The sequence below is a fragment of the Martinezella miluonensis genome, assembly GCF_900094545.1.
Lineage (GTDB): Bacteria > Pseudomonadota > Alphaproteobacteria > Rhizobiales > Rhizobiaceae > Rhizobium > Rhizobium miluonense.
In genome coordinates, this window is sequence record NZ_FMAH01000002.1 from 1 (window position 1) to 57671 (window position 57671).

56 protein-coding genes and 2 pseudogenes (1 of these 58 running past the window's edge) are annotated in these 57671 nt (G+C 57.3%); 30 read left to right on the forward strand and 28 right to left on the reverse strand.

Annotated features, from left to right (window positions below):
- On the reverse strand, positions 1-192 hold a 192-nt coding region (locus GA0061102_RS02340), incomplete at its 3' end, for a transposase (RefSeq protein ID WP_208858600.1).
- A gap of 94 nt (positions 193-286) precedes the next feature.
- Between GA0061102_RS02340 and GA0061102_RS02345 the strand changes: the two genes are divergently transcribed.
- Positions 287-535 (forward strand): helix-turn-helix transcriptional regulator, encoded by a 249-nt coding sequence (locus tag GA0061102_RS02345; protein WP_092843707.1) that lies wholly within the window; start codon positions 287-289, stop codon positions 533-535.
- A 154-nt stretch (positions 536-689) separates the two neighbouring features.
- On the opposite strand, the gene GA0061102_RS02350 is transcribed toward GA0061102_RS02345, so the two are convergent.
- The 4 genes from GA0061102_RS02350 to GA0061102_RS02380 form a co-directional block, all read right to left on the reverse strand.
- Positions 690-1373 carry a hydrolase gene (locus GA0061102_RS02350; protein ID WP_092843709.1) on the reverse strand — a complete coding sequence of 228 codons (684 nt, stop codon included), beginning with the start codon at positions 1371-1373 and terminating at the stop codon, positions 690-692.
- Between the two features lie 1452 nt (positions 1374-2825).
- Positions 2826-3158: a GNAT family N-acetyltransferase gene (locus GA0061102_RS02370; RefSeq protein ID WP_245297901.1), complete on the reverse strand. Its 333-nt coding sequence runs from the start codon at positions 3156-3158 to the stop codon at positions 2826-2828.
- A 33-nt stretch (positions 3159-3191) separates the two neighbouring features.
- Entirely contained in the window at positions 3192-4844 is a 1653-nt protein-coding gene (locus GA0061102_RS02375; protein ID WP_092843720.1) for an FAD-dependent oxidoreductase, read from the reverse strand.
- 275 nt (positions 4845-5119) lie between these two features.
- Complete coding sequence (locus GA0061102_RS02380; RefSeq protein WP_092843722.1) at positions 5120-5803, reverse strand: DsbA family oxidoreductase; 684 nt, start codon at positions 5801-5803, stop codon at positions 5120-5122.
- A 99-nt stretch (positions 5804-5902) separates the two neighbouring features.
- Between GA0061102_RS02380 and GA0061102_RS02385 the strand changes: the two genes are divergently transcribed.
- From GA0061102_RS02385 to GA0061102_RS02405, 5 genes are all read left to right on the forward strand, one after another.
- The gene (locus GA0061102_RS02385; RefSeq protein WP_092843724.1) at positions 5903-6829 is read left to right on the forward strand and encodes a LysR family transcriptional regulator; all 927 of its coding nucleotides are present in this window, start codon (positions 5903-5905) and stop codon (positions 6827-6829) included.
- A gap of 103 nt (positions 6830-6932) precedes the next feature.
- Positions 6933-8126 (forward strand): FAD binding domain-containing protein, encoded by a 1194-nt coding sequence (locus tag GA0061102_RS02390; RefSeq protein ID WP_092843725.1) that lies wholly within the window; start codon positions 6933-6935, stop codon positions 8124-8126.
- A gap of 83 nt (positions 8127-8209) precedes the next feature.
- Positions 8210-8554 (forward strand): UBP-type zinc finger domain-containing protein, encoded by a 345-nt coding sequence (locus GA0061102_RS02395; RefSeq protein ID WP_092844226.1) that lies wholly within the window; start codon positions 8210-8212, stop codon positions 8552-8554.
- A gap of 194 nt (positions 8555-8748) precedes the next feature.
- Positions 8749-9423, forward strand: a complete 675-nt coding sequence (locus GA0061102_RS02400; RefSeq protein ID WP_092843726.1) for a YoaK family protein — start codon at positions 8749-8751, stop codon at positions 9421-9423.
- Between the two features lie 123 nt (positions 9424-9546).
- Positions 9547-10668 carry a low temperature requirement protein A gene (locus tag GA0061102_RS02405; protein ID WP_280949789.1) on the forward strand — a complete coding sequence of 374 codons (1122 nt, stop codon included), beginning with the start codon at positions 9547-9549 and terminating at the stop codon, positions 10666-10668.
- Positions 10669-10881: 213 nt separating this feature from the next.
- Here the strand turns inward: GA0061102_RS02405 and GA0061102_RS02410 are convergent, their stop codons facing one another.
- Positions 10882-11781, reverse strand: coding sequence for a LysR family transcriptional regulator (locus tag GA0061102_RS02410; RefSeq protein ID WP_092843729.1), 900 nt, complete (start codon positions 11779-11781; stop codon positions 10882-10884).
- Positions 11782-11895: 114 nt separating this feature from the next.
- On the opposite strand from GA0061102_RS02410, the gene GA0061102_RS02415 reads away from it, so the two are divergent.
- The 3 genes from GA0061102_RS02415 to GA0061102_RS02425 all read left to right on the forward strand — a co-directional run bounded on the left by GA0061102_RS02415 (position 11896) and on the right by GA0061102_RS02425 (position 14016).
- Complete coding sequence (locus GA0061102_RS02415; RefSeq protein WP_092843731.1) at positions 11896-12828, forward strand: VOC family protein; 933 nt, start codon at positions 11896-11898, stop codon at positions 12826-12828.
- Between the two features lie 138 nt (positions 12829-12966).
- Positions 12967-13653 (forward strand): hydrolase, encoded by a 687-nt coding sequence (locus GA0061102_RS02420; RefSeq protein WP_092843733.1) that lies wholly within the window; start codon positions 12967-12969, stop codon positions 13651-13653.
- 75 nt (positions 13654-13728) lie between these two features.
- Positions 13729-14016 (forward strand): XapX domain-containing protein, encoded by a 288-nt coding sequence (locus tag GA0061102_RS02425; RefSeq protein ID WP_092843735.1) that lies wholly within the window; start codon positions 13729-13731, stop codon positions 14014-14016.
- A 517-nt stretch (positions 14017-14533) separates the two neighbouring features.
- Here the strand turns inward: GA0061102_RS02425 and GA0061102_RS02430 are convergent.
- The 8 genes from GA0061102_RS02430 to GA0061102_RS02465 form a co-directional block, all read right to left on the reverse strand.
- Complete coding sequence (locus tag GA0061102_RS02430) at positions 14534-15982, reverse strand: aldehyde dehydrogenase (protein WP_092843737.1); 1449 nt, start codon at positions 15980-15982, stop codon at positions 14534-14536.
- A gap of 16 nt (positions 15983-15998) precedes the next feature.
- Positions 15999-16784 carry a coniferyl-alcohol dehydrogenase gene (locus GA0061102_RS02435; RefSeq protein WP_092843739.1) on the reverse strand — a complete coding sequence of 262 codons (786 nt, stop codon included), beginning with the start codon at positions 16782-16784 and terminating at the stop codon, positions 15999-16001.
- 12 nt (positions 16785-16796) lie between these two features.
- Positions 16797-17825, reverse strand: coding sequence for a branched-chain amino acid ABC transporter permease (locus GA0061102_RS02440; RefSeq protein ID WP_092843741.1), 1029 nt, complete (start codon positions 17823-17825; stop codon positions 16797-16799).
- Complete coding sequence (locus tag GA0061102_RS02445) at positions 17822-18718, reverse strand: branched-chain amino acid ABC transporter permease (RefSeq protein WP_092843743.1); 897 nt, start codon at positions 18716-18718, stop codon at positions 17822-17824. The genes GA0061102_RS02440 and GA0061102_RS02445 overlap by 4 nt, the downstream gene beginning before the upstream one ends.
- Positions 18715-19443: an ABC transporter ATP-binding protein gene (locus GA0061102_RS02450; RefSeq protein WP_092843745.1), complete on the reverse strand. Its 729-nt coding sequence runs from the start codon at positions 19441-19443 to the stop codon at positions 18715-18717. Before GA0061102_RS02450 ends, GA0061102_RS02445 begins: the two co-directional genes overlap by 4 nt.
- A complete protein-coding gene (locus tag GA0061102_RS02455; RefSeq protein ID WP_425348510.1) occupies positions 19440-20087 on the reverse strand; it encodes an ABC transporter ATP-binding protein in 648 nt (215 codons plus the stop codon). The genes GA0061102_RS02450 and GA0061102_RS02455 overlap by 4 nt, the downstream gene beginning before the upstream one ends.
- A 113-nt stretch (positions 20088-20200) precedes the next feature.
- On the reverse strand, positions 20201-21493 hold the full coding sequence (locus GA0061102_RS02460; protein WP_092843749.1) for an ABC transporter substrate-binding protein: 1293 nt from the start codon (positions 21491-21493) through the stop codon (positions 20201-20203).
- 42 nt (positions 21494-21535) lie between these two features.
- Positions 21536-23053, reverse strand: a complete 1518-nt coding sequence (locus GA0061102_RS02465) for an aldehyde dehydrogenase (protein WP_092843751.1) — start codon at positions 23051-23053, stop codon at positions 21536-21538.
- Positions 23054-23333: 280 nt separating this feature from the next.
- On the opposite strand from GA0061102_RS02465, the gene GA0061102_RS02470 reads away from it, so the two are divergent.
- From GA0061102_RS02470 to GA0061102_RS02495, 6 genes are all read left to right on the forward strand, one after another.
- Entirely contained in the window at positions 23334-24221 is an 888-nt protein-coding gene (locus GA0061102_RS02470) for an AraC family transcriptional regulator (protein WP_092843753.1), read from the forward strand.
- 66 nt (positions 24222-24287) lie between these two features.
- Positions 24288-24713: an Rrf2 family transcriptional regulator gene (locus GA0061102_RS02475; protein ID WP_092843755.1), complete on the forward strand. Its 426-nt coding sequence runs from the start codon at positions 24288-24290 to the stop codon at positions 24711-24713.
- A 192-nt stretch (positions 24714-24905) separates the two neighbouring features.
- Positions 24906-25667 carry a nuclear transport factor 2 family protein gene (locus GA0061102_RS02480; RefSeq protein ID WP_092844228.1) on the forward strand — a complete coding sequence of 254 codons (762 nt, stop codon included), beginning with the start codon at positions 24906-24908 and terminating at the stop codon, positions 25665-25667.
- A gap of 367 nt (positions 25668-26034) precedes the next feature.
- Positions 26035-26673, forward strand: a complete 639-nt coding sequence (locus GA0061102_RS02485) for a M17 family peptidase N-terminal domain-containing protein (protein WP_208858602.1) — start codon at positions 26035-26037, stop codon at positions 26671-26673.
- A complete protein-coding gene (locus GA0061102_RS02490; RefSeq protein WP_092843759.1) occupies positions 26666-27079 on the forward strand; it encodes a hypothetical protein in 414 nt (137 codons plus the stop codon). The genes GA0061102_RS02485 and GA0061102_RS02490 overlap by 8 nt, the downstream gene beginning before the upstream one ends.
- Before the next feature lie 319 nt (positions 27080-27398).
- Positions 27399-29477 carry a PAS domain-containing sensor histidine kinase gene (locus tag GA0061102_RS02495; protein ID WP_159432135.1) on the forward strand — a complete coding sequence of 693 codons (2079 nt, stop codon included), beginning with the start codon at positions 27399-27401 and terminating at the stop codon, positions 29475-29477.
- 213 nt (positions 29478-29690) lie between these two features.
- Here GA0061102_RS02495 and GA0061102_RS02500 read toward each other — a convergent pair whose 3' ends face one another.
- Entirely contained in the window at positions 29691-31241 is a 1551-nt protein-coding gene (locus GA0061102_RS02500; protein WP_092843763.1) for a winged helix-turn-helix domain-containing protein, read from the reverse strand.
- 206 nt (positions 31242-31447) lie between these two features.
- Here GA0061102_RS02500 and GA0061102_RS02505 point away from each other — a divergent pair, with 206 nt between their 5' ends.
- Both GA0061102_RS02505 and GA0061102_RS02510 read left to right on the forward strand, forming a co-directional pair.
- On the forward strand, positions 31448-32161 hold the full coding sequence (locus GA0061102_RS02505) for an alpha/beta hydrolase (protein ID WP_092843765.1): 714 nt from the start codon (positions 31448-31450) through the stop codon (positions 32159-32161).
- A gap of 269 nt (positions 32162-32430) precedes the next feature.
- Entirely contained in the window at positions 32431-32736 is a 306-nt protein-coding gene (locus tag GA0061102_RS02510; protein WP_139115013.1) for a hypothetical protein, read from the forward strand.
- A gap of 404 nt (positions 32737-33140) precedes the next feature.
- Here GA0061102_RS02510 and GA0061102_RS02515 read toward each other — a convergent pair whose 3' ends face one another.
- The 12 genes and pseudogenes from GA0061102_RS02515 to GA0061102_RS33375 form a co-directional block, all read right to left on the reverse strand.
- Complete coding sequence (locus GA0061102_RS02515) at positions 33141-33341, reverse strand: hypothetical protein (protein WP_092843769.1); 201 nt, start codon at positions 33339-33341, stop codon at positions 33141-33143.
- A gap of 48 nt (positions 33342-33389) precedes the next feature.
- Positions 33390-33737 carry a hypothetical protein gene (locus GA0061102_RS02520; RefSeq protein ID WP_092843771.1) on the reverse strand — a complete coding sequence of 116 codons (348 nt, stop codon included), beginning with the start codon at positions 33735-33737 and terminating at the stop codon, positions 33390-33392.
- Positions 33738-34307: 570 nt separating this feature from the next.
- The gene (locus GA0061102_RS02530; RefSeq protein ID WP_167667870.1) at positions 34308-35060 is read right to left on the reverse strand and encodes a 2OG-Fe(II) oxygenase; all 753 of its coding nucleotides are present in this window, start codon (positions 35058-35060) and stop codon (positions 34308-34310) included.
- Positions 35057-35623 (reverse strand): methylated-DNA--[protein]-cysteine S-methyltransferase, encoded by a 567-nt coding sequence (locus GA0061102_RS02535; RefSeq protein WP_092843775.1) that lies wholly within the window; start codon positions 35621-35623, stop codon positions 35057-35059. Before GA0061102_RS02535 ends, GA0061102_RS02530 begins: the two co-directional genes overlap by 4 nt.
- Before the next feature lie 415 nt (positions 35624-36038).
- Positions 36039-36290 carry a hypothetical protein gene (locus GA0061102_RS02540; protein WP_092843777.1) on the reverse strand — a complete coding sequence of 84 codons (252 nt, stop codon included), beginning with the start codon at positions 36288-36290 and terminating at the stop codon, positions 36039-36041.
- A gap of 139 nt (positions 36291-36429) precedes the next feature.
- Complete coding sequence (gene alkB / locus GA0061102_RS02545) at positions 36430-37080, reverse strand: DNA oxidative demethylase AlkB (RefSeq protein ID WP_092844232.1); 651 nt, start codon at positions 37078-37080, stop codon at positions 36430-36432.
- Between the two features lie 4 nt (positions 37081-37084).
- Complete coding sequence (locus tag GA0061102_RS02550; protein WP_092843779.1) at positions 37085-37714, reverse strand: hypothetical protein; 630 nt, start codon at positions 37712-37714, stop codon at positions 37085-37087.
- A gap of 120 nt (positions 37715-37834) precedes the next feature.
- A complete protein-coding gene (locus GA0061102_RS02555; protein ID WP_092843781.1) occupies positions 37835-38476 on the reverse strand; it encodes a DNA-3-methyladenine glycosylase family protein in 642 nt (213 codons plus the stop codon).
- 136 nt (positions 38477-38612) lie between these two features.
- The gene (gene ada / locus GA0061102_RS02560; protein ID WP_092843783.1) at positions 38613-39704 is read right to left on the reverse strand and encodes a bifunctional DNA-binding transcriptional regulator/O6-methylguanine-DNA methyltransferase Ada; all 1092 of its coding nucleotides are present in this window, start codon (positions 39702-39704) and stop codon (positions 38613-38615) included.
- A gap of 71 nt (positions 39705-39775) precedes the next feature.
- Positions 39776-40273 carry an FAD synthase family protein gene (locus GA0061102_RS02565; protein WP_092843785.1) on the reverse strand — a complete coding sequence of 166 codons (498 nt, stop codon included), beginning with the start codon at positions 40271-40273 and terminating at the stop codon, positions 39776-39778.
- A 213-nt stretch (positions 40274-40486) separates the two neighbouring features.
- Positions 40487-40936, reverse strand: a complete 450-nt coding sequence (locus GA0061102_RS02570; protein WP_092843787.1) for an ester cyclase — start codon at positions 40934-40936, stop codon at positions 40487-40489.
- Positions 40937-41214: 278 nt separating this feature from the next.
- Positions 41215-41447, reverse strand: a pseudogene (locus tag GA0061102_RS33375) (DUF6428 family protein); the annotation flags it as partial.
- A 42-nt stretch (positions 41448-41489) separates the two neighbouring features.
- Between GA0061102_RS33375 and GA0061102_RS02580 the strand changes: the two are divergent.
- The 7 genes and pseudogenes from GA0061102_RS02580 (at position 41490) to GA0061102_RS02610 (ending at position 47886) form a co-directional block, all read left to right on the forward strand.
- A complete protein-coding gene (locus GA0061102_RS02580; protein ID WP_092843789.1) occupies positions 41490-41846 on the forward strand; it encodes an ArsR/SmtB family transcription factor in 357 nt (118 codons plus the stop codon).
- Positions 41843-42373 carry an arsenate reductase ArsC gene (locus GA0061102_RS02585; protein WP_092843791.1) on the forward strand — a complete coding sequence of 177 codons (531 nt, stop codon included), beginning with the start codon at positions 41843-41845 and terminating at the stop codon, positions 42371-42373. The genes GA0061102_RS02580 and GA0061102_RS02585 overlap by 4 nt, the downstream gene beginning before the upstream one ends.
- A gap of 2 nt (positions 42374-42375) precedes the next feature.
- Positions 42376-43449, forward strand: a complete 1074-nt coding sequence (arsB, locus tag GA0061102_RS02590) for an ACR3 family arsenite efflux transporter (protein WP_092843793.1) — start codon at positions 42376-42378, stop codon at positions 43447-43449.
- 2 nt (positions 43450-43451) lie between these two features.
- On the forward strand, positions 43452-43874 hold the full coding sequence (gene arsC, locus GA0061102_RS02595) for an arsenate reductase (glutaredoxin) (protein ID WP_092843795.1): 423 nt from the start codon (positions 43452-43454) through the stop codon (positions 43872-43874).
- Complete coding sequence (arsH, locus tag GA0061102_RS02600) at positions 43849-44574, forward strand: arsenical resistance protein ArsH (protein WP_167667877.1); 726 nt, start codon at positions 43849-43851, stop codon at positions 44572-44574. Before arsC ends, arsH begins: the two co-directional genes overlap by 26 nt.
- Positions 44571-44813 (forward strand): annotated as a pseudogene (locus GA0061102_RS02605) (arsenite efflux MFS transporter ArsK); the annotation flags it as partial. The gene arsH and the pseudogene GA0061102_RS02605, both read left to right, overlap by 4 nt.
- Positions 44814-45786: 973 nt before the next feature.
- On the forward strand, positions 45787-47886 hold the full coding sequence (locus GA0061102_RS02610; protein WP_159432137.1) for a hypothetical protein: 2100 nt from the start codon (positions 45787-45789) through the stop codon (positions 47884-47886).
- Positions 47887-48194: 308 nt separating this feature from the next.
- Here the strand turns inward: GA0061102_RS02610 and GA0061102_RS02615 are convergent, their stop codons facing one another.
- Positions 48195-48962 (reverse strand): response regulator transcription factor, encoded by a 768-nt coding sequence (locus GA0061102_RS02615; RefSeq protein ID WP_092843801.1) that lies wholly within the window; start codon positions 48960-48962, stop codon positions 48195-48197.
- A gap of 684 nt (positions 48963-49646) precedes the next feature.
- Here GA0061102_RS02615 and GA0061102_RS02625 point away from each other — a divergent pair.
- The 6 genes from GA0061102_RS02625 to GA0061102_RS02650 form a co-directional block, all read left to right on the forward strand.
- A complete protein-coding gene (locus tag GA0061102_RS02625; RefSeq protein ID WP_245297902.1) occupies positions 49647-51080 on the forward strand; it encodes an adenylate/guanylate cyclase domain-containing protein in 1434 nt (477 codons plus the stop codon).
- A gap of 399 nt (positions 51081-51479) precedes the next feature.
- Positions 51480-52442, forward strand: a complete 963-nt coding sequence (locus tag GA0061102_RS02630) for a TIM barrel protein (protein ID WP_092843807.1) — start codon at positions 51480-51482, stop codon at positions 52440-52442.
- Position 52443: 1 nt separating this feature from the next.
- Positions 52444-53502 (forward strand): sugar phosphate isomerase/epimerase family protein, encoded by a 1059-nt coding sequence (locus GA0061102_RS02635; RefSeq protein ID WP_092843809.1) that lies wholly within the window; start codon positions 52444-52446, stop codon positions 53500-53502.
- A 173-nt stretch (positions 53503-53675) separates the two neighbouring features.
- Positions 53676-54500 carry an MBL fold metallo-hydrolase gene (locus GA0061102_RS02640; protein ID WP_092843811.1) on the forward strand — a complete coding sequence of 275 codons (825 nt, stop codon included), beginning with the start codon at positions 53676-53678 and terminating at the stop codon, positions 54498-54500.
- A gap of 39 nt (positions 54501-54539) precedes the next feature.
- Complete coding sequence (locus GA0061102_RS02645) at positions 54540-56195, forward strand: alpha-keto acid decarboxylase family protein (protein WP_092843813.1); 1656 nt, start codon at positions 54540-54542, stop codon at positions 56193-56195.
- Between the two features lie 109 nt (positions 56196-56304).
- Positions 56305-57671: the 5' portion of a glycoside hydrolase family 15 protein gene (locus GA0061102_RS02650; RefSeq protein WP_092843815.1), read on the forward strand. The gene runs 1102 nt beyond the window's last position; only the first 1367 of its 2469 coding nucleotides appear in the window; it begins with the start codon at positions 56305-56307; its stop codon lies off the right edge, out of view.

The window sequence follows — 57671 nt, forward strand, 5'->3', positions numbered from 1 at the left end:
CCAATCGCGGTCACGGTAGCCGTTGCGCTGTGCAAGCCGCAGCGGGTTCTTCTCCCCGAACCCTGCACCCGTAGCCGAGCTGACCTCCAGCTCCATCAGCCGTTCGGCCGCAAAGCCGATCATCTCACGCAACAAATCTGCGTCCGCACTCTTCTCAACAAGCGAACGCACGTTCATCATGTCATCGGTCATCAGTGATCTTTCCGTCAGGTTGTGTCTTGAACAACCCGACCCTAGCGGAAAACACTGATGGCCGCCCGCAAAGCCGATCACCCGCTACAGCGCTATGAAAAGCGCGCGGGCGCTCGGCTTTGCTATCTTCCGTCACCTACACCACGTGCCGGGACACAATCAAACGCCATATCGTTGGGTGACAGAATATCGCATAGCGAAAGTCAAGGAATTGCTCCTCGCCGGTGACGCAATGTCGGATGTCGCAATGAAATGCGGCTTCGCAGATCAAAGTCATATGACGCGTACGTTTCAGGGGGTTACCGGTGAAACACCCGGAAAGTGGAGGGGACGGCATCGATAGGCTTTGCAGCCATCAAGGTGAAATCAGTGAACATCGGCTGCCCACTGATTTCATGTCGCATCTTCGCACTATGCCATCGTCGAAAACCACTATTCAAATAGAGTGGCCTACCTGATAGCCATCAATATGTGACGAAACGAATTACTTCTCGACATTAATCGTGTGTCTGCGGCACCTGATATTCCGGCAGTATAGTTGGTGGTCTGTGGTGAACCATTGTTGCAGCGTATTCTACTCCGACACCGTATGCACCACCATGGGTCTTTACGATGTCCATCACAGCAGGATATGTGTCTTTGTTAGCCCAGTCACGCTGCCATTCCAGCATCACCTGTAAAGCCGTAACGGGCTTCACACCAACCTGGATCAAACGCTGCATGGCGTTATTGTGTGCAAGCGCACTGACGTCGCCGCAACAATCTTCGACCACGTAAACTTCATAACCGTCATGGATAGCCTGAATCGATGGAAGCGTGACGCAAATTTGGGTCCACAGGCCGGACATGACAATCTTTTTCTTGCCCGTCTTCTCAATGGCAGCAACGAAATTCTTGTCATCCCAGGAATTCATGCTGGAGCGCTCGACCAGAGGAAGATCGGGATATACAGATTTGATCTGAGGCCAGATCTTGCCGCTGAATGACTCCGTTTCAACTGTCGAAAGAACGACAGGCAGGTCGAACACTTTGGCTGCCTTTGCTAGGATCATGTTGTTATTGATAATCGATTGGCGATCATGACTGGTCACACCGAATAGCATCTGCGGCTGAAGATCGATGAGAGTTACGACGCAATTTTCCGGCGTCAGTAGTCCTTTTTCGCTACGCGCTTTGAGCATCTCTGCCTCCTGAATTGGAAATTAAAGTTCAGGCACTTCCACGCGTGCTCGAGTTCGATCATGTGGAATATAGCCTAGCTGGTATCTGCACTTACTAGCCAAGGATGGCTGACTTGGATGGTGCAGTGATAGAAGAAAAGAGAGAAATTTGGCTATTTTCGTTTAATTGATGCGGTCGATGCCTGAGAGGTTGGAAGGTTTCATGTGCCGCGGCTTAGAACCGTTGTTCGAAGGTGATCTCAGACGAGACATGCTCCCGTCATTCAAAGGATCAGTGTTGGGAACTTTCAGCTAGTCGCTGCTTATCTAACCTCGAAAAGCGAGTTGGCTGGATCCTTCAGCAGGCAATGGCGATCAAACACAATGTGCCCAATGCCTGCCCATTCTCGCGTTGCATCGGGCATCATGCGACGGTAACTCGCCTCACCCGGCTGCTTGACGGGCCGCGGAACATCTCCCCTATCCCAAAGTATTATTGCGACAGACCGCTGTATGATTTTCGTGTTCTCAAACATTCGCTAGTTTTGTTGTGTCTCCTGAACGGAGCACGGTAGCGACGCCCCTCCTTGTTACCAGTAACCTCGGTTCTCCCCTTCCCCGAGGCAGCGGACAATGGATCCGCTGGGCCGCCCAGTCCGCCTCTGGGCGGCCTCTTTTTTGCCGATACTGTGTGTTGTGCGGCACGGGCGATGGCGGCGGAGGTCGTATTTTCTGCCTAGCAGGTTTATCCCTGACTGCCACGGCCAAAGGGTGCAAATTAAAGGCATCCCCCCCCGATCCCTCACGATCGGTTCAAGGACCTCAGTCCGGTATGAGCGGCGACATATTGCTCACTGAAGGTATCCTGGGTCCACGCCGCATTCTTGCTACGATCGACCAGCGATACGATGGATGTCACCGCGAATGCGAGCGGCACAGAAAACAGCCCCGGATTGTCATAGGCAAAGGGGGCTGGGCCGAGTTTGAGAACGGTCGTCCAAACGCCTGGCCCAAGAGCAACCATGGACAGGGCACAGATCAATCCCGCAACCGACCCCGAAACGGCGCCAATCGTTGCCAGATTTCGCCAGGTAACGGTCTGGGATCTCCATGCAGCGATTTTCTATCTCAGCGTCAGAGAATTTATCTCCAATCTCCCTGTCGAGGACACTAACGGCGTGGTTGACATGGAATTGGGATTTTTCTTTCCGGCATCGACCCGATGCCTGGAACGAGGCGAGCAATAGTCAAACCTGCTGGACCTCGTATCGGATATCGCAGAGACGACCACTTCCGCATGATCAAACGGCGCGCGTGGCCAGTCATTGGGAACGACCCCGACTGATTTGCTGCTTTTTCATCACTCGGACATTGCTAGCCCTTTATGACTCGACTTTCGGCCGGACCACGAGGCCCTTTCAGATCTGCTAGAAGCGCTGTTCGATTGTCGAGGCGGCCGGCTTGGCCTTGCTCTCATCCGTCAACGACGTCGCTATACTCCAGGTGGCGAGCGTACCACGCCGCCATAAAGGGGCATCGAAGAACGACCTTCCGCTTGCTTTCCCTGACAATGTCAAAGACACCTTTCGCAAGCTGTGATCCGATGCCGCGACCCGACAACTCCTGAGGAACTTCCGTGTGAATAAGGACAAGGCGGCCGTCCTCGATACGATAACTGGCATAAGCCAAGCCGCCCTCGACCGCCAATTCGAAACGATGCAATTCCGGGCGCTCTATGACTGTATTGCTCACGGCTGTTTGCCTTTCTGCTGCGCGCGCTTCCATAAGGTAACTGTCTCTTTCCATCGTGCCGACTTCAACTGCCGGTAGACCAGCGCCTTAGCCGGCCTGCTGCAGAAACTGATGGATCGAATGAACGACTACGGATCCTTCACCCACTGCGGAAGCTACCCGTTTGATCGAGCCCGCGCGGACGTCACCGACGGCAAAGATGCCGGGGCGCGAGGTCGCATAGGGTACAGTGGCCAGATTGTCAGCGCCGGCAAAACCAGTCATGACGAAACCATTGTGATCGAGATCGAGGCATCCGTTGAGCCATGCCGTATTGGGCTCCGCACCGATCATGACAAAAAGGTGCGAAGCGGACAGACACGTCGCCTTCCCCGTTCGCCGGTCGCGCCAGTGAATATCTTCAAGGGCATCACCTCCAAGCAGGGCTAGGATTTCACATTCCGTATGGACGGTTATGCGCGGCGAGCTATTGATCCGCTGGACGAGATAGTCTGACATCGTTACCGCAATGTCTCGTCTAAGAAGCATATGAACGTGGCGCGCCATGCGCGAGAGATAAATCGCTGCCTGCCCGGCCGCATTTCCGCCGCCAACGATCACGACCTCTTGGTTCTGGCAGATCCGGGCTTCCATGGCCGTTGCGGCATAGTGGACACCCTGCCCCTCGAAACGTTCGTAGCCGGGTACATTCAACCGGCGATACCGCGCTCCCGTCGCAACGACAATCGTTTTCGTGCGGATCGTCTTGCCGTCTTCAAGCGTCAGCAGGTAGGGATGCGTGGAACAGTCGGCACTCACAACAGCACGAGACACAACGATGCGCGCACCAAACTTTTGCGCCTGAATATGCGCGCGGCCGGAAAGTGCCTGGCCGGAAATGCCGGTCGGGAAGCCGAGATAATTCTCGATCTTTGAGGATGTTCCGGCTTGTCCACCCGGCGCCAGAGGCTCGAACACGATGGTACGCAGCCCTTCGGAAGCCGCGTAGACGGCTGCAGCAAGTCCTGCAGGTCCCGCCCCGGCAATCGCTACGTCATAAACAATATCCGCCTCTGGCGGCTCGGCAATGCCAAGGCAATCGGCAAGTTCGTGATAGGTCGGATTGCGCAGCAGCAATCCGTCGGCTCCAATGACTGCAGGAAGATCCTCTACCCCCAGACCAAACCGGGCCGTCATTTCATCTGCGGCAGGATCATCCCCGATCGCGGCCTGCTCGACTGGATAGCCATTACGCGTCAGGAAGGTTTGTAGCCGCATGAAGTCACGGTTTTCAGGTCGACCAAGCAGAAATACGCCACCGCGCCCGTGCTTGATGAACCCGACGCGGCGCAGGATAAAGGCGCGCATGATGATTTCGCTGATATCCGGTTCGCCGGTCAGGAATGCCCGGAAGTCGGCATTGGCAATTCGCAGGACGCGTGTTCCCGCATCCGCAATTCCCGTCAGCAGGATTTTCTTCGTATTGAACAGGTTTTGTTCGCCGGTAAACTGTCCACTTTCGTAGGTATAGAGCTGCTCTTGCCCGCCCCGGATATCATCGAAGGTGATCCGTACCCTACCGTCAAGGACGAGGAAGAAATCGATAGCCCGATCTCCGCGCGCGAAGAGAACGCGATCCTCGACGTAATGCTCCTCGCTGCCGTAGGCGCGTACCCGGGCGATCATCTCTTCGGACAAGTGGGGAAAGGTTTGCGCTGTGCGGTGCCACGGATCGGTGGGATCGATGACCGGATCATCCATATGCGTGTTCCCCCGACAGGGCCAAAGAGCGGCGTTGAAATCCACCTGCATCTAATACAGGCTTGAAGCTCTATCTTGAAGCATCGCCTATAAGTTTGGACGGAAGGACTGAACAATTGGGCGGTGAAAACACTGCCCCCCGCCATCCGCATGCCCATTTGCCCGTCTCCGCTCCGGCCGCACAAGGTGACACGAGGCCGCCCTCCTTGCGGACGACGCCAGCCGTCCGCTTGTCTTAACCGAATAAACCGCGGCCGTCGCAGCAAGACGTACACTCAACCAATCGAGCAGGCACCAGTGCTACAATCTTCGTTCGACCCACTCGTCACGGGCGCCAGCGCGCGGCGCAGCACAGCTTCAAACACCTCCGCCGGCTGGGCGCCCGAAACGGTTTCTCCTGCGATCTCAAAATGGGGCACGCTGCGCACACCGTTCGTCAATACCGCATTTTCCTGATTCCGCACCTGCTCCTCCCCCTCGTTCTTGCTGAGGAAAGCCAGAGCCTGTGCGCGATCCACGCCGTTTTCGGCAGCGATATCGGCAAGGACCTCGATATCACCGACGTCGCGACCGCCTTCAAAATAAGCAGAGAAGATTGCCTCGGCAACCTGCGTTGCGCGCCCATGTTCCGCCGCAAGGAGCATTAGCCTGTGGGCGGCCAACGTGTTGGGCGTTCTGCGAATTGCCGCATAGTCGAAAGCTATGTCCTCACCGCGTGCTGCTTCAACCGTATGCTGGTCAAGCAACTGACTGCGTTCCCAACTGCCAAATTTGAGCGACCGATAGACCCTCCTATCCATTCCTTCCGCAGGCATATCAGGATTGAGCTCAAATGGCTGCCACTGGAGCTCGACATTTGTTCCCTCGGGCAGTCCGGCCAGCGCTTTGTTGAGGCGCTGTTCGCCGATCAGGCACCAGGGGCAGATGAAATCGGACGTGATCTTAACGGTTATGGTCATGAGTATGTCTCCTTTGACGACAGAATTTGGTTCTTTCCGCCGCAAATGATAATCCTGCATTTCTCGACATCTTCATTGCACAGGACGCAAAGACGAAAGATGGATAAATTTGCCGCGCTCCGCGCATTCGTCGCTGTGGTCGATCATGGTGGGTTCGCACCGGCCGCTCGCCGGCATGGTGTGGCGCCTTCATCATTGACCCGACAGATCGACAGCCTCGAACAAACGCTCGGAACATTGCTGCTGAACCGCTCGACACGCAGCGTGACATTGACCGATGCCGGTCGGCGCTATCTGGAGGATGCCAGGCGCATTCTCGATGATCTGGAGAATGCAAATCGCGCCGTCAGCGAGGCAGGCGGCCCGCCCGGCGGCTTGTTAAGGCTGTCAATTCCCGTGGCTTTTGGCAGGCTGCATATCGGACCCGCCCTGCCAGTCTTTCTGAAGCGCTATCCCGACATGCGGCTCGATGTTTCGCTGACAGACACGGTCGTCAATCTGGTCGAAGATCGCATCGATATCGCAATCCGCCTCGGCGCCCTCTCCACATCAAGTCTGATCGCTCGAAAACTTGCCCCCCATCGTCGCATCATATGCGCAAGCCCCGACTATATCGCCGAACGCGGCGCTCCCTCGACGCCACGGCAGCTTGCGGACCACAATTGCCTGCTCTTCGATTATCTCAGCGGCGATAACAGCTGGACGCTGACGCGGAACGGCGTCCACGAGCGCATTACTCTATCGGGCAATCTCAAGGCCAGCGGCTCGGAGCTCCTGCGGGAAGCGGCCATCGGCGGTGCCGGTCTAATCCTAATGCCGACCTGGCTGGTCGGCAGCGATATTGCGCAAGGACGTCTTGTTCCGCTGTTGGAGGACTGGACCGTCGGTCCAGGACCTGATGAAGGCGCCATCTGGGGTGTCTACTTGCCGAACAGACGCGGCTCCCGAAAAGTGAACTGTCTGTTGGACTTCCTTTCAGCCCATTTTGGGTCGCCACCCTATTGGGATGCCTCCGTCCCCAAATGAGCGGCGTCTTTGCATGAACAGCAAAGATGATCGCAGTTTTTTATAGATTATCTTTAGCACCGCAAAGCCTCATCTTGGTGACATCAAGCCAAGGAGACATGCTGTGCAAGAAACACTTCTATCCGCCAACAGTCAAAGCAGTAAGCCACTCCGCGCGATCGTCATCGGGGGATCGCTTGGTGGTCTTTTCACCGGCAACATGCTGCGTAGTATCGGCTGGGAGGTCGATATTTTCGAGCGCTCCCCCCGTGATCTCGACAGTCGCGGCGGCGGCATTGTCCTTCAGCCTGACGTCGTCGAGGTTTTTCGCCGCATTGGCGTCAATATCGGCGCTTCGGCTCTTGGCGTGCAATCCCGCCACAGGACAGTTTTCAGGCCGGACGGAACGATTCAGTCGAAACAGATTGCCCCGCAGACTCAGACCTCCTGGTCACTGATCTATACCAAGCTGAAGGCCGCATTCGGGGATGAGCATTATCATCAAGGCAAAGTGCTGGTGCGGATCGAACAGGATATGCCGGCCGGGACCGTTACGGCAATCTTTGAGGACGGCACGCGAAAGACCGGCGACCTGCTTATCGGCGCCGACGGCGGAAATTCAACGGTCCGCAGTCTTTATTGGCCTCAGCTGCAACCACGTTATGCCGGATATGTCGCCTGGCGCGGCCTTTTGGCCGAACATGAAATGCCACCAGTCTCGCACGATACATTGCTCGGCGATTTCGGCTTTGCCAACAATAGGGGATCTCACATTCTCGGCTATCTCGTCCCGGGGGTTCAGAACGATATCCGCCCCGGCCATCGGATATACAATTGGGTCTGGTATCGGGTGATCGACGCGTCGCTGCTCACCGAAGTGATGACCGATCGCAACGGACTTGATCGTGGCTATGCCGTCCCGGAGGGTTTGTTGGCGGCTCGTTGGGTCGAGCGTCTCAACAAGGAAGCGTCCGAGCTTCTTCCACCTGGCTTCCGGGAAGTTGTCCAGGCTACCCCGCAACCCTTCGTGCAGGCAATCCGAGACCTTGCCTCCAATCGGATGGTCGCCGGCCGCGTCATCATTCTTGGCGATGCCGCATCAATTCCGCGGCCGCACACGGCAGCAAGCACCTCGAAGGCGGCGGCCAACGCACTTGCCCTCGCCGCTGAATTGGCAGTTTCTGGCAACGATATCGATGCTGCACTTGCCCGCTGGGAACCACAGCAAGTGATGTTCGGCAAGTATCTGGAAACACAAGGCTCGGCGACCGGCGACTACCTGCTGTTTCACCGTCTGCCGGTTGATGCGGTCGGCTAGGACGCAATCACCGGCGCCCCCCGGGCGACACATACCATCGTATGATTGCGGACAGGTGGATATGCGAATATTTTGATGTGGAAATGACGGAAGTTCGATGGCTCAAGGAGATCTCTTCACCGGTGGAAAACGGCTGTACGCATGTGCTTCTGGTAAAAAACGTTACACCAAAATCACTCGGCTGCGAGGAGTGCCTTGCGGAAGGGCGACCATGGGTACATCTGAGGCTTTGCCGCGAATGTGGCCATGTCGGGTGTTGCGACCAATCACAAGGGAAACATGCGACTCGCCACTTTCATGAGACGAGCCACCCGATCATAGAAGGATATGATCCGCCGGAGGGCTGGGGATGGTGCTATATCGACCAGTCCTTCGTCGAGCTTCCCAATGAGACGCCGCAAACCGGCCCAATACCCCGCTTCTATTGATGCTAGCAACTGCGACACTCCCTGCAGGGAAAAATCGAGACGGCTGAGGAAGTCTGGGGAAAGGCGACTGGGCCTACGGCCGGTTCAATTTATCTCCGGACAACGATCAGGAATTCATCCCGCTGTCTCATTGAGAGCGGTCGCCGGCGAATTGAGTTCGCCTGCGATCGAAAAGAAAAGAAGAAGAACGGATAATGCTGAATACACTTCGCGGCAAAGGCAACTCACTGGCACTCGCATTCGTATCCGGATTCGCGGACGCCCTGTTTTTCATCCACCTGGGGGGCCTCTTCGTTGGATTGGTGACCGGCAACGTCGTCTTGATCGGATTGGGGCTGGTCGGACACGAGAAAGGGTGGTTGCGCGGCCTTCAGATCACGACGTTTCCACTCTTCATGCTGGGGGCCGGTCTTGCGGCGATCCTGGTCGTCTGGATCAAGCCGCTTGAAAGGGCCACGTTCTGGACCATGATCATCGCAGGCTGCGCATTCGCAGCGGCAGCACTTCTCGCGATCTTCAAATCAGGACCGGACTCCGCATGCGCACTCTTGACCGTCGTCGGAATGGGCATGCTGACAGCGATCGAACGTCTTGACAGCAGATTGGGTCCGCCGTTTTCGCTGATGACGGGAAACATCGCGGGCCTGGCGGTAGCGGCAGCGCGCCGCCTGATCGGTTACAAGGAAAGGCCGGACGAGTGGGGACAATCGTTGACATCCATCATCCTCGTCATCGGCTTTGTGGCGGGATGCGCAGGCGGCGCATTCGCACAAGTTACGGTGGGAGTTGCCGGAATGTTGCTGCCTGCCTTCATGCTGCTGATCATCGCGGTCTTTTACTCGCCATCGAACGCGCAGAATGCGAGATGACCCCGCGTGTCGAACGAAGAGTGGGCACAGGAACATAACGCACAAGGAAGGCGTCAGCGAGAGTGGCGATCGACAGCGATTAGGCTGTTGAGGTTTCGGCTGCCGCCGCGCGATCGTGACGAAGTGCATCGCGGCTCGACCTCACTGGAGTTGATGTTTGATCTGGCCACGGTGGTGGCGGTTTCCACCGCCGCCCATGGGCTGGCGCAGGAAGTCGAAAACGGCAACTTCACGCTCGGAACGATCAAGTTCCTGTGCACCTTCTTCATGGCCTGGTTGGCCTGGGTGAACTACACATGGTTCGCCTCTGCCTACGATAACAAGTCGACCGCGTTTCGCACATTGTCGATGGTCATCATGTTTGGATCACTCGCGCTTGCCGCGGGGATCCGTGGCGCCTTTGGCGATCAGCCCATCTGGCTTGTCCTCGTCGGCTTCATCATCATGCGCTTCGGCATGATAGCGCTATGGCTGGGTGCTGCGAATGGTGACCGAGACATGCGCCCCACAGCGTTGCGCTATGCGGCCGGTATCGGTGTTCTGCAAGTCTACTGGAACCTGCTGATAGCGGTAGTTTCTCCGCAAGCATCGCTTTATATTCCACTCTTCATGCTGGGTGCGGCCGGCGAACTGTTGGTTCCGGTATTGGCGGAACAGAGATCTCGCACGAGTTGGCACCATGGCCACATCGTCGACCGTTACAACTCGTTCAACATCATTGTCCTCGGTGAATGCTTTGCCAGCATCGTAGCCATCATTTCGGATTCTTCACCACCGGATCTACAGCACTTCTGGTTAGCGGGCTTGTGTTCGGTCATCGCATTTTCGATGTGGCGCCTGTACTTTGACAGAAACAAGCAATTGCTGGGCCGTGATCTCGGTGCCGTTCTTCTCTGGTCCTATGGCCATTACGTGCTTTTCGCGGCCGGGGCGGCGACAGCCGCCGGGTTTGCAATCTTCTTGGCCGTCATCGGTAAGCATGCGGAGATTTCTGTTCAAAGCGCGTGTCTGGCGGTCGCCATTCCAATCGCGGTTTATCTCGGCTCGCTCTGGTTGGTTCGCGATCGCCCCCTCGTCAAGGGCGCCAAACGATGGCTCCTGGTGGCGGCAGGCGTGCTGGTTCTCGCCAGCAGCACATTCGCCAACCACCCGCTCGAATTAATAGCGGCGGTGTTGGTCATAACCGTCATCGCTCGGGACCGTCTGCACCAAGCCGTGCCCGGAAAGGGCGATGCGCACAATTGAGATTGCAGCCCCACACGATCGTGATGTCGGGAATAACAAACTGCGCGAATTTCTAAATGGAACAGCGCTCAGGTAATGACGGCGCTTACAACTGACGGACATTGGATCATCGCCGCCAAGCGCCAGCCAAAAACCTTTGATCCCGTTATTCGGACATTTCCTGCGCAGGTCCTAACGGCCGCGCAGGCTATTCAAATCCGTATAAGCAAATCGCTAATCCAACATGACGATGTGAGCCGGCAGTTGCTCCTCGAAGAACTTGGAGAATGACGCTATGCGGGGCGGCAGCGCCTGGTAGGGAGGATAGTAAAGGGTCAACCAGAGATCTGGTGGCGACCAGCCGCGCAGGACATGGACAAGCCGTCCGCTGCGAATGTGCTGTGCTATATGAAACCCAGGCAGCATCGCTACGCCCGCACCATCGGCGGCCATGTCGGCCAGAACCTCGCCACTGTTGGCGCTGAACGCCCTGCCGGCGGCAATAGTCATGCTCGAGCCGCCATCCGACAGGACCCAGCTCTCCCGCCGGCTCTCGCTGCTATATGCAAGACAATCGTCCGGAGTGAGTTCGCCAGGATGTTGCATTTCAGTAAAACGGCTTCCGGGTGCTGCCACCAGGATCCGTGGCACAACCCGTATCTTGCGCCAGATCGTGAACTTGTCGGAAGGCGCCGATGAAATTCGGATCGCAAGATCATAGTCCTCATCGACGATGTTGACCAAGCCGTCCGAGAGCGAAATCTCGAAACATATCTTCGGAAAGAGTTCTCGGAAACCTGACAGGATGGGGGGTAGCACTGTCTTGCCGAACCAGGTTGGCGCGCTGATCCTTAAGCGTCCCTGATCAACCTTATGTGCATTTTTGACGTCCCTTCGGGCGTTTTCAAGCGCTTCGACCGCAGGCTGAATTTGCGCGGCAAAGACGGCACCATCCGTTGTCAACGACACCTGACGCGTCGTGCGCACGAACAGCTGGACGCCAAGGTCGTCTTCCAACGCGGCAATTGCCCGCGTCACAGCCGCCGGGGTCATATCGAGCTCGCGGGCGACCTGCGCGAAGTTGCGCTTTTCGGCGGCCATAAGGAAGGTTTTCAGGGCTTTGTAGTCGTTCATCTCGATTATTTCAAAAATCGCAATTAATTCGAAAGAAATATTGCAATTCCGCGATCAAATCAACCCGAGTACATCTTATTCCATCGAAGCGGACAACGCAGAAAGGCATGAGACATGATCAAGGATATCAAGGGACTGCATCACGTCACCTCCATGGCGTCGGATGCGCAGCAGAACAACCGGTTTTTCACTGACACACTCGGTCTGCGCCGAGTCAAGAAGACCGTCAATTTCGACGATCCGAGCGTCTACCATCTTTACTACGGCGACGAAAAGGGCACGCCCGGCACGGTCATGACCTACTTTCCGTTCCCGCACATGATGAAGGGGCGGTCGGGTGTCGGCGAGGTAGGCGAGACCCAGTTCTCTATTCCCAAGGGATCGCTCGCCTTCTGGAAAGAGCGTCTTATTGCCCAGGGCGTAGGCGGCATCCAGACCGACACAGTTTTTGGTGCCAATCGTCTGCGCTTCATCGGCCCGGATGGCGACGGATTTGCTCTTGTCGAGACGGCCGATGATGTTCGCGCTCCCTGGCTCGCGGAGGGCATTTCCGCCGACACCGCGATCCGTGGTTTTGGGGGGGCTCGTTTCAACCTTCATGACACTGCTGCAACCGAAGAGCTCCTCCGCTTCATGGGTTATGAGCGCGCCGAGGCTGAAGAAAACGTCACACGGTTCATCATTCCTGGCGGCAATGGTGCAGACACGATCGACCTTGCTGCCCTGCCAACAACGCCATTTGCGCGTCAGGGCGCAGGCTCGGTCCACCACATCGCCTTTGCCGTTGAGAACCGTGAAAAGCAGCTTGAAGTGCGCAAGGCGCTGATGGATACCGGGTATCAGGTCACTCCAGTCATCGACAGGGACTATTTCTGGGCGATCTACTTCCGGACGCCGGGTGGGGTTCTGTTCGAGATCGCCACCAATGAGCCCGGCTTCGACCGCGACGAGGATACCGCCCATCTCGGCGAGGCACTTAAGCTGCCGATCCGATATGAACCCTTCCGCAACAAGATCGAGGCGAGCCTGGCTCCTCTTGCGGCATAATACTGCGCAACTGATCCACACGACCTAATCGAAAGATTCGCCTTTTGAGACGGCTGCCTAAACCAGGCAGCCGACCGCCGAAGGCTTCATAATTTCCAACGCCGCGAACCGCGATCCAGCACATAACGGAGTAGTCAAATGTCCAAGCTTGAAGTCCTGACCCCCGCAAACAGCCAGCTCATCTTCATCGATCAGCAGCCGCAGATGGCCTTCGGCGTGCAGTCGATCGACCGCCAGACGCTGAAGAACAATGTCGTCGGCCTCGCCAAGGCCGCCAAGATCTTCAACGTTCCGACGACCATCACGACCGTCGAAACCGGATCCTTCTCGGGTCATACCTATCCGGAACTACTTGCCGTCTTCCCGGAAAACGACATCCTCGAACGCACGTCGATGAATTCCTGGGATGATCAGAACGTCCGCGACGCCTTGGCGAAAAATGCCGCGAACGGACGCAAGAAGGTGGTCGTCTCCGGTCTTTGGACGGAAGTATGCAATACGACCTTCGCGCTCTCGGCTCTCAATGACACGGACTATGAGATCTACATGGTTGCGGATGCCTCCGGCGGCACCTCCGTCGACGCGCACAAATATGCGATGGACCGCATGGCGCAAGCCGGCATCATTCCGGTCACCTGGCAGCAAGTCCTACTCGAATGGCAGCGCGACTGGGCTCGGAGGGAAACTTACGACGCCGTCACCTCGCTGGTGAAGGAACATTCCGGAGCCTACGGCATGGGCATCGATTACGCCTATACCATGGTCCACAAGGCCGCCGAGCGTGTCGCTCACGGCAAGCGCATCGGCCCGAACCCGGTGAAGTAAGGCGGTAAGCAAAGCCGCTCCGATCGGGTCAAGCCCTTCAGAGCGGTTTTGCCTCAACAATCAAGGACCTCCGTCATGAAACTCTATCTTATGTCACTGGGTGCCGGACTGCTGGTCGGTATCGTTTACAGCCTCCTCAACGTTCGCTCACCAGCTCCACCCGTCATCGCTCTGGTTGGCCTTCTTGGCATCCTCGTTGGCGAACAAGTTGTGCCTTTCGCAAAAACTCCGTTGAGCAAGGAGCCGATGGCGATCTCCTGGATCAACCAGATCAGGCCGCACGTATTCGGGCATATGCCGAAGGGAGAAAAGCGGACCGACGTCGCCCAGGCTCGCCAGGTTCAGGCCAAGTCAGATATCTGAACCCGTCGCAGACGCCGATCGAGGCAAGCTGAAACTGTTGATCCCTCCGGTTGGGGGGATCAAAACGTTGAAATGGGCCCAGGTGAGGGTCAAGGGTTTTGCAATTCTGCCGGCTTGGGCAAGGACGAGGCGGCGATCTTCAAGCTGACGGGTGATGTGTGCGGCAAAGCCCCTTTTGTCGAGCGGGCCTTCGGAAGAAGGTCGAGCGCACTCGGCCAAGTCGCAGCCTTACTTGGGTGGCACCTCGAAAGCCGAGTTGTGTGAGCCTCGTCAGTGGCGCCAGGTTTCACGCGACCAACGCCGATTTTGCAGCAATACCCTCCTGGACGCTTTATGCTCTGGCGCACACGGGTACCTGCGCAGCGATCGTAACCTGCGTGACGACCCAGCTGGGTCTCGGTGTCTCTTACGCGGTTGCGTGCGCCTGACGGCGGTGATCCGCTTTCCGTCGGATGAAGCTCGGCGGAATGGTTCCCGCCGAACTCCATTGCGGCTAATTAATGCCTACCGGCCCATCTTAAAATGGGTAGTGCTGGTGCGGATCCTCGACAGTGATCCAGCGAAGGTCCGTGAACTCGTTGATCGCAGCCTGTCCGCCGAAGCGGCCATAGCCGGAGTTCTTGACGCCGCCGAACGGCATTTGCGCCTCGTCGTGCACGGTCGGTCCGTTGATGTGGCAAATCCCGGATTGGATCTGGGCCGCAACCGCCATGGCGCGCTGGACGTCACGGCTGTAGACGGCGGAGGAAAGGCCGTATTCGGATTCGTTGGCGATCCGGATCGCCTCGGCTTCGTCCTTGACACGAATGATCGGCTTCACAGGCCCGAAGGATTCTTCTTCGAAGCTGCGCATTCCGGGCTTCACGTGATCGAGCAGCGTCGCCTCGACCACGGAGCCCTGGCGCTTGCCGCCGGCGACCAGTTTGGCGCCCTTGCCAACGCCGTCCGCAATCAACTCCTCCATCTTTGCAGCCGCCTGCGGCGTGACGAGCGAACCGAGAACAACATGGCCGCGGGGATCGCCCGCCGGTAGCTTGCTTGCACGCGCGGCAAGCTTCTCAACGAACTCGTCGGCAATCTTCTCGTCGACGATGATACGTTCGGTCGACATGCAGATCTGACCCATATTGGCGAATGCGCCGAAGATCGCCCCGTTCACCGCGGCATCGATATCGGCGTCTTCCAGTACGATAAATGGTGCCTTGCCGCCGAGCTCAAGCAACACCGGCTTGATGTGTCGTCCGCAAAGCTCGCCGATGATTCGGCCGACCTTGGTGGAACCGGTGAAGTTCACGCGGCGCACCTCTGGCGCGGCGATCAAGGCTTCCACGACTTCTGCCGCGTCCTCGGGAGCGTTCGTAATGACATTCACTACTCCATCGGGAAGTCCCGCCTCGACGAGCGAGCGACCGATGAGTAGATGCAGCCCCGGGCAGGCCTCCGACGCCTTGAGGATCACGGAGTTGCCGCAGGCAAGTGCCATCGCGATCGCGCGCGTGCCGAGAATGACCGGCGCGTTCCACGGAGCGATCCCAAGGCAGACACCCGCCGCCTGCCGCACGCCCATCGACAAGGTTCCGGGCTTGTCCGAGGGAATGATCTCCCCCTGGATCTGGGTCGTCATGCTCGCGGCTTCGCGAAGGATCCCGGCAGCGAGCATGGTGTTGAAGCCCGCCCACGGAGCGGTCCCCCCCGTCTCCTCGATCATGATCTTCGCAAACTCGTCCGCCTTCGAAGCCAGAACATCGGCGGCTTTCAACAGCAGTGCGCGACGCTCGCCGGGGCCGGTCTTCGACCAGGCGGGAAAGGCGGCCGCAGCAGCTGACACGGCCGCCTTCACATCATCCAGCCCCGATGCCGGCGCCCGGCTCGCGATCTTGCCGGTGTATGGATCGATGCGATCATACGTCCCGCCGGACTTGGCAGGCACGAACTTGCCACCAATGATCTGTTGAAGTTCCAACATATATTCTTCCTTTTACTTAAAAGCCGAGCACTTCGGCGTTGATCGAGGCTTCAAGGCCGCCATCATTCGAAATGTTTGCGCCGTTGATCCAACGGGCGCCGTCCGAGGCGAGGAAAAGTATGACCGGAGCAATATCGGAGGCCGTTGCCGCGCGCCCTACCCGCACAATGTCGGAGTCGACCTTCTGGTCGCCGAGCACGGCGCGAAACTCCTTGAGGATGGTCGTGTCGACCGGGCCTGGGCTGACCGCGTTCACGCGAATGCCGCGATCCTTGAAGAGAGGCGCGTGCGCCGCCTTCTGCGTCCAAAGGATGAGCAGTTCCTTGGAAAGCGGATATCCGATTTCGTTGGGAATGCCGTTCTTCTGCATGACCGCCTTGATGTCCGGAAAGCCCGGCTCGCCGACCATCGCCTTGGCACGCTCGATATTTGCCCGCCAGCCGTAACCGGCGACGGACGCGACGCTGATCACCGCGCCGCCCTCGCGGATCGAAGGGGCGCATGCCTCGGCGAAAGCACGCAGCCCGTAGAAGTTGACGGCCAGCGTTGCCTCGGCTCCGACCTTGCCCGAAATGCCGGCGACATTCAGAAGCGCGTCGAAGCGCGTCGGCAATTGCCGAACAACCGCGGAAATTCCTTCCGGATGGGAAAGGTCTCCCTTGATGAAGCCGGCGCAATGATCCTTTGGCTCGTTGATGTCTATGCCAACCACGTCGGCTCCGAGCGACACCGCAAGCTCCGCGGTCCGAGCTCCAATTCCGGCCGACACGCCGGTGATGACTACCGTCTTTCCATATAGCATGGTCTACTCCATTCACTTTCTAGCTTTGAGATCCAGCCTGTAGCCGACAGGCATGAGCGAGAGGCCAAGCCGCTCCTCCACTGCGCCCCAGAGACCGCGAGGAAGGAAGAGCGAGAACAGCAGGGCCACCAGGCCAAGACCGATGAGGTACCAGACGCCCATCGCACCGAACGCCGTTTCGATCGCGAAGAAGATCACGGCGCCGAGGATCGCTCCTTCGAACCGCCCTAGCCCGCCGACGAGAACCATGAAGATCATGTAGGCAGTCCATTGGACGGAGAAGTAGGTCTTTGGCTGGAAGCTTGTAGCGCTGGCGAGCCAGACAGCGCCGGCGATCGCCGTTCCGAAGGCGGCCAACATGAACAGGATTCGCTTCGTTGCGACGACATTGACGCCCAACGTCTCGGCCGCGTCCTCATTGTCGCGGATGGCCTGTATCGCGGATCCCACGCGGCTTCTCAGGAGAACGAACAGCCCGACCAGGAGCGCGACCATGGCAGCGAGGGCCACGCTGTAGATGACGACACGGCGCGTGCCGGCCGGATAGGCGTTCAGCGAAATCAGCGAGGTTCCCGTCTCGCCCTGGATCAACCCATCCAGATTGACGAGGAGATGGGCCAGTTCGGATACGACCCACATCGCAATGGCGAACTCGCCGCCCTTCAACCGCAGCATCGCGAACGACAGCGGATAGGACAGCAGGCCCACGACCGCGGCGGCAAGCAGGATCGAGACGAAGGGATCCACTCCTGCGGCGGCGATCCGAACCGTGAAGTAGGCGCCAAGGCCGAAGAACAGCTGCTGGCCAACGGAAACCAGTCCGCCGTATCCGGCAAGCGCATTCCACATGGCCGCAAGGATGACGTAGACGAACAGGGCGGCAAAGCGGTCGACCATTCCTACGCTGCCGAACGCAGGGACGAATGCAAGAACCGCGACGACGATGATTGAAATCCATGCGGCGACACGCGAAGCCTTCGTCCAGCGACGGACATCGGATACCGCGGAAACCGGCACTTGGGTGGAAGCTGGAATAGTCATGCTGTAGCTCCGCGTTTAACGAGCCTTGCGGGCAATGAGGCCAGATTGGGCACGAACAGGCGAACGAGCAGGATCGCGAGGAACATTGCATGGCCGGCGATCAGGAACCCGAGCGGGTGCAGTGACGCTCCAATCGTCTGGGCGACGCCCAGAATGATTCCGCCGATCAGCGTTCCCCAGAGTGAGCCCACACCACCGATGATCGTCGCCTCGAAGGCGAAAAGAAGCTGCTGCGATCCTGAATAGGGTTCGAAGGTTGCGCGCATCGCCAGGAACATGCCTGCGATCGTAACGGTTGCCAGCGCAATAGCGGCTGCCAGAGCATTCACACGACGCGCATCGATGCCGACAAGACCCGCGGTGTCAGGATCCTCCGCGGTAGCGCGGATCGCGCGTCCGAGGGCAGTTCTCGACAAGATGATCTGCAGTACGCTTAGAAGCACGACGGCGGTAACGAAGATCAGGACCGGAAGCTTCCCTACGAAAAGGCCGCCGCCAAGCTCCCAGCTGTCCCAGCTCAGATCGCCGATAGCGTCGGCGAGCGATCGCGTATCCGCACCGAATTGTTCGAACAGCGCATTGTCGAGGACCATCGACAACCCGAAGGTCGATAGGATCGGCAGGAGTTGGCCGGCCCTTGCGCTTCGGTCGAGGATAAGCCGCTGGAGCAGCCAGCCACAGATTGCCATGGCAATGACCGCGGCGACAAGGCACAACCAGAGGGGTAGATGTGCTCGATCCGAGAGCACAAATATGAGGTATGCAGCGGCAACCGCGAGGCTGCCGTGCGCAAGATTGATGATCCGCATGACCGAGAACATGAACGATAATCCGCACGCGATCAGCGCATAGTAGCCGCCAAGCAGGATGCCCTGGAGAATCTGGTTCGTCATGCGGTTGTCCTCCCGCTGTTTGCACGGTGCAGGCCGAAATAGGCGTCCGTCACCTGGTCGCGCGTCAATTCCTTAGCCGCACCTTCCAACACGGACCTGCCTTCCAGCAGGCAGATCACGCGGTCGGCAACGCCCATTGCGCGCGAAAGGTCCTGTTCGACCAGCACGATCGTCGTTCCGGACGTCATGAGACCACTAAGCGACGCGTAGACACGATCGACGACGAGTGGCGACAGCCCGAGGGAGACTTCGTCAAGCAGCAGAATATCCGGGTTGGTCATCAGCGCCCTGCCGATCGCCGTCGCCTGCTGCTCGCCGCCGGAGAGGTGCCCGGTCTTGTGGTCGAGCCGACTTTTCAGATTAGGGAAGATTTCGACGATCCGCTCGATGGACCATTCGCCCTTGCGGCCGGCCATAGCACCCAGCTTGAGGTTCTCGGTGACCGTCATCGAGGCAAACATACGCCGGCCCTCCGGCACGAGGGCCACGCCCCGCCGCACACGCTTGTAAGCGGGGAGCCCTGTGACATCATTTCCGTCGAGCATGATGCGCCCGCTGGATGCAGCATGGGCTCCTGCAAGGGTTCGAAGAAGCGTTGTCTTGCCGGCTCCATTGGCCCCGACGAGAGCGAGCGTCTCTCCTTTCTTGACTGTAAAGGAGACGCCACGCACCGCTTCCAGGAGCCCGTGCCGGGCCGTGAGATTTTCCACTGAGAAAACGCTCATTTCGGACCTCCGCCCAGATATGCTTTGACGACCTCGGGATGGGCCATGACTTCTTTCGGATCTCCATCCGCAATGATTTTGCCGGCGTCCATGCAAATCAGCCGATGTACGACCTGCAGCAGGACATGAACGATGTGTTCGATCCATATGATGCCAATGCCTCGACGCCGAAGCTCCTGAATCGTGGACACCAGTTCCTGGGCCTCAGTGTCGGTCAGTCCACCGCCGATTTCGTCCAGCAGGATAACCTTCGGCCCAGTGGCCACTGCGCGTGCGAGTTCCAGTCGTTTGCGGTCCAGCAGCCCAAGCGTTTCCGCACGTCGGTTGGCCACATGGAGCATTCCGCAAAGCTCCAGGGAATCGATCACGCCCGCATAGGCCTCGTCCCTTCCTTTGCCGCCTGCATGTGCGGCGGCTACATAGACGTTTTCGAAGGTCGTCATGCCGGAAAACGGCTTGGGAACCTGATGGGTGCGAGCCAGGCCCATGCGGCAGCGATCGGCGGCGGAAAAGCGGGTAACGTCCCGGCCGGCAAAGCTGATCGTTCCTGCGCTTGGCGGATAGGATCCCGCCAGTGTCGCCAGGAATGTCGTCTTGCCCGCGCCGTTCGGTCCCACGATTCCCACTGCCTCGCCCATGTCCATGGAGAAGTCGATGTTCTCCAGAACAGGAAGTGCGCCAAACCGCTTGATCAGACCATGGCTGGAGAACCGGCTTCCGCCGGTTCCTGTTTCTTGTCGAAGAGTCATCTTTCGATTTACCCGCTGTACGGCAGTAGCTTTGCGCGGACCGGAACGTTCGGATCCGTCACATTCTCCGTGAGGACGTAGTCGAACTTGAAGCGCGAGCCTTCCGGCGCCTTGACCCACTGCGTGCCAATGATCGGCCCCGGCGAAACGTTCGATACCGGACCGGAGGTGAAGTCGACCTTGCCGCCGATGGTGACGGTATCGAGGGTCGAGAGCGACTTTGCCACGGCGTCCTTGCTCTTTGGATCCGAAGCCTTTTTCAGCGCTTCGAAGCCCGCGTCGAACAGGGAAAGCGTTGCGCCGAGTTGCTGCGTCCATTGCTTTCCGGAAACCTTCTCGTAACCGTCGGCGAGCTTAGGTCCGCTGATGCCGGCAATCGACGACTTGTAGGGGAAGTCCTTGTGCCAGTAGGCGGCGCTAGCGATGTTGACGCCCAGAGGGCCGAGCGCTTCGATGGTCGACGGAAACAGACCGGTCTTTGCGACCTGCACGATCTTGACCTTGCGGTGCAGGCCCTGCTGCGCAGCCTGACGCCAGAAGGTGGCGAAATCCGGCGGGATCGGGAACGTATTGATGATCTCGACCCCCTCGCGCTTGAACAGGGCGATCTGGCTCGAGAAATCGGTGGTGCCCGTCTCATAGGCACCCGGATCGACGACGGTGAATCCGTCCTTCTGCAGCAGCGGTGCGAGATTGGCCCGGATCGCGTTTCCGTCGGCGTCATTTGGGTACATGACCCCGACTTTCTTGTTGGTTTGGATCAGGTTCCACTGCGACACATAGGTCTTGTGGAATTCCTCGACGCCGAAGCCGAAGTGGTAGGTCCACTTGAATGGGGATGGCTCGCCCGGCTTTGCGCCGCGGCCGAAATACCAGGCCTGCCACGGCATGACGGTCGACAGACACGGGATACCTGCAGCCTCGCAGGCATCCGAGACCGGATTGATGGTCTCGGGGGTTGAGATTACGAGCATCATATCGATGCCCTTGTTGTTGATCAGGTCCTTGGCAAGCTGGCCGGCGCGCGACGGATCGGATTGCGTATCCTGGTCGACGATCTCGACGGCATATTTTTTTCCCGCGATCTCGATACCGCCAGCGATAGCCTTGCGAACAACTTCAAGAACGTAGCCGTCGGTCTCGCCGAACCCTGCGAGCGGCCCGGTGCGCGGACTGATGAAGCCAACCTTCAACGTGTCCGCCGCCCATGCCGGGCGCATGAACGTCATTGCGGCGGCCGCCGCTCCTGTTGTGACCATCAACTGTCGACGAGTCACTCCCCCTGTGAAGATGTTCGTCATACTCTCTCCTCCTTTGTGACAAGCTCTTTGTGAGTCTGGATTTCAGATCGGGTATTCGGTCTTGCCGCTGGACGTCGTGATCCAGCGCAATTCGGTGAACTCGTCCAGCGCCGCCAGTCCACCGAACCTCCCGTAGCCGCTGGCTTTCATTCCTCCGAAGGGGGCCTGCGGCTCGTCTGCGACGGTTGCCGAATTCACATGGCACATGCCCGATTCAAGTTGCATTGCTATCTCCATGGCGCGACGCAGGTCTTTCCCGAATACCGCTCCCGAAAGCCCGTAGTCGCAGTCGTTCGCGACAGTCACGGCCTCGTCGACGGAGCCGACACGGATAATGGCGGCTACCGGGCCAAAGCTCTCTTCCTGGTAAAGTCTCATTGATCTTGAGACGTAATCGACGACGGTCGCGTCGATGAACGCGTCGCGTGTTTCGCCGCCGGTGAGCACCTGTGCGCCTTTGGCACGCGCATCTTCGATCAGGCTGTGGACGCGACGCGCCGATTCAGCCGTTACCAGCGAACCGAGCGTAAAGCGTCGTTGCAGGGGATCTCCAGCTCGATAAGCCTGTACCTTCGCCACGAATTTCTCAACGAAGGTGTCCGCGATCTCGTCGACCAGGATAATCCGCTCCGTCGACATGCAGAGCTGGCCCTGGTTGAAAAAGGCACCGAACGCCGCGGCATTGACGGCTTCATCGATGTCGGCGTCGTCAAGGACAATAAAGGCTGCCTTGCCTCCCAGCTCGAGGAGGCATCGCTTCAAATGCTTCGCCGCCATCTGAGCGATAATCTTTCCGACGCGGGTAGAGCCGGTGAAGTTGATGCGCCGGACGGCTGGATGCGCGATCAGGGTTTCCACGATCGTCGACGCATCGGCCGGTGCGTTCGAAATGATGTTGAGGACGCCCGGCGGCAGGCCCGCATCGACGAGAACGTCGCCAAGCAGGCGGTGGGTCGCAGGACATAACTCCGAGGCTTTCATGACCACCGTATTGCCGCACGCCAGTGCGGCAGCGAACGAGCGAACACCCAGAATGATCGGCGCATTCCATGGCGCAATGGCGAGACAGACGCCGGCCGGTTGCCGAACTGCAAATGACGTCACGCCCTCGTGGTCCGAAGGAATGATCCGTCCGCTGACCTGGGTAGTCATCGCCGAAGCGTCGATGAGGATTTTGGACGCCAGATCGACGTTGAACTCGCTCCACGCAGCGGTCGCGCCGATCTCGAGCATCATGACTTCCACGAAATCATTCTTGCGCTCAAGAAGGAGCCTGCTCGCCTTCTCGAGAATGGCGCGGCGGGCGTTGGGCGTCGCGCGGGACCATTGAGGAAAGGCTGACGCGGCTGAGTTCGCGGCGGCCGTCGCGTCCTCTGGCGTGGCCGCTGCGGCAACGGTCACTGTCGAATATCGGATCGGACTCACGCGCTGGAACGTGGACTTGGAACGCGCAGCGACGCCCTGCCCCGCGATCAGGAGGTTCACCAATCTGGGTTCACCTTCATTGACGAAGCCGCCCGAGGGCAACGTTTGCGCCGCCGTATGGCCTGATATTTCCATTCTTCCGATCCTCCCAGGCTAAACACTATTCTGGCCTTGTCGAAAGGAAATGCGATATTATGGGTATTGCTTGTTATTTATTGGGCTATTTGGCCAATCGGAACGAAAGTAGAGCGTGGCGGCCCAAACGATGCGGGATGAGCATCAAAACGAGGGAATTATCGTACTTAAGCGTGGGAAAGCGCTCTTACATTGAGGCCCATAAAACAATCGGCCCATAGTTGCCTTCGCAGCGCTTGATCATTTAAGGGAAGGAATTGTCATTTTCTGGAGCGATGGAATGGCTACGAGCCTCATAGAATACGTCGCCAAGGCGGAGCGATTCGAGCCGGCTCTGGCGGATCGCACCATATCGATTGGGCGGTTCAACGACCGCTGGCTCTGCCATCTGATCTTATCGACCACCGGCAAGATGAGGCTCACCATCGGGGAAGATAGTTTGGAACTTGTCGGCTCGACATTCCTGCTTCTGCCTCCGTCGGCGCCGGCCAGACTCACATCCGGCGCCGGAACTCGCATCTACGTTGTCGGGATTTCTCTCGACATGATGGCCGACGCCTTGGGAAACTACCCCGAGACATCCGCCTTGAAACTCTTCATTGAAGCGCCGGCCCAAATAGAAGGCCTGCCGGACAACGACGCGGCATTACTCGAAACATACTTTGCCAACTTCGTTGCCGAACGCCACTACGAGGGTGAATCCTCACTGATGGCGTTGACGGCCCACCTCCGTCTTATTCTTCTGTCTGCCTGGAGACTGTGCGGTTCGCAGCAATCCCGGCAAGTCTACGACGGTGGCACGGTCCTGCAGCGGTTCAGGCAATTGGTGGAGGCGGAATTTCGACGCCACCGGCCGATTTCTCACTATGCTGAACAACTTGGGATCAAGCAGGATCGCCTGCATGACATCTGCCGAAGAAACCTGGACTGGACGCCACTTGAGCTTGTTCATGAAAGGCTTGCGCAGGACGCGCGCCTCCGTCTGGAACGTTTCGGCGGCAGTGTGCGGGAGATATCGGATTACCTCGGCTTCCGCGATCCTGCAGCGTTCAGCCACTTCTTCAAACGCCGGATGGGTGTTTCCCCCGCTCAGTATCGCGAGCTCTACAGGAGCGGTAAAAAGGGTGCGGAATTCACAGGGTCGACTGAATACTACGACTGGCCATGACATTAAGAGAAAGAATTGGCATCCGCGCCATATGTGCCTATATCAAGCACATATAGAGGACGCCCGATGAACACCCGTTTTGCCGTTGCCACGCATATCTTGACCTTTCTTCACACGCAGGACGGACGGCCTGCGACCTCGGAGCTTGTCGCCTCCAGCGTCAGCACCAATCCGACCCTCATCCGCCGCCTGCTGTCCGAGCTTGCCAAGGCCGGACTGACGACATCGCAGATGGGCGCTGGTGGGGGGGCATTGCTTGCCCGGCCCGGCAACCGCATCACACTGCTCGACGTGCACCGCGCCCTCGACGCGGAAGGTACTATTTTCCCACTGCACCAGGAACCAAATCCACAATGCCCTGTCGGAAGGCACATCAATGGCGTCCTGCGTCGGCGCCTTTCCGACGTTGAAAAGGCCATGGAGGCCGAGCTTGCCCGCACAACGATAGCGGACATGGCGCAGGACGTTGCGAACGCCAATCGCCAAGGCTGAATGCGAAGGCGCGATTTTCTGCGAAAACTGCTTTACAGATGTGTGTAACTAAAATAGATACATATTTGTCTGTTACAAAAATGGTTACATATCATGCACATTTCTCATCGCTTGCTTTTCGCCGTCACGGCGCTTCTGCCCCTTGCGATCGGCCTGACCGCCACCCACGCTTCAGCACAAACGGAGACCAGAATGACCACACAGGAACAACAGGTCGTCGACCTTCTCAAGGCCATCGAGACTGGCGCTGCCGAACCGGTTGCCGTCATCAACCCGGAAAAATATATCCAGCACAATCTTTCAGCTGCCGACGGACTACAGGGCTTGGGTGCGCTTCTTGCCGCGCTGCCCAAGGGTACGGCCAAGGTGAACACCGTGCGCGTCTTCCAGGACGGAAACTACGTCTTCGCCCACACCGACTATAACTTCTTCGGGCCGAAGATCGGCTTCGACATCTTCCGGTTCGAGAGCGGCAAGATCGTCGAGCACTGGGACAATCTTCAAGAGACGGCCGGCCCCAACCCGAGCGGCCACAGCATGACGGACGGGCCGACGGACGCGGTCGATCTCGACAAGACTGCGGACAACAAAACGCTCGTCGCTGCTTTCGTCGATGATATTCTCGTCAACGGGCGCATGGAAAAGCTCGGCGCCTATATCGAGGGCGATGCCTACACCCAGCACAATCCCCAGATCGCCGATGGGCTCTCCGGCCTTGGCGCAGCGTTGAAAGCCATGGCGGCCGCGGGGGTCACAATGAAGTATGACAGGGTCCACCAGGTTCTCGGCAAGGGCAATTTCGTTCTGACGGTGAGCGAGGGCAGCTTTGCCGGCAAGCACACCAGCTTCTACGACCTTTTCCGCGTGCACGACGGCAAAATCGTCGAGCATTGGGACACGATCGAGGCCATCCCCGCGCAATCGGAATGGAAGAACAAGAACGGCAAGTTCTGAAACAGAAATGGGGGGCTCCGCCCCCCTTCCCACCCGGCCCCCTTGCCGCGGACATCAGGCCCAAGCTTGCCACCTCCATGACTGACCTATGGGTTCCGCAGCGTATGGCCTGAGCCTCGGTAACCAATAGCCGATCACCATCAACGATCTGTACCGACGTATCTTATTTCAGAAGCTGTTGTTCGATTACAGTATCTATAGACAAGCGCGGAATGCCGTCTCTCCCCGATAATTCAAGTTATGTGCTTGACTTGACGGACCAACCAGCCAGCCTCGCGCATGCGCCTGACATGATTAAGCCTTCAGAGGAGCCAGAGTGCTGTTGATGACGCAGTCGCAATCAATTGGAGTTTGGCGGGGAGTTTCATTGGAAGTTGCCGCCTGGGATGCGGCCCATGCCGAGGTCGATTTGTCGGCCGTCTGCATGTTTACTCACGAAATCGCGGAAGCCGGTTTAAAAGGCGGCCTGCTACATCTTGATCAGGCTCTTTCCGGCGGGCTCGCCGAACTTCGTCGTAGCGGTGAATTCAAAGCCGACTTCATGGAAACCCTACTGATTAGCAAGCCTCCCTCAACGATCAGGGCCGCAGCGCTTTTGGTGATCGGCCTTGGCAACCCGTCTTCATGGACAACAGCAACAACAGCTCACGCCGTTAAGGCAGTTGCTCGCGCTGCAGTCTATCGAGGCGATCGAAGTGTCGCCTTCGCACCGAGCCTTCTGGATTCCGGCTTAACCTCAGGCCAAACGGGCGACGTTGCGCTCGACATGATGAGAGCCGTAATCGAAATCATCGAGGTTCAGGCGCGGGTCGCCGAACGCGGATTGGCCCATGCTCCCCGACTGCAGCACTGGATCTTCGACGTGGGCTTGTCACGCGCTGATGCCGTCACCGAACATTTCCGAGAAGGCTTTCAAAGCATCACATCGGCCCTTCGCGCCGGCTCGACCATAACGACGCCAAACACCGACGATCCCTCATCCGCGCCAGGAGAAAACAATGGCTGATTTGCCGCCGCCCGTGACTACGCAAGAGATCCGAATCGTAGATGAACAGGGACAGGCTCGGTTGATCCTTTCTGCAAATGGCGGCGGGCCGACGATCCTGCTGCTGCGTAAAGACGGTACAACCGGGGCTTCCGTGAAGCTAGACGCCGCGGATCGCCCGACCGTCGTTCTCGCTAATCCAAATCCATCCTGGCCGTCCGCAGCTATGGAAATCGACGACAAGGGAGCGCATGTCAAATTCGATCGTCCGGGTGGAGCCTCTTCCTATCTGTTTCTGAACAATGCTGGCGGCTCGGGTGTCGTTCTTATCGACACCACGGGCAAACGCCGTCTTGATGCTCTTGTCGGGGCGGATGGCTCGAGCAAGATCGAGCGCCTTGATGACGAGGGAAAGCCGATCCCTTGACTGAACGCGGTGGCTGGCAAACATCAGAGATGGCTCGGGAAAATGAACTTTTGAGATAGATCCTCGAGGCGGCCTCGCCCCGCGGCAAACAGATATTCACTGAGCAGTTTAGCGATATCTGCTGCCCGGATCATTGCAGGCGATCGGGCGGCGCCTGCAAGCCTGCGCGACAGATCCGCAAGACGTCCGCCGAACGCACGTCAAGCTGCAGACAGCGACCGAACATCTTCAGGAGCAGGTATTTGAAGCGCGAGCCGATCACAACACAGGCCAAGGATGGCGTTGCGATCAGGGAATTCGCGCTGTGTGAATGATGTGCATGAAGCCTAAAGAATCCAAAAATGCGGACTATCGTGCAAGATCCGCCAGCACAAAACCTATTCAAAATGGCAGCGAACGCAAACCGATCGAGCTGGGCGAGATCTGCGCTGATCGGGTGGGGTTGGGGATGGGCCGCGAACAAATCAAACGATGGGACAGCCAACGGATTGAGCTTAGTCTCTTCCAGCGAGCTTTCAAATACCGACTGCACGTCGCAATTGCTCTCGCAATCTTGATTTTCGTGGCCGACACGCTGAGCAGACACGCTACAGCGGTGGCGGTAATGTATGTTCTTTGCCTTATTGTCGCCAGCGATTCGGCAAGCCGAATTACCGTCAAATTGGTTTCCGGTGGCTGCGCAGTGCTCACCCTGCTCAGTTTTTTCATTTCGCACGGTCTCGCCACAGAGACGCTACCCACCCTGCGTTTGATCTTTAGCCTTTTCGCCAATGTAACGACGGCAGTCCTACTCACCAAACAAGCAGGTGATCGACTAATCCTGCAAGCGCAAGCTCGGCTTTTGGAACTAACGAGCGACGCTATCTTCCTCCGCGACAGAACAGGCCGCATCTGCTACTGGAATCATGGCGCGGAACGGCTTTTCGGCTACCAGGCCAGCGAGGTGCTGGGCAAATTCCACTGGGAAGTGCTGGCAGTTCAAGGTGATGAAGGACGTGCCGAAGCTGAGCGTTGCCTCGTGGAGACAGGAAGCTGGGAGGGAGAGCTCGAGGTTACCACGAAAAGTGGACGCTCGATCAACGTTTACAGCCGATGGCGGGCGGAGCGGCCTCGACCGGAGGCTCCCTTGATGATCATCGTCACCACAATCGATATTTCAGCCCGGAAAGCCGCAGACGCAGCTCTCCGGGCGAGCGAATTTCGCTACAGAACGATATTCGAAACGCTGCCCGTCGCCATATGGGAGCACGATCTGCGCCCCGTCAAAGCGGAAATCGATGCAGTAAAAGCATCAGGTGTCGTCGATTTCAAATCGTTCCTCGATAATAGTCCAGATTTCATCGTCAGAGCCAGGAAGATGGTGCGCATCACGGACGTCAATCAAACTGCGCTTCGCTTGATGGGCATTTCAGAAAAGTCGGATTTTTTTGAATACCTCAGCGATTTCTTGCCCGAAGACGACGAAAGCTTCGGTCAGTTTCTTGCCGCATTGAGCGAGGGTCAACAAGTTTTCCAGTCTGAAACAAGTATCAGGAGCAGCCTGAATGGGCAGATACCAGTCATTGTAACTCTAAATCTACCTCCGACGAATGAGGAACTGCACCGAGTACAAGCCAGCATCATTGACATCAGCAATCGAGTCACAATGGAGGAGGCCTTGGAAAAATCGAGGCTTGAGCTTGAGCAAGCCTCGCGTTTCGCCATGGTCGGCGAAATATCTGCTTCAATTGCGCATGAAGTCAATCAGCCGCTGGCCGCAATTATGAGTTCTACTCAAGCCGTACAACTTTGGTTGGAGCATGATCCGCCTAACCTGCATGAAGCAAAATTAGCTCTCGCAGACGCGATTCAATCAACCACACGCGCATCGCAAGTTGTAAAGCGCGTTCGAATACTACTTGGCAAGGCCAAATCTGAAACATCGGAGCTAAGCATCGATGACATTGTTACACACACGGTTCGACTGAAGCAAAAGGAGTTGGATCAGGCCGGCATTCGCCTGACGCTTGCTCTTTGTAGCCATGATCTCACCATCCAAGGAGACAAGATTTTACTGCAGCAAGTGCTGCTGAATCTCATTGAAAACGCGGTCCACGCGATGGAAACGACACAACGGGAAGAGCGATCCTTAGCTATACGCACGGAAATTGAGAGCAATGAAATTCGGGTTCGGATTATGGACTCAGGAGAAGGCGTAGGTGACCTCGTGTCGGAAGCGATTTTCAAGGCCTTTGCGACAACAAAGCCGGCAGGAATGGGCCTTGGCCTTGCCATATCAAAGTCCATCATAGCTGCTCACAAAGGATCAATCTCCATAGCCAACCGCCCTGATGGCCGAGGCGCAATTGTGGAGTTCCGAATCCCCGTTCCAGCATTAATGCCCTTTGGATCACAGTAAGAACACACAGCTTCCACGTCGTGTGTCGTGGTCATCAATCTAGAGTTCAGCGCAAGTCAAGCCGAAACTCTGCAGGATGGCGGCATGTCTGATGTAGCTCTCAACTCCGGCACTAGCACCGAGTGATAGCTAATCCATGCAATTCGAGTAGCTAGACCAGCCCTCGCAGTATCTTGGCGCGAGCGACTGCGATTGTTTGAAACAGTCCAACCACTATTCCGGCAAGCCCGATAGTCGCATAGCACTGGTAACACTATCGAATATGGGTGGCGCAATGCCGACGGCAGCGGACCAGCGACCAATAGTAAAGGTGGGGTCGAGTGCCAGCAGCCGCTCGCCGGCAGCCTTTGCCTCATCGAGGCGACCAAGCTTGGCAAGCGGAGCGGCTAGCCATCCGTGCAGGATGCTGAAGCCCGGGTTCAGTTGAACCGCCCGCCGGCCCGCCATGATCGCCTCCTCATACCGGCCGAGCAGGAAATTTCCGAAGCCTATGATGCCCTGGGGAATGCAGCTCATCGCGTCGAGCGGGCTGAGCCGCATTGCATGCTCGCCCCAGGCGATCGCACGCGTCGTATCGCCGCTGTAGGCGACGGGCACGCATCCGAAGGAATAGACGAAGGCGCAGGAGGCGCTTAGCGCCAAGGCTCGCTCGAACGCTTCGTCTGCCAGTCTCCGATCATGCGCCAGCAAGCCGATGGAAAAACCGGCAAGTGCAAGAGCCATGGCATCGCTTTGCCCATGCTCTATTGCCGCGAGCGCGTGCTGGATCGACTTCTTGCGGTTTTCCGGATGCATGCCGCCGCGCACAAAGATGGTCTGGTGTGCCCAGGACGCAAAACCGTGGGCGAGCGCGTAGCCGGGCTCGATAGCAAGCGCGCGTTCCAGCAACGGCAACCCGCCTGCAGCACCCTCCGGCATAAAGGTATAGACCTGCGGCATCGCGCGAAGCAGGAGGTCATAGGCGTCGACATTGTCCGGTCGTTTCCGCTTTACCCGCTCGATTTCGGCGCGACGCACGTTGGGCTCTATTGCAGCAACGACGCTTATGGTGATCTCGTCCTGTACCGCGAATATGTCAGTAAGATCACGGTCGTATCGCTCCGCCCACAGATGGGTGCCGTCTTCCGCGTCAATGAGCTGGCCGGTGATACGGACACGGCTGCCGACCTTGCGAACGCTGCCTTCAAGGACATAGCGCACACCTAAATCGCGGCCGACCTGCGTGACGTCAACGGCACGCCCTTTGTAGGTAAAGCTGGAATTGCGCGCGATGACGAAAAGCCATTTTATACGCGACAGGCCGGTAATAATGTCCTCGACCATCCCGTCAGCGAAATAATCCTGCTCAGGATCGCCGCTCATATTGTCGAACGGGAGAACGGCGATCGATGGCCTGTCCGGCAGGCTTAATCCTTGCGGGGGCTTTTCCGGCACCGCGGCCGTTTGCGCCCCATGCTCCTCACGCACGGTCCCGACGAAGCGAATGCCCTTGCGCATGATCGTGCGGATAAGCCGCTGCTCATCGCCATTGTCGTTGAGTGCGCTGCGAACAGCATTGATGCGGCTGCTGAGCGTGGCATCGGACACGATGCGGCCTTGCCAGACCGTCTCCACGATATCGTCCTTGCTGACGACACGGTCGCGATTGCCGAGGAGATAGCAGAGAAGATCGAACACCTGGGGTTCGACACGAAGCAATTCGCTGCCGCGCCGCAATTCGCGCCTGTCCTGATCGAGTGCGAAATCCTCAAAGTGATACAGCAAGTTAGATGTTCCGGTATCGCACCGCAATCGGCGGATTAAGGCCACCGTAACAATGTTGCAAGGTAAAATCAAAGCCATCTGAAGGCAAAATCAACGCCTCCTGAAGATCACCTCAAAGCGCGTCCCGCCGCGATCGCCCATAGTGTGATCATCAAATGCAGCGCAAGTCCAAACCAAATGCAACTCAACTCCAAAGGAGAACTCAAATGTCGAATGCTTCGGTCAATGCAGCAGTCAAGTCCGTCGTCCTCGTCCATGGCGGTTTCGTCGATGGCTCCGGATGGGAAGGCGTCCACAACCTCCTGAAGAAGGACGGTTACGAGGTCATCGTGGCGCAGAACCCCACCACCTCGCTCGCAGACGATGTTGCCGTCACCAAGCGTGCCATCGCATCGGCTTCAGGCGATGTCATCCTCGTCGGCCATTCCTATGGCGGCGTCGTCATCACAGAATCCGGCACGGACCCGAAGGTGGCAGGGCTGGTCTACATCACCGCTTTTGCCCCGGACCGCGGTGAATCCGTCGCCACGCTCATCTCCAACCCGCAGCCCGGCGATCCGGTACCGCCGATCCTGCCGCCCGTCGACGGCTTCCTTTTCCTTGACCGATCGAAATTTGCCGACTCCTTTGCCGCCGACGTTCGGCCTGATCTCGCAGCCTTCATGGGCAACTCGCAGAGACCGTGGGGCATTCCTGCCCTGGAAGGCAAGGTCTCCGAACCTGCCTGGAGGACAAAACCGAGCTGGTATCTGGTCGCCACCGAAGACAAGATGATCCCTCCGGCAGCACAGCGCGCCATGGCCGGCCGTGCCGAGGCCGTCAAGACGGAAGCCGCCGGCAGCCATGCCATCTACGTTTCGAACCCCGGCCCAGTCGCAGATCTCATCAAGCACGCAGCCGCCAACGCTCGCAAGAGCTGATCAATCCTTGACAATTTGCAATGCCTGGGTGCCGACTATCGGGCCCAGGCATCTTTATAGGGCGGCTTTATAGGACGGCGGCCAATTTTATGACCATCAGATTTTTTTGAAGCGGTAGCATCGACATCTGCAGAAACGTTGTGCCGCCCGCTCCAGATTAGAGCTGGACTCGTGACCCACAGAAATACTATTAATCGGTCGCAAGTGGCCGATCTTGTAGACGATGGTGACCGGCGGTTCTTATCTACCCGCCTGCAAGGATAGGAGGAGTGAGCGTGCCCCTTCCACATTCCTCAGACATGCCACAGGATCCGCAACTTCGCTCCCTTCTCCGCCAATGGGCCGAAAAGCTAGTCGATACCGACGCGGCTGCAGATCGCGTCGTGCAGCGAACCATCAACGTCATTTGCGACAGTCCCGAGCTTTTGGATGGCGCTCGAATGAATGAAACGCTTTTTGCACTCTTGCGTCGATACGCCTTTGACGAAAACGACCTTAGAGCGAGCCAACAGGATAAAGGTGCGATACGGAATATCGGCGGAGCGTTGGGCAAAGAAACCATCAAGTCCAAATAATGCTCCTGCCAGATCTTGCTCGGACAGATCGCAATTCCTCAAATCGAACGCGGTTTGCGCAGCGATATTTTAGCGTCATAGTCTGGCTGCTTTGCCGTTAGGTTTACGATGCCCCTCGGATGCAGACACCCCTTGCGATCACCTGGCGGAAGAACTCGTCGATCAGAAGGGCTCGCTCTTTCACACCAGCGGCCGCTGCAGTTGATTCATTTGGTCTTTTCGCCGGTCGAAGCGCTTTCACGGCTTAAGCTGGAACACTTCCGTCAGAAAGGCACGAACGAAAGTACAAGCCTGACTACTCGCGCATTCATTGTAGGCAATCGCTGGGTCTTTTTCGACACACGCGTCGTCATATGTGAAAGGTTTTTGCGCATCTACTGAGGTCGAGAAATCCAGGCTGGCTCTTACCCCCGGGTTGGGTATTTCGATGATTTGTTTTTGTGGTGACAACCAGCAAGTATCATCACATTGTCGGTGAGCTTCCTGGCAGAAAATGCCGTTACGTCGGAGGCCCAGCGAGCCGGCAGCTCGATGATGTGCGCCAAAGTCGAAAAATCACCGGCACCAAGCCTGCCATCATCGCCGCCACTGAGCTTCAGTGCCACACAGTCATTTTCCAATCCGGGAAATGCGCGCGTATGCGCCTTGGTGCTTCAACCCAGCATCTGCATCGATCCAAGTCCCAGAATATCGTTCAGCAGCGCAATCCCTATCCCTATCGCTACGATGACGACGCCGATCAGAAATAGCCGTCGCGAGCGGTCGTACTTTGCAGCTATCAAGGAATCGCGCGCAAGCAGGTCAGCGAGCACTTTCACCTGGATGGCGATACCGATGGTCAGTACTATCATCGGGATGATGTCGATGCGACTCCAATCGTTGGGGTTCGAGAGCCAGCGGCCAATGAAGTTCAGCGAGAAACCGAGAATGATCCCCGCGGCGGTCAGCGAGCCGTTACGGAACGTCGCATCGATTTTCTCCTCTGGATCTGGCTCGGACATCACGTTTCTCCGGATGACATTTCTCCAAAGAAAGGCAGAAGTAGCCGCGACAGGCAAGGCCTCTGCATTCTGGCTCCTTGCGAGACACAACAAAGAGCCATCCAGACGTGGTCGCGAAGGACGGTTTACCGACCACAACAAGGCGCATCCGATACCCAAAAGCAGTTGCTCGCGATGACGCTTCCGCGGTTATTGAAGATGGCCATGCATCTCAAATTTGCGGATGCAACGTTGAGAAACGTCTACCACGTCGGCACCTACAGCGTTGAATGTGCCTCCGACAATAAGCATCTCCTTCTCACCTTAGCTTCAGGCAACGGCTTCGATATCGCCTTCGGCCTTGATGCTCAGATAGTCCTGCCCTCATACGTGACCTGGAGGCTGGCGCGACGCTTCTCAAGGAGCAGCGGACGACTTTCCCGAATTGACGATTGAGCGCAACCCCATGGGAAGCGTGACCTTTCCTGTGAGGAGCAGGGAGCACAAGAGTGGAAGAAGCCCCGGCGGATGATCCGTCGGGGCTTCTTGTTCATTGCGGCCGCTTAAGTCTTAGGCATCGATACACTGCCATCAACGCGCGTCGTGAAAGATAATTCCGACCGTATGGCGCATACCCGATCGCACACGGCTTACACCGTGGCGGAGGTTGACGCGATAGTTTCCCTTCGTGCCCTTTACCGGACGATTATGCACCGCGAAGGCAACAGCATCACCTTGGCGAAGCGGTACGACTTCAACGCGGCTCTGCATGCGCGGCCGCTGTTCGGTCAGCGCGAATTCGCCACCCGTGAAGTCGCGCCCAGGCTCTGAAAGCAGGATCGCTACTTGAATCGGAAAGGCGATGTCGCCGTAGAGATCCTGGTGCAGACAATTGAAGTCGCCCGGGACGTATTGCAGCAGCAGAGGCGTCGGCCGGGTCTGCCCGGCATCATGGCACCGCTGCAGGAAGGAAGCATGATCGCCAGGAAAGCGTTCATCGAGCCCCATACGCTCGTTCCATTCATTGGCAACTACCGCCAGGCGTGGATAAAGCGCGGTACGAAGTCCGGCAAGCGGATCGGGGAGTGGATATTTGAAGTAGCGATACTCGCCTTTGCCGAAACCATGTCGGGCCATGATGATATGGCTGCGGAAACGGGTCTCGTCCGGATAGAGACCAGCGATCGCCCGGCATTCGTCTGCAGTCAACAATTTCGGCAGGATCGCGCAACCGAAACTGTCGAGGTCTGTGTTGAGGGCAGCCCAATCATAGGTGGCTACCCTGTCCTCTGCGGACACTGCCATGGAGGCGGGATCAATGATATTGGTGCGTGGCTGGTTCATACCGCCGCCTCCTTCCGAAGCAGTTCAAGTTTGCGCTCGAGGCCCCAGCGATAGCTGGCCATATCGCCATTGCTGCGCACGACACGATGACAAGGCACCGCCAGCGCGATGGGATTTGCGGCACAGGCGCGCGCAATTGCGCGCGGATGGGTAATCGGGCTGATCCAACGGCCGAACTCGGTGTAACTCACCGTCCTGCCGACAGAAATCGCCTTCAGCTTCTCCCATACCCGCCGTTGGAAAGGCGTGCCGCGCATATCCAATGTCAGATGCAGACCATCGGATGGATTCTTGATGTAGCGAAGTACTTTCGCCATATCATCATCGACCAGGCTTTCATCTTCAATGATCGTCGATTGGGGAAAGCGGCTCGCGAGATCGGCTGTCAGTTCACTGGCGCTGTCGCCGAGCAGGATCGAGCAGACACCCTTGCCGCTGCGTGCCACGAGCACGTTGCCCAGTTCACATTGTGCGACCGCATAGGATAAAATGTCGGCGGATGCCGGGATTGGTATTGCCTGCGGTACAGACCGCACGGCGTTCTTGTTGATCATGAGATCCATGGTCGTAGCTCCTTGCTATGTCTTCATGATCAAACCTACATTTCCAACGGGAACGCCAAACTCCGATCCTTGCTGTCAAATCGATAAATCATTCCTGGGACTAACGGGCGCCGGAGAAGCCAAGGCCCCGCTCCCCGACGCTCCTCTGATGGCGGGTCGGCCGAAGCAGTGCCCGCATGCTATGTCGCGTCGTGAAAATAATGCCGAGTGTGTGGCGATGTCCCGAATGCAGGCGGCTGACCCCGTGACGAACATATGTCCGTGCTCAGATCGACTAATCCGGTTCAGCTCCGCTGACACTGCGAATCATGCGTTAAAGTCGAGCAAATATCCGGTCGGTCGCCGAGGCGAAACTTCGTCATGCCTCTTGCCTATTGTCTATTGCTTCGCGCAGCACGGGACACTGTCCCATCAATCAGACAAGGCGCAGGATTGTTGTTTCAGCGAGAACAAACATCTCCCCGGAGTTAAAACGGACCTCGATCTCTCCATTTTCGAGGATGTCCCAGACCGCGAAGCCATCGGCGACCAACTGGCCCACATAGGATAGCACCAGCGCCTTATCCGGGTTGCCGGCGGTAAGCGCGACAACGGCGTCAATGCTCGCTTCCGTTTCCGGTAGCGCGCGCCAACCTTTCTTTGCGCCGATGCCGCCACGAAAAAGCATGATGTGGGCGTCCTTGTGCCGCGGTCGTCTGGCAGGCCGGGAATTTGCCTGGCAACAGGCTTGATATGATCACAGTTGGCCGAAAGATCTGTCCGTCGTCACTCCGATTATTGTCATCAAACCGAAAGAATTCCGGCCGTTATAGCGCACCGCGGAACGTCAGATTAATGCGCATGCGCCCGACCGCCTCATGCACTCCCTCCTTCAGTTCCAGCACGCCGTGATAGCACAACCGGGAGGGACCGCCCCAGACGGCGACGTCGCCGTGGCGTAGCGGGAACTTCTTCACCGGATCGTTGCGCTTGAGGCCACCGAACTGGAAGGTCGCCGGCAAGCCCAGTGACACCGATACGATCGGGTTGGTGAAATCAAGCTCATTCTTGTCCTGATGAAGCGAGAGACGAGCTCCCGGCTCATAGCGATTGATGAGGCAGGCATCGGGGCGAAATCCGGGATAGCCCGCACGGGACGCGGAGCGGGCCGCCAGGTCAAGAAAACATTCCGGCATCGCGGGCCAGGGACGCCCCGTTTCAGGGTCGCAGCGGTCGTAGCGATAACCGGTGCGATCCGTGACCCAGCCAGCCGTCCCGCAGTTCGTCATGGCAACCGACATCGTGAAGCCGCCTGGCGTCACCATGTGTCGAAACGGCGCCTGCCCGGTGATCTCGTCAAGTGCCGCCAGAACATCCTTCTCAAACGGGAGAGCCGCACCGCGCAAAAGCACGGCACCTTCCGCCATGCGTTCGAATGGAGGGTCAAGAGGAACAATGTTATCAAACAGATCGGACATGGCGTTACCCATAGGAGTTGGCTTGGATCGTCGGGTGAAAGACCGGCACGTAGCCTGCGCGGAGCGCCATGACGGTGGAAGGCGGCGTCAGAAGCCAATCGGCACCGTTGAGGATTTGTGGTGGCGCATATCCTTCGTTCGTCCAGCGATATGCGTAGCCTCCTCGCAGCGTGAATGCCCCGTCACCCCGCGCCACCACCGTGCCGTCGGGCAGGTCGTCCAGCAACCCTGTCAAATGATGAAGGCGCTTGGCGCTGCGTTCGATGCGCTCGGCGTGCAGCACAGTGTCCATTCTCCGGGCAGATGGAAGTGTTTCGCCGTTACCCTTTGCCCAGCACGCCCGATAGCGCTCGGCAGCTTGACGCCTGCAAAGAAAGCAAGGTCGATGGCCAGCGGCCAGCGCAACCGCCTCGTCGAGGAAGAACAGTTCGGTCCAACTCCGCGCCGCCATGACCTCGCGATGCTGTCCTTTGTAGCTGCAGTTGCAGACCAGCCACGTCTTCGAAGCCCAGCGTTTCCTAAGCAATGTCTTGGTCGACGGGTCATGGATGATGCCGCGATTGCCGGTGAACATGCCGCGCTGCGAGATCGCAACGATGTCGCCGAACGGAGTGACGCGGTTTTGCAGGTGCATGGCTTTCTTCCTATGCCGGATATCGTCCACGACGCAATCAAGGGTTCACGACACCATGTAGCGCGCGCAGGCCGGCCGCACTCCGACTCTTGCTATCAAATCCGCAAGCACTCGGACGGCCTATTTCAACACGTTTCCACGTTCACGCGGCATGCGCCAAAGATACCATGCGGCGACCGTGCTGTGCGGTGACCAGGCCTCGGAAAGCGTGCGCAATTCCTTAGGCTTGGGTTGCTCGGCGAGCGATTTTAGGGCGCGATACCCCTCGCGCACCCCGAAATCGTCGATGGGCAGGACATCCATCCGCTCCAGCGAATACATCAGGAGCATCTCCACGGTCCAACGCCCGACCCCCTTGATGGTAATCATCTGCTTGATGAGCGCCTCGTCGTCCATCGCGACGGCGTCTTCACGACTGGGAACAATACCCGTCAGCGCGCCCTCGGCAATCGCCTTGATTGTTGCAATCTTGCTGGCGGAGAAACCGCAGGTCCGCATTGCGTCGAAATCGGCGGCGATCAGCTCCTCCGGACGGGGGAAATCACGGTCTTCAAACAACGCTTTGAGACGCCCAATGATCGCGTCGCCGGCCTTGGCCGTCAGTTGCTGGTAGGCAATCGCCCGAACCAGCGCCTCGTAGGGCTCGCGGGCGGCCTTGGGGTCGTGTCGACACGGTCCCACAAGCTCGATGAGCCTGGCCCAGTCATCGTCAACTTTCGCAAGGAATGCGATCGAATTGTCATAGCGCGAGAACGAATTCATAGGGTGTACAGACCTCCGCATGCATCAGCACTTGTTATTCGTCTGCGACTGAAGCGCGCGTCATTCATTCCGGTTCTCGCATCATTGGAAATGGCAGCTGGCCAGGCGTTTGGGATAGGAGGCGCAGATCGCATGTTTATGCCGTCTGGGACGCTTCACGCTCAAGGAGCGCGCGTTTTCGAGCCACGCCCCAGGCGTACCCCGAAAGTGCGCCGTCATTGCGCACCACCCGGTGGCAGGGTATCGCCACGGCGAGATTGTTGGCGGCGCAGGCGCCCGCAACCGCTCGAACCGCATTCGGCGAGCCGATACGGCGCGCGATCTCCGCATAGGATACATGCTGGCCGACGGGAATTTCCTGCAATGCCTGCCAGACACGCCGCTGAAATGCCGTTCCCCTGACGTCGAGCGGTAAATCCAGACCGATATGAGGATTCTCGACAAATCCGACGACACGCGCGATCAACGCCTCATATTCCCGGTCGGCGCCGACAAGGTGCGCCTTCGGGAAGCGGTCCTGCAAGTTGCGCACCAATTTATCCGGATCGTCACCGAGCAAGATCGAGGCGACGCCCTTTCTGCTGGAGGCAACCAGGATTGCGCCAAGCGACGTTTGTCCGACCGCAAATTTGATCTCCTCATTGGCGCCGCCGCCACGATATTGTGTCGGCGTCATGCCAAGGATACCTGTCGACTTCTCGTAGAAGCGACCGCTCGAATTAAAGCCCGCGTCATAGATCGCCTCAGTAACGCTGTTGCCGATTTCGAGGCCTTCTCGCACCTTTTTCGCCCGGTCAGCTGCGGCATAGTCCTTCGGTGTCAGACCCGTCGCCGACTTGAACAGACGATGAAAATAGCTGGGGCTGCGATGCACTGCTTCGGCCAGCTCCTCCAGTGAAGGCTCTTCCTCGCGTTCCTCGATCATACGGCAGGCTCGAGCGACGAGCGCAGCATTTTCGCATTCGAGCGAAAGACCATCGGGATTGCAGCGCTTGCACGGCCGGAAGCCGGTCGCACGCGCACTCGCCAGCGTATCGTGAAGTGCGACGTTCTTTGGGTTCGCAGCACGCGACGCGCAGGACGGGCGGCAATAGACGCCTGTTGTCGAAACGGAATACCAGAGCTGACCGTCCGCCGTCTTGTCGCGCGCTACAATTCGCGCCCAGCGCGGATCGTCCACCACAGAAAGGGCCCGCGAACGCGGGAAAATCTTGGTCATACTGGTCATTGCCGTTTTCTCGTATCGTTGCAGGGCGAATGTGGTCTCAAATTGCGCCCATTACACTGCGATCTTTGCTTTCAAAGCGGATTCCCGGCCACCCGATTCTTGCGGCCATGGTGCATGGCCGGCGCGAATTCAACCGGCGAACGAACAGCCATGGCATCGATGTTTTCCAAGGCTTTGCGCAAGGCGCTGCTCGATGTTGACAACGTATAGGGGAAGTAGACGACCTCTACGCCCAAGACAGCGAGGTCCTGTTCGAGTCTGGCACCCTTTTCGACACCTTGCCAATCGTTTCCCTTGAACAGGACGTTGAACCTGAGGTCTCTCCAGATCTCGACCTTGTCGTTGGTCGTGGCCGCGTGCACAGCGTCGACGAAGCGAACGTTACGCACGATTTCAAGCCGTTCATCGAGCGGCACGACAGGCGAGACGCCTTTATGAGCGATCAGGACCTCGTCGGCCACGACGCCAGCAATCAGGTAGTCGCAATGCTCTCTCGCCCGACGCAATAGATTGAGATGGCCAATATGAAAAAGATCATAGGCGCCGGGGGCGTAGCCGATGCGTGTCATGGCTGGATGTCCTGTTCTCGCCAGTCGAATTGAATAGGGCGAAACTATCCTGGAGAACCCGCTGCGGCGCTCCGATTCCTGTTCTTCAATCAACAATTCGGCCGGCGAAACTCGAGGAGATTGCGGAAGTGAAAAGGCCCGCACGACAGGCATGCGGGCCTCAATTTGCCTGAGAGGCGTGCGCTTTCCTTCAGCGGAGCGCCGTAGTCATCGTCAGGCGGCCTTGACGAGACCGAGCTGCGTCATTGCGGTGAGACCATCGTCGAGGCCAATCTCTTCGACGATCTTGCCGTCGATGACCTTGAGGACTGTCGTGCCGGTGAAACGCATCGTGCGACCGGTTGCAGCCGACAGGCCGCCAATCAGGAAATCGCCGAATGCGGGACCTGTATGTGTACCGCCGCCTTCCCACTGACCAACCACGTAGTCGCCTTCGGCGATCAGATCGGCAGTTCCCCAGAAGTTGAGGTCCGGGAACGCAGCCCGGAAGTCGGTCATGAACGCCCTGATATCGGCGCGGCCGCGGCGCGGCTCATGCAGGGAATACTTCAGCAACATGTCGGGTGCGGCGATCTCATCGATGACCGCAAGATTGACATCCTTGCCCCAGAACTCGGTGAACCAACGGCCGACGACGGCCTTGTTATCGTCTTCTTTGCTCATAGTAGCGGGTCCTTTCATCGATTTTGAGGGATCATCGAAAGCGCTCGATGATCTGACGAAAGGGATATGCGACTGCGCAAAGTGCCAAACTCCGATTCTTACCTTCAAACAGAATGTCCGCTTGGCCGGTACAGCCCGCATCTTCATTCTCTCGCATCGATTATCGCGGTCAGTGCGTCATTGCGGAACGTAATTGGGCGCCCGTTTCCAGCCTTCGGCGCAGGTTTTCGCCGAGCTGAACGCGAACAGGTCTTCGCATGTTTAGGACGTTGGACACTCTCCTCGATGTCCCGGAGCTGCACGAAAATTTCTGAACACGCTTCGGGATTCGCCCCGAAATCCAATGCCGAGAGCCGCCCGGCCTTTACTTCGGTCACATGGTATCCGGCTTTCAAGGGATGACCATCGCAGTGAAAGACCAGTGGCAAATCCTTGGCGCGGGCCAGCGTTTCGAGCAGGAGACCAAGCTGATACCGGCGTTCCGAATTTTTGAGTTGTCGATGGCGTTCACCTGCGTTATTCCTATTTTCAATAATTAAAGGACTATTGAAATATGAACCAGCGTCAAGCCCTGACCTCCTTCGCCGCTCTCTCGCAGGAGACCCGCCTGCAGATCATACGCCTGCTCGTCGTCGCCGGCCCCGAGGGCCTGGCAGCCGGAGCCCTGGCCGAGAAGCTCGAGGTCTCGCCGTCGAACATCTCCTTTCACCTGAAGGAGCTCGAGCATTCCGGATTGATCGGTGCCCAACGCCAGTCCCGCTCGATCATCTACACCGCCAACTACGAATCCCTGGGCGGCCTCATCCGCTTCCTGATGGAGGATTGCTGCTCCGGACATCCCGAAATCTGCGCGCCTGCCGCGGTGGTCGCGACATGCTGCACACCCAAAATGGAGGAGAAACTGCAATGAGCGCCGACCACGTCTACAACGTGCTGTTTCTGTGCACCGGCAATTCCGCCCGATCCATCCTGGCGGAATCCATTCTGGAAGCAGAAGGAAAGGGCCGCTTCCGCGCCTTCTCGGCCGGAAGCCAGCCCAAGGGAAAAATCCATCCCTGGGCCTTGAAGACCCTTGAGGCTCTCGGATACCGCTCGTCGGGCTTCTCTTCCAAGAGCTGGGACGTGTTTGCCAAACCGGATGCGCCCCAGATGGACTTCATCTTCACGGTCTGCGACAACGCCGCCGGCGAGGCGTGCCCGGTCTGGATCGGCCATCCCGCCACCGCTCATTGGGGGATCGAGGACCCCGCGGCTATAGAGGGTTCGGAGCTCGATCAGGGTCGCGCCTTTGCCCAGGCTGCCCGATATCTCAAGAACCGCGTATCCCTGTTCGTGAACCTGCCGCTCGCCACGATCGACAAGCTGGCGCTGGAAACCAAGCTGCACGAAATCGGCCGCATCGAGGGTAGCACCCAAGGCAAGGACGGAGTTGCCTGACGATGTCGACCTTTGAACGTTATCTCACCGTCTGGGTGTTCCTCTGCATCGTTATCGGCGTGACGCTCGGGCATCTGATGCCCGGCGTGTTTCATGCAATCGGCTCGGCGGAGATTGCCAAGGTCAATATCCCGGTCGCGGTCCTGATCTGGCTGATGATCATCCCGATGCTGATCAAGATTGATTTTGCGGCTCTGAGCCAAGTCGGCCGGCACTGGCGCGGGATTGGCGTGACCCTCTTTATCAACTGGGCGGTCAAGCCATTTTCGATGGCGTTGCTGGGATGGCTGTTCATCGGGTGGCTTTTCCGGCCCTTGCTGCCGGCGGATCAGATCGACAGCTACATCGCCGGCCTGATCATCCTGGCTGCTGCCCCCTGCACGGCCATGGTCTTCGTCTGGTCGAACCTGACAAAGGGAGAGCCGCACTTCACCCTCAGCCAGGTGGCGCTCAACGACGCGATCATGGTCGTTGCCTTTGCACCGATCGTCGGCCTCCTCCTTGGACTTTCCGCGATCACCGTGCCTTGGGACACATTGGTCATATCGGTCGTCCTCTACATCGTTCTACCGGTCATCGCAGCGCAGCTTCTGCGGCGCAGCCTGCTGGCTGGCGGATCGACCGCGCCACTCGACCGCCTCTTGAATGCCCTGCAGCCGCTGTCGCTTCTGGCTCTACTCGCAACGCTGATCCTGCTGTTCGGCTTCCAGGGTGAGCAGATTATCGCGCAGCCCGCCATGATCGGGCTCCTGGCCGTGCCGATCCTGATTCAGGTCTACTTCAACTCCGGGCTGGCCTATCTGCTGAATCGGGCAAGCGGCGAGGAACATTGCGTCGCCGGACCATCGGCCCTCATCGGCGCGTCGAACTTCTTCGAACTTGCCGTCGCCGCTGCCATCAGCCTGTTCGGCTTCAATTCCGGCGCGGCGCTCGCCACCGTCGTCGGCGTGCTTATCGAGGTACCGGTGATGCTGTCGGTGGTCTGGATCGTCAATCGCAGCAAGGGCTGGTACGAGCGCGGTTCCGCCGTGCGATCCGTCTCCGCCTCCAAACTTACAAAACCAAGGGAAGTCTGATCATGGATGTGACGATCTATCATAACCCGGACTGCGGCACGTCGCGCAACACACTGGCGATGATCCGCAATGCGGGCATCGAACCGACGATCATCGAGTATCTCAAAACACCGCCGGCGCGCGAGCAACTGGTGAAGATGCTTACCGACGCGGGGCTCACCGTGCGCGAAGCCATCCGCGAAAAGGGCGCGCCCTATGGGGAACTCGGTCTCGACAATCCCGAACTGTCTGATGACCAACTGCTCGACGCGATGCTCAAGGAGCCAATCCTGATCAATCGTCCCTTCGTCATCACGCCGCTCGGCACGCGCCTGTCCCGTCCATCGGAACTGGTGCTGGACATTCTGCCCGATACGCACAAGGGCGCCTTCACCAAGGAAGATGGCGAGAAGGTACTCGATGCGGAGGGCAAGCGCATTGTCTGATATGCCTGCTGCATCGCTGGAGCACCTGCAACTCCCAGATCAAGCTGCATTGCGGCCGCCTTTCTCGACCCACAAGCCGCGCATCCTCATCCTCTACGGCTCTCTGAGGGCGATCTCCTATAGTCGGCTTCTGGCACAAGAGGCCGCGCGGCTGCTTGAACACTTCGGTTGCGAAGTGCGAACTTTCAATCCAGAGGGCCTGCCGCTGCCCGACAGCGTGCCCGCGACGCATCCCAAAGTGCACGAGCTGCGGAAACTGTCGGAATGGTCGGAAGGACAGGTCTGGGTCAGCCCGGAACGCCATGGTGCGATGACGGGCGTCATGAAGGCGCAGATCGACTGGATTCCACTGTCAGTCGGCTCGGTACGCCCAACGCAGGGCAAGACACTGGCTCTGATGCAGGTCTCGGGAGGATCGCAGTCGTTCAACGCGGTTGGCCAGATGCCCATTCTCGGCCGCTGGATGCGGATGATCACCATCCCGAACCAGTCGTCAGTCGCCAGGGCCTTCCAGGAGTTCGACACGGACGGGCGCATGAAACCCTCGTCTTATTATGACCGTGTCGTCGATGTCTGCGAGGAGCTGGTGAAGTTCACGATCCTCACGCGCGACGCGTCTGACTACCTCACCGATCGCTATAGCGAGCGAAAGGAAGAAGCCGAAAAACTCGAGCAGCGCGTGAGTCTCAAATCCATATGACTGCGGCAAGCACCCAACGTCCGCCTATACCGGCAATCCTCGCCCTCGGCATTACGCGGATCATCGGCCATGGGACGCTCCACTAAAGTTTCAACATTCTCGCGCCGGACATGGCGCGGGATTTGAGCTGGACGTCGGAATGGAGCTTCGGTGCGCTGTCAGCCGCGCTGCTGATTGGTGGTCTCGCTACTGCGGCGATGGGAAAGTGGATCGACCGCTTCGGCGCCAGCCGCGTGATGTGGAATGATCTCCAGAGGTAACGCGTGCCGCAACATGACCTATGCTTTGGGTGCTTTGCGTTGTGAGGAGCTACCCGGCGAGAGCTGCGATGAATGCTCTTGAAAGGATATAGACCGTTGCCCCCCGTCGGTCGCCACGGTCTATAAAATGCTGTTCTATAGGCCTGTCGCGCGCGAGCTAGCGCAAGCACTGATCCGGCAGCCTGCGTCGATGCATGTTCGTTGTGGAGGCAGAGGCCAACTGCCGCAGGCCAGAGTATCCTTTCCGCTTTACGTGCGGTGGGCGAAATTATGCTTGTCATCTGAGGCGCAGATGGTCGGTCATGGTGATCACTTCGAACCAAGGCTTGAGCGCCACCGCAGTTGCCGGAACTGACGGGTAGGACGCCGAGCAATTGGCCTGGCAACACCCCGGCTCGCCCACTGCGACGAACCTTGCACACTCCGAGACTATGCGACCGCCCAGCATTCGAACCGATCCTCGCCAAGGGCCTTCCCGCCACCGCGCGCAGACCATCACGAAAGCGGTTCATGTTCATGAGCGAAACGGGATGAGAGGCAGATCGATAAAGATTGGGTTGATAAGGCATGGGTCGCAGAAGAAGGGGCTTAACGTTGAAAGGTATTGGAGGGTTTTTCCACAACGATGACTTGAGAAACAATTCTGCCTCCGGTCGTCACCCAAAGTCGAGATAAGCCCCAAAATAGTCCTTGACCGCTTTGAAGTGCCTGAGCTAACAGCTTCATAAGTAACGGCACAACTATGTGATTGAGAATATTACTAATATTCTACTTTCCCTCAGCAACTGATGAAAAATGAGGAGAGAAAATGGTACTCGGCGGCTCATTTCATCTTGAGATTGCATTTAACACACATGCAAGGCTGCTTTCCCGCCGTAATCGAAGTGCCATTCTTCTTGCTTCGGTCGCGCTCGCTGGGACCTTTGTAGGGCATTCGGCGTTTGCAGGCGATGTGACGGCCTCCTCTCCGACCTTCCTCGGCACGTTGAGCGGCGGCGGTCCATCCGACGCTTTCTACATCAGCGCAGACGGCTCTGTTGTAGCGGGGGATGCAATCAACGCTAGTGGATATGAGCGTGCATTCCGCTGGACAAGCGCCACAGGTACCATGGCTGACCTTGGCACGCTCGGCGGCAACAACTCTTATACCCGCAGCCTAAGCGTCGATGGCTCCGTTGTCGTGGGCGAATCGACCACAAGTGGCAACCAACTTCGCGCCTTCCGCTGGACAAGCGCCACGGGCATGGTTGACCTCGGCACCCTCGGCGGCGCCCTTTCTTTTGCTCACGCCGTAAGCGCCGACGGCTCCGTAGTCGTGGGGCAAGCAAGCACAAGCGGCATTGGCAATGGTCACGCCTTCCGCTGGACCAGCGCCACGGGCATGACTGACCTCGGCACGCTCGGCGGCGGCGACTCTGTTGGCAACGCCGTAAGCGCCGATGGCTCCGTCGTCGTCGGCCAAGCGACCACAAGCAGCAACTATAATCACGCCTTCCGCTGGACAAGCGCAACAGGCACCATGGCCGACCTCGGCACGTTCGGCGGCAACTTCTCTTACGCCTACGCCGTCAATGCCGACGGCTCTGTCGTCGTGGGGCAGGCTGACACAAACAGCAGCGGCAATAGTCACGCGTTCCGTTGGACCAGCTCTACGAATATGCAGGATCTCGGCGTATTATCTGGCGGGACATTGTCCAGCGCTTATCTCGTCACTGCCGACGGCTCCATTGTGGTAGGCGATTCCAATACAGTCGTAAATGGCGTGAGCGGTATTCATGCATTTCGCTGGACCAGCGCCACGAACATGGTCGATCTCGGCACGCTCGGCGGCACCTTTTCCGATGCCGTTGGCATGAACTCCGGTGGAACCGTCGTCGTGGGCCAATCTACCACCAGCGGCAATTCCTGGCACGCCTTCCGCTGGACGAGTGCGACGGGCATGGCGGATCTCAACACGCTGCTGGCGAATGCCGGTGTCAACATGACCGGCATTACCCTCACCCAGGCCAACGGCGTATCCGCCAACGGACAGTACATTGTTGGCGGCGGAACGAACCCGACAAGCAACGGCAACATTCAGGCCTATATCGTGCGCTACGTCGATGCGACGGTTGCGCCTCCGACCAGCGGCGGCACGTCGGACCCAATCGCGGGCCTGACGACGCTGGCATCGCTGCAATCCTCCGCCAATGAGCTTGGCAAAGAGCGCCAGACCACCATGGGGCAAATGCACGGCTTTGCCGACCAGATGCTGCAGGAAGGAACGGCCTTTGGCACGCCGAGCAGCGTTTCGGCTTTCGGCTCGGTCGGCTCTGCTTCCGCCGGCCTATCCGGACACGTCGATCTCGAGCCGTTCGAAGTCATGGCTGGTGTCGGCTACGCATCCGAAGACTATCCCGGCGCCTCGATGGAAGGGGCTTTCATCGCCGCCGCTAAACTGCGCTATACCCATATGTTCGATGCACGATATGGCGCCTTCGGTGAAGTCGGCGGCTTCTATTCGCCCGACAGCGACTACCACTTCTCCCGGACCTATGCGAACGGCGCCGGCACGGCAATGGGAAGCGGCAAGGCCTCCGGCGAGCAGGCCTATGGCTTTGCCCGTATTGGCACGCTGATCAAGCTGACGCCGGATGATCAGTTCGCACCGTCGTTCGAACTCGGTCGTCAGACTTTGCATACGAGCTCCTACAATGAAGTCCTGTCGTCGGTGAACCCGTTCGATGCAAGCATGCCGGCGTCCTCCGCGACGATGGAACTGTTCAAGCTGCGCGGCCAATGGGTCCATGACTTCACGTCGAAGATCGAGGGATCGGTCTGGGGCGCATGGGCGCATGGCTTCAATTACCACGACGGATCGCAATTGAATGTCGGCGGCCTGGGAAGCCTGTCGCCGCAAACCTCCGGCAGTCTCGACTGGGCGGAATATGGTGTTCGCGTAGACTACAAGCTCACGGAGAAGATGAAGGTTGCTGCCTTCGTCAACGGCGTGGCCGGCGGGGATGTCGCCTCGCGCGCCCATGTCGGCCTCGATGTCGCCGTGCGGTTCTGAGGCGCTGCAACAGGCGATCAATCTCCAAGCTTCGGGTAGCAAGGATACAAAATACAGTAAAAATTGAGAAATTAAGTTGGGGGCGGCCCCGCGCCGCTCCTAACCCCGCGTTGGTGCGAAATTACCCCAACTAATTTCTGATGCCTTGCCAAATGGTTGTCACGGATATCAACTGAGTGAACATCGAGAGCCGATGCACATTTAGGCCGCTTGCCTGCCCCGGTGTCGGGGCAGGTGATGTCAAAGCATAGTAAAGTGGCTTTTCTCAGTATCGTTCACGCGAGCAGCGGCTACGCGGGAAAGAGTTGTTATCCGACGAGCTCTCGGATTTTGTAGGCGACCTCGGTACGGTTCGTCGCGTTCAGCTTCTTCATGATGTTGCGAATGTGCACTTTGACGGTGCTCTCGCAAAGATCCATCTCATAGGCGATGATCTTGTTTGCCTTGCCTCGCCGCAGCGCTTCGGCGACCACAACTTCTCGTGGTGTAAACAGGCCATCGAGGCAACGGCTTCTGCTGGCCATGGGAGTGATTGCCTCCTTGGCAGCCAGCAGGCTGCTTGCCGGCACAAAGACGCCGCCTGCGCGCGCAAGCGCTACAGCTTCCGCGGCAACCTTTATTCCGACGCTCGTCGGGATGTAGCCGCGCGCGCCGCACTCCAACGCATGCAGGAGTTGTGCAAGTTCATCACCATCGGCACCAACGATTACAGGGCTTGTCTGGAAGCGTTCGACCAAGGCACAGATCTTGGCACTGACATCGGCGTCAGAAACCTTGCGTCCGCCGATCATGAAGAGAACGGCGGACGGCAATACTTCCATATTGCGCATTTGCCATTCATCCAGCGAGCCAACCGTAACAATGTTCAGGGCGTTGTCGCATGCGGTCAAACTCTTCGATAGGCATTCGCGATCCAGCGCGCGGGAATCGATGAGCAGAATATAATCTTCCCACTCATCGATGCTGGTCTCGCCGGCCATGATGTCCGGCTTCAATGTGTCGGGTGTCCGAACTGAAGTGATGCGTGTGTCCGGTCCTCGTGCAAATATCTCACTCTTGAACGACTGTCCAATCATGGCCGCTACCTCTAATTTTGAATTTATCCCTCGTATTTTTTGCAACTACTTCAGTATTTTATCGGTCCAAAGAACATTTGACCCGCTTAAGTCGAAGTTTTCTATGGTTTTACATGTCAGTTCCCGCTTTTTGAATTTATTTTATCGCACTGATTGCTCATTTTTCTCTTCGTCACATTAACATATGTTAACATTAAATTAAAATATTAAATAAAATTGCGCCCTTATTCTCTATTTACAATAGAGCCTTGGTATTTCTCAAATGATAGTTGTATCGAAGCGAGTGCGCGACGCGCACGGTCGAGGAAGGCAACAATACCGTTGCGCAACAACTGAAGACCCGCTTCATGCATGTCGCTAATCCAAATCGTCATACTGAAGGCTTGTTTGAAAACTTAGACGGATCACTCAGAATAGCGATCGTCAATCTCTTCAGTCAGTTGAAAAAGGAACTCGGACTACCAATCATCTACATCTCACGTTTGGATTTGTACCGGCAAAGCTTGTCCATGTCAGCGGCTACCAAGCAGACGGACATCGATCGAAGATAATTCGCAAATGTTTCACGCACGGTCTGCTCATGAGTTCATAAGATCTCGAAGGGCTCGCCCCAAGCGCGTGAATTGTGTATTTAGCTTTAGCGGAACGCCGAAGATGATCGAGGTCTTATCGCGGTGTAATGGGATGATCGACGAAAAAAAACTTGAAGAGCGCCTGGTTGTGGTCGAAACGGCCAAATCCTGGAGTCCGCGCGTCCTGTCGCGGCTGGAGATGCTGCTGCGTTCGGGCACGGACGAGGCACTTTATCGCGTCAATCCGATTGAGTTCGCAAAAGAGAAATCGATTTCTGAGGCTGAAGGGATCGATCTTTTCCTCCATGCATGCGTGGCTGGACTGTTCGATATGGACTGGCTGCTCGTTTGTCCGATGTGCTCCGACGTTGTCGAGAGCTTCCGGAGCCTGCGCAAACTGCATACGCATTTCCACTGCCACCTCTGCCAAAGCGATTACGACGCCGCGCTGGACGACTACATCACGGTGACATTTACGGTTTCACCCGCCGTGCGCAGCATCCGCTTCCATAAGCCGGATACGCTTTCGGCTTGGGACTACGTCTTTCATTACAAATTGACGTCGGGCGGGATCATGCCCGATGGGGTGCCGTGGAGCGAGGCTGCCAAACAGCTCGTAAGAGTGCTCACCCGTATAGAGCCAGGTTCTACGGCCAATCTTGAGGTTGATGCCGTCGAAGGCGCACTTATGGGTCAGGATTTCGAAAGCGACGCCCAATTTTTTTTCCCGGTCGAAAGTGGGACGGGTGTAACTCTACCCCATGTGCCGGTCGTACTCGACCGCGGCAAATGCGTGGCCGCCGCAGCAAACATCGTGCCCGGTAAAGTCGTGTTCGAAGTTCGCAACGATGGAAAGCTGCCGGTTGTATTCGGCATCCTGCAGCTTCCGACGGCAACGTCTCAGCGCCAGAAACTCCACTTCGGGCCGTCCTTATCCGGCAAGCGTCTGCTGACAACGCAAACTTTTCGCGACGTCTTCCGCTCGGAGGTGATCGGCGCCACCGAGGGCATTGCGGTTCTCGACGTTACCCTTGTGTTCACCGATCTCAAGGGCTCCACGGCGCTCTACGAGCGGATCGGCGACCTTAACGCCTACATTCAGGTACAGCGGCACTTCCAGCATCTGCTCGATGCCACTGTGCGGCACAATGGCGCCGTCACCAAGACGATCGGTGACGCCGTGATGGCAGCGTTTCTGACTTCCGCCGATGCGGTGCAGGCGGCGCTTGATATGCGCGAGGCCGTGGATCAGCTAAATCGGGACCGCTTGCAACGTGATTTCATCCTAAAAATTGGCGTGCATCGAGGTGCCGCGATCGCCGTTACGCTCAACGAGCGGCTCGACTATTTTGGTCAGACGGTGAATATCGCAGCACGGGTGCAAAACCTTGCCGATGGCGACGAGATCTGCATCACCGAAGAAGTTTACCGCGCGCCGGCTGTGGCGGAAATTATTGCGCCATACCCAGTGGCAAAAAGTGAGGCCGAACTCAAAGGCGTCAGCAAGGCCATGTCGGTCTATCATATAACCCCGATGAAGCCTTAGTTAGTGAATCGGCACGGAGCCCGGTGCGCTAACGAATGCGCATTCACAAAATAGACAGCCGATGGAAATGGCCATCCTTGTGCTGCTCGACCACCAGGGTGGCCGTGAGCGGATATAGCCTGGATTGAGCAGGCGGGATCTGTAAAATTGAATTTGCAATTTATACGCTCATTGCTTGTAAAATACGCTATTTCTAAATTAGATCTTGCCATCATAAAAAAACTGTCGCAATCATTGGTTATGGTCCGGAAATGGCCAAAGCCATCCCATGCGCAGCTTAATATATCTACGATATGCCTGATAGGACAGCAGTCTTACCAGGGCCTTTAATACAATCCTACATCGCAAGAATTTGTTAAGCAGCTTGTATCGAAATAGATCACGAGAAGGCGCACACTCATGGATACCTTGCCGGTAAAGATGACGCTTGGAATTCAGCCAACGGGTTGGACAAACGACGATTTTCCAGAAATTGGCAATGACATTCCGTATCAAACCATCCTGGAGCAGACAAAAGAGGCAGGCTTCGACGGCGGCAGTACCGGGCACAATTATCCGACCCATGCTCCGTCACTCTCGAAAGCCATGCAACTATCCAACCTTAAGATTGCCGCGACATGGGATGGAACGACATTCACCACCGGTATCGAAATCGAAGAGGCATTTTCGGCATTCCAAGCTCAAGTAGCGTTTTTGAAGTCGGTTGGTGCGCAGGACGTCGTCGTCGCCGAGCTTGCCAATGCCGTCAATCAGGTCCGAACCAAATCTGTATTGACGGACCGTCCTATTTTCAATGAACCACAGTGGTATCTGCTGACCAGCCTCCTGGATAGAGCGGGTCAGTATGCCCATGAACAAGGCATGCAGCTAAGCTATCACCCGCATGTTGGAACGGGGGTTATGACCATCAAGGAAACCATCCGGCTGATGGAATCAACCAATCCCATCTATGTGGGGCTTTGCTTGGATACAGGTCATCTGCACTATGGCGGCGCAGTCAACTACAAGGACTATGGGGACGCCCAAGACTATCGGAGGGCCAGCCAGAGCGAAATCGAGGATTTAACCGAGAGATATGCGAGCCGTATCAAACACGTTCACCTGAAGAACGTGCGCCGGAATGTCCTTCCGCTTGCCGTGGACAACAAGTTTAGTTTTTACCAGGCGATCATGCAGGGCATCTTTACTGTCCCGGGCGATCCGGACGGGGATTTGGACCTACGTCCCATTCTCAGGATCCTAAAGGGTGCCGGTTATAATCGGTGGATGATCATCGAAGCAGAACAGGACCCAACAAAGGCTAATCCGCTTCAGTGCGCAAAAACAGCGCGAGCCTTTCTGCGCGAAGAGCTGGGGTGGTAAAATGACCGTGGCATCCAATCGAGAGATCTATTTCAGCTTCTTTATGTTCACGGCCGATTTGCGACCGGACGATACCGATTATACGCAGGTTCTCGTCAAGCATCTTAAGGCCCTTACCGAAATGGGCTACAGAGGCTTTGACCTGCATATCGCCGCCGGGCCTGCGGGCATCAACCATGAGCTTGAGGTCGACAGCTATGTCCGCCTGAAGAAGGCGTTCGATAAGGCCGGTTTGGAGGGCGCGAGGTTCACAACCAATGTTGGGACCACGCGAACCTTCGATCCGACGTCACCTTACGAAGAGCAGCGCAAGCAGGCTCTCTCCTACCTCAAGTCGCGTGTCGACATCACATCGGCGCTAGGTGGAGGGGATTCGATCATGTCCGGGCCGTTCCTCTATCCCTACGGGGTCTTTCCGCTTACCGACTCTGGTGAGCCGATCTGGAGTGATGCCCTTCTGGATTGGATGACGCCGCGATATCTGGCCGCCCGCTCCGTCTTTCAGGACCTGACTGAGTACGCCTCCAGAAAAGGCGTGAAGCTCGCCATCGAGCCGGTCAAGAGTTGGGAAACTCCTCCACCGAATATGGTTTCGGAGGCGCTGGATTTCCTCGAAACTCTTGAGGCGCCACAGTGTGGCGTAACGATCGATACCGCTCAAGTTCTGATGGAAAGCCAGGGTCCTCAAATTTTCAAGGAAAATGTAGCCCGGGCAGTGCGGCAGAACCGGCTATATTATGTCCATGTTTCCGCGCCCGACCGTGGCGCGATAAAGGACAGCTGGATCCCCTGGGATATTATGTTGGGCGAGATCGAGCCGGTTTACCGCGGACCTTACCTAGTCGAAGTATTTAACGCGATTCCACCCTTCGACAGCTCGATGAGGATGGCGCGTCGGCGCTTCTGGCGGCCGGGCGAAGACAAGCCTGAACCGGGCCGCGACAGTGCCTATGAGGTTGCCAGCGCTGCACTGGCGACGCTGGAAGAGCAGCTCGCTTCTTCTATCCGTTTTCGATCTCATCCGTCGCATCGACCTGCCACACACGCTGGCGATAGTTGATGGGCACGGAATACTGCATCCTCCCAGAACGACCCATCTGGGATAGCGCGTGAAAAGGCGACGGTCTCGTCCGTAACCTTTGGGATAATTCTACGGCCGAGCGGGTGGGTTCGAACCCACACCAACATGAACGATAAAGCGCCCCAAGTGTCCATTGAATCATGGAGATTCCTATGGTGACTCAACTATCGGCTCCCATAATAATCGCAAAACGGATGGGTGACGTCCGTATCCACACTTTCATTTCGTCTTTTGCGCATGATAATATTGCGAATGCTACTCATATTATTGAAAGTAAAAACAAGCTCGTTCTTGTCGACGGACAATTTCTGGTTCCCTATGCAAAGCAATTCAGAGCCTATGCCGACAGTCTCGGGAAACCGATAGACAGAGTGTATCTTTCGCACAGGCACCCCGATCATTGGTTTGGATTGGCAGCCGCATTCAGCGATGTTGCCATTTATGCACTGCCCGAAACGATTAGCTTTCTTAGGTCGCATGGCGAGGATTCGCTAAACGACCATTGGAAAATGGGCGATCTCGCCCCAAATAATATAATTATACCAGAGAAGAGTGTTTCACCTGGAGAGGAAATTATAGACGGCGTGAAATATGCCTTCAAAAAGATAACAGACACAGAAATAGATTTCCTTCTTGCCATTGGACTTCCTGATCTGCGAATTTATATTGTACAAGATTTAATTTATAGCGGAACACATCTTTACCTGACGAAATATATGAATAATTGGATTCGAATCCTGGAAGACATGCTGGTCTCGGATTACGAATTTTTCATGCCAGGCCACGGTTTTCCGGCTGATAAAAGCGAGGTGGCCAGAAATATCGAATACCTCTCCGCAGGCATGCAGGCAGTCGGCGATGGATTAGCAAACGACGCCTTCAAAGATTTCATGCTCCAAAGATACCCCGAACGTAAGTGTCCGGGAATATTTGACATATACGTGCCGCGGCTGTTCGACGGCGCGAGCGAGTTTTAATGCCCTTGTCACTTGCAGTTAACAACGGAACTTCAAGCCATGGTCAGCAAATATACCGTAGGACAATATCTGGTCGACAGGCTTCTTGAGCTCGATCTGGGGCATCTGTTCTCTATCGCGGGTGACTATTCGATAGACTGGGTGAACAACTATGTCGAACCAAGTCACATCCAGGTCATAGAAGAAGTCAACGAACTCAATGCAGGCTATGCCGCGGACGGATATGCCAGGCTGAAAGGAATTGGTGCACTCTGTGTCACCTATTCGGCCGGCGCATTGTCTGCGGTGAATGCCATTGCAGGCGCCTATGTAGAGAAAGTGCCGGTCGTCCTGATCAATGGGACACCGAGCATACAAAAAACGCTCACATTCGAGCAGACCGGTTTCAGCTCCCACCATTTCATTAGCGGCCGTGAAACCGATCTTCAGGTTTTCGAATATATAACGACCGCAGCCGTCAGAATTGACAGCCCCGACCTTGCCCCGATGCTCATAGACTATGCATTAACGCAATGCATAACGGAAATGCGCCCGGTTTATATCGAGCTTCTTGAGGATATAGTTGACCTGGAATGTGACCGTCCAGCAAAGGCTCTAAAGGCGGCTCGGATTTTCTCAAACCCGGAAAGTTTGCGTCAGTCGATCGATCAAATCAACGAAAGATTGGAAAACGCTGCCAAACCCCTCATCTGGATCGGCGTGGAGATTGACCGATTTGGCCTGCGCGAAAAAGCGGAAGACCTGCTTCGGCAACTAAAAATCCCATATGTTACGGAGCTATTGAGCAAAGCTGTCTTGTCCGAAGATGATGCGCTGTTTGCCGGCGTATTTGACGGCCGATCGTCGGCAGCGTCCGTCCAGGAACTGGTGACGGGTTCCGATTTCATATTGGCTTTGGGCGTTTGGCTGACGGACATCAACGCGCTGGGCTGGCCTACCGATTTCAAGCATACCGCATTTGTTTCGCTGGATACCGTCAAATATGGCGCATATTTCAGCGCGCAGGTTTCTTTGGCGGACTTGATAGACGGTCTGCTCGAGAAAGGAGCTACGCGCGAGACACGATATTTTTCGCGCAGCCCAGTTCAAGAAGCGCCTGAGGTGAATTTGACAGGCGAAATTTCATACCAGGGCTTCTACGAGTTTATTCCTGAGTTTATAGGAAAAGATACCATCGTCGGCAGCGATGCGAGCATGAACTATTTCGGAAGCCTGTTGCTTAAAGTTCCGACCCCCAGAAATTTTATCTCGCAATCATCCTACTCGGCCATAGGCTATATCGGCCCGGCCGCAACGGGAGTCTGCCTGGCGAAGGAAAGCCACCAGCGGGTCATGGTCTTTGCGGGCGACGGCGGATTTCAGATGACCGCCCAATGCCTCTCGACGCAAACCCGCTTCGAACTCAACCCAATAATTTTCGTGATCGACAATGGCATCTACGGTGTGGAGCAATGGCTCGCCGATACCGCGGCTTTCCGTAAGGAGAAGCCGTTTTACAAATCATGCCTCCTGCACCAGTGGAATTACAGCAAGCTGGCAGATGTCTTCGGTTGCCAGGGGTGGAAAGTTCACACCTATGGCGAGCTGAAGGATGCCGTCCTGGGTGCATTATCGAACTCGAACAGTCCATCGATTGTTCAGGTTGTCGTGCCCAGCACGTCGATCCCTGACAATGCGACCTGGAAAAAATCATAGCAAGAGATTGCGCAACGGCTTCGAAACGGCCGGCGCTGCCCAATGCCTATTCTTCCGTCACCTAGAATGGCCCACGAATTTGTGGCCGTAAACCGAACGCGAGAAAACCATGGCAACTCTGCTTACCGACAACCCCGCCCCCGGCGGTCCCGGAGCCACCGCGATGTGGACCCGGGCCGACAAAGACGCCGTCGGAACCGCATATTCTTCAGCCAGCCAAATCTGGTTTACCGTTGTTGGCGGCATCGTCACCGAAATCTACTTTCCCGACGTTGACACGCCTCAGATTCGCGACTTCCAGCTGATGTTCACTGACGGCGTCAGTTTTTTCCACGATGCCCAACGAGACTTTACCCACACCTGCGAGCCCATCGACGCGCGTGCGCCGGCCTATCGGCTGACCAGCACCGCGATAGGCCAGCCGTACACCGTGATTCAGGATATTATAGCGTCTGCGGACTCGTCTTGTCTTCTCGTCCGCACCCGGTTGGTGAGCGACCACCCGGATCTGCTCAGCCGGCTTAAGGTCTATGCACTGCTGGCACCGCACCTCCAAGGCCAGGGAGAGGACAACTCTGGCTATGTTGCCGTCACGACCGACGGCAAGAAGCTCGTTGCCCGGCACGCCGATTACTGGCTCGCACTCAATGCGAATTGCGGCCTCGGGCACACCAGCTGCGGCTTCGTCGGTGTCAACGACGGCTGGACGGACATCATCGGCAACCGGCGTCTGCCGATCTGGAACTACAACTGCGCTCAGAACGGAAACATTGCCCTGACGGCGGAGATCACGCGGGGTACCAACACGGAATTCGTGCTTGGGCTTGGCTTCTGCCAGAACCGCGAAGGCATGTCTTCGCAGCCGAATCCGGCCATGGTGCTGGTCCGCGAAGCATTGAGCTATCCCTTCGATCAGGAGTCGCCCCGCGGCCAGCTGCAGACCTATATCAACGATTGGGTCGAAGCGCGCTCTGCGGCTCCCGGATTTCAGCCTGTCCCGAAAACGACCGGCGATAATGATCGCCTGTTCAATATGAGCCACAATATTCTCATCGCTCACGAGGATAAGAATTCGCTCGGCGCGCTGGTTGCTTCCCTCAGCATCCCTTGGGGCTACAGCAATCAAGACGGCAATTCCGGCTATCACCTCGTTTGGCCGCGCGACATGTGCCAAAGCGCCACCGCGCTGCTCGCTGCAGGTGAGAAAGATCTGCCGCTGCGTGCGTTGATGTTCCTCGCCACGAACCAATCACCCGACGGCGGATTCCACCAGAACTTCTACATCAACGGCGTTCCCTATTGGGACGGCACGCAGCTCGATGAGATCTCCTACCCGATTATCCTGGCCTATCACCTGAGCCAGGAGGGCGCTCTTCAGAACTACAATCCAAAGCGCATGGTACTGGCCGCCGCGGGAGCCCTGATCGCCAACGGGCCAATGACGCAGGAAGAACGTTGGGAAGAGAACGAAGGCTA

Excerpts from the sequence above, each read along its gene's own strand:
- GA0061102_RS02640 (WP_092843811.1), top strand. The coding sequence starts at position 53,676 with ATGGTGACTCAACTATCGGCTCCCATAATAATCGCAAAACGGATGGGT.
- GA0061102_RS02465 (WP_092843751.1), bottom strand. The coding sequence starts at position 23,053 with ATGGAAATATCAGGCCATACGGCGGCGCAAACGTTGCCCTCGGGCGGC.
- GA0061102_RS02625 (WP_245297902.1), top strand. The coding sequence starts at position 49,647 with ATGATCGACGAAAAAAAACTTGAAGAGCGCCTGGTTGTGGTCGAAACG.
- GA0061102_RS02420 (WP_092843733.1), top strand. The coding sequence starts at position 12,967 with ATGTCCAAGCTTGAAGTCCTGACCCCCGCAAACAGCCAGCTCATCTTC.
- alkB (WP_092844232.1), bottom strand. The coding sequence starts at position 37,080 with ATGTCCGATCTGTTTGATAACATTGTTCCTCTTGACCCTCCATTCGAA.
- GA0061102_RS02645 (WP_092843813.1), top strand. The coding sequence starts at position 54,540 with ATGGTCAGCAAATATACCGTAGGACAATATCTGGTCGACAGGCTTCTT.
- GA0061102_RS02410 (WP_092843729.1), bottom strand. The coding sequence starts at position 11,781 with ATGAACGACTACAAAGCCCTGAAAACCTTCCTTATGGCCGCCGAAAAG.
- GA0061102_RS02345 (WP_092843707.1), top strand. The coding sequence starts at position 287 with ATGAAAAGCGCGCGGGCGCTCGGCTTTGCTATCTTCCGTCACCTACAC.
- ada (WP_092843783.1), bottom strand. The coding sequence starts at position 39,704 with ATGACCAGTATGACCAAGATTTTCCCGCGTTCGCGGGCCCTTTCTGTG.
- GA0061102_RS02490 (WP_092843759.1), top strand. The coding sequence starts at position 26,666 with ATGGCTGATTTGCCGCCGCCCGTGACTACGCAAGAGATCCGAATCGTA.
- GA0061102_RS02570 (WP_092843787.1), bottom strand. The coding sequence starts at position 40,936 with ATGAGCAAAGAAGACGATAACAAGGCCGTCGTCGGCCGTTGGTTCACC.
- GA0061102_RS02460 (WP_092843749.1), bottom strand. The coding sequence starts at position 21,493 with ATGACGAACATCTTCACAGGGGGAGTGACTCGTCGACAGTTGATGGTC.
- GA0061102_RS02400 (WP_092843726.1), top strand. The coding sequence starts at position 8,749 with ATGCTGAATACACTTCGCGGCAAAGGCAACTCACTGGCACTCGCATTC.
- GA0061102_RS02550 (WP_092843779.1), bottom strand. The coding sequence starts at position 37,714 with ATGCACCTGCAAAACCGCGTCACTCCGTTCGGCGACATCGTTGCGATC.
- GA0061102_RS02380 (WP_092843722.1), bottom strand. The coding sequence starts at position 5,803 with ATGACCATAACCGTTAAGATCACGTCCGATTTCATCTGCCCCTGGTGC.
- GA0061102_RS02375 (WP_092843720.1), bottom strand. The coding sequence starts at position 4,844 with ATGGATGATCCGGTCATCGATCCCACCGATCCGTGGCACCGCACAGCG.
- GA0061102_RS02540 (WP_092843777.1), bottom strand. The coding sequence starts at position 36,290 with ATGCTTTTTCGTGGCGGCATCGGCGCAAAGAAAGGTTGGCGCGCGCTA.
- GA0061102_RS02395 (WP_092844226.1), top strand. The coding sequence starts at position 8,210 with ATGACGGAAGTTCGATGGCTCAAGGAGATCTCTTCACCGGTGGAAAAC.
- GA0061102_RS02630 (WP_092843807.1), top strand. The coding sequence starts at position 51,480 with ATGGATACCTTGCCGGTAAAGATGACGCTTGGAATTCAGCCAACGGGT.
- GA0061102_RS02455 (WP_425348510.1), bottom strand. The coding sequence starts at position 20,087 with ATGGACATGGGCGAGGCAGTGGGAATCGTGGGACCGAACGGCGCGGGC.
- GA0061102_RS02520 (WP_092843771.1), bottom strand. The coding sequence starts at position 33,737 with ATGTCCGAGCCAGATCCAGAGGAGAAAATCGATGCGACGTTCCGTAAC.
- GA0061102_RS02505 (WP_092843765.1), top strand. The coding sequence starts at position 31,448 with ATGTCGAATGCTTCGGTCAATGCAGCAGTCAAGTCCGTCGTCCTCGTC.
- GA0061102_RS02475 (WP_092843755.1), top strand. The coding sequence starts at position 24,288 with ATGAACACCCGTTTTGCCGTTGCCACGCATATCTTGACCTTTCTTCAC.
- GA0061102_RS02480 (WP_092844228.1), top strand. The coding sequence starts at position 24,906 with ATGACCACACAGGAACAACAGGTCGTCGACCTTCTCAAGGCCATCGAG.
- GA0061102_RS02450 (WP_092843745.1), bottom strand. The coding sequence starts at position 19,443 with ATGAGCGTTTTCTCAGTGGAAAATCTCACGGCCCGGCACGGGCTCCTG.
- GA0061102_RS02530 (WP_167667870.1), bottom strand. The coding sequence starts at position 35,060 with ATGAACCAGCCACGCACCAATATCATTGATCCCGCCTCCATGGCAGTG.
- GA0061102_RS02430 (WP_092843737.1), bottom strand. The coding sequence starts at position 15,982 with ATGTTGGAACTTCAACAGATCATTGGTGGCAAGTTCGTGCCTGCCAAG.
- arsB (WP_092843793.1), top strand. The coding sequence starts at position 42,376 with ATGTCGACCTTTGAACGTTATCTCACCGTCTGGGTGTTCCTCTGCATC.
- GA0061102_RS02635 (WP_092843809.1), top strand. The coding sequence starts at position 52,444 with ATGACCGTGGCATCCAATCGAGAGATCTATTTCAGCTTCTTTATGTTC.
- arsC (WP_092843795.1), top strand. The coding sequence starts at position 43,452 with ATGGATGTGACGATCTATCATAACCCGGACTGCGGCACGTCGCGCAAC.
- GA0061102_RS02495 (WP_159432135.1), top strand. The coding sequence starts at position 27,399 with ATGAAGCCTAAAGAATCCAAAAATGCGGACTATCGTGCAAGATCCGCC.
- GA0061102_RS02385 (WP_092843724.1), top strand. The coding sequence starts at position 5,903 with ATGGATAAATTTGCCGCGCTCCGCGCATTCGTCGCTGTGGTCGATCAT.
- GA0061102_RS02615 (WP_092843801.1), bottom strand. The coding sequence starts at position 48,962 with ATGATTGGACAGTCGTTCAAGAGTGAGATATTTGCACGAGGACCGGAC.
- GA0061102_RS02350 (WP_092843709.1), bottom strand. The coding sequence starts at position 1,373 with ATGCTCAAAGCGCGTAGCGAAAAAGGACTACTGACGCCGGAAAATTGC.
- GA0061102_RS02435 (WP_092843739.1), bottom strand. The coding sequence starts at position 16,784 with ATGCTATATGGAAAGACGGTAGTCATCACCGGCGTGTCGGCCGGAATT.
- GA0061102_RS02585 (WP_092843791.1), top strand. The coding sequence starts at position 41,843 with ATGAGCGCCGACCACGTCTACAACGTGCTGTTTCTGTGCACCGGCAAT.
- GA0061102_RS02470 (WP_092843753.1), top strand. The coding sequence starts at position 23,334 with ATGGCTACGAGCCTCATAGAATACGTCGCCAAGGCGGAGCGATTCGAG.
- arsH (WP_167667877.1), top strand. The coding sequence starts at position 43,849 with ATGCGGAGGGCAAGCGCATTGTCTGATATGCCTGCTGCATCGCTGGAG.
- GA0061102_RS02445 (WP_092843743.1), bottom strand. The coding sequence starts at position 18,718 with ATGACGAACCAGATTCTCCAGGGCATCCTGCTTGGCGGCTACTATGCG.
- GA0061102_RS02555 (WP_092843781.1), bottom strand. The coding sequence starts at position 38,476 with ATGAATTCGTTCTCGCGCTATGACAATTCGATCGCATTCCTTGCGAAA.
- GA0061102_RS02425 (WP_092843735.1), top strand. The coding sequence starts at position 13,729 with ATGAAACTCTATCTTATGTCACTGGGTGCCGGACTGCTGGTCGGTATC.
- GA0061102_RS02370 (WP_245297901.1), bottom strand. The coding sequence starts at position 3,158 with ATGGAAAGAGACAGTTACCTTATGGAAGCGCGCGCAGCAGAAAGGCAA.
- GA0061102_RS02440 (WP_092843741.1), bottom strand. The coding sequence starts at position 17,825 with ATGACTATTCCAGCTTCCACCCAAGTGCCGGTTTCCGCGGTATCCGAT.
- GA0061102_RS02535 (WP_092843775.1), bottom strand. The coding sequence starts at position 35,623 with ATGGATCTCATGATCAACAAGAACGCCGTGCGGTCTGTACCGCAGGCA.
- GA0061102_RS02565 (WP_092843785.1), bottom strand. The coding sequence starts at position 40,273 with ATGACACGCATCGGCTACGCCCCCGGCGCCTATGATCTTTTTCATATT.
- GA0061102_RS02580 (WP_092843789.1), top strand. The coding sequence starts at position 41,490 with ATGAACCAGCGTCAAGCCCTGACCTCCTTCGCCGCTCTCTCGCAGGAG.
- GA0061102_RS02415 (WP_092843731.1), top strand. The coding sequence starts at position 11,896 with ATGATCAAGGATATCAAGGGACTGCATCACGTCACCTCCATGGCGTCG.